Origin of the sequence: Peribacillus muralis, from assembly GCF_001439925.1 — a bacterium.
GTDB classification, from domain to species: domain Bacteria; phylum Bacillota; class Bacilli; order Bacillales; family DSM-1321; genus Peribacillus; species Peribacillus muralis.
The window spans coordinates 19,965-77,635 of sequence record NZ_LMBV01000016.1; the positions used below are offsets into that span (position 1 = coordinate 19,965).

The window sequence follows — 57,671 nt, forward strand, 5'->3', positions numbered from 1 at the left end:
TTGGCAGTTATATCTCCGAAAAAAGAAATATATCAACGAACCCCGCAGTTATATCTTCGAAAAAAGAGATATATCGACGAAATCAGACGTTATATCTCCGAAAAAGAGATATATCAACGAAATCCGCAGTTATATAAACGAAAAAGTAAATATATCAACGAAATCAGACGTTATATCTCCGAAAAAGAGATATATCAACGAAATCCGCAGTTATATCTCCGAAAAAAGAGATATATCAACGAAATCCGCAGTTATATCTCCGAAAAAAGAAATATATCAACGAACCCCGCAACTAACCAATGATTAAGCTAATATTTACCAAGGCTCAATTCACTGAGTGAGACCATATTAAATAAAGACTAAATGAAGTTTCCTGCTTTAGTTTCAACATACATATAATGGGGGTTGAAGATGGATATAGTATTAGCGCTCTTGCCGGCAGTATTCTGGGGAAGCATCGTATTATTCAATGTGAAACTGGGGGGCGGACCTTATAGCCAAACACTGGGGACAACGATCGGTGCCTTGATTTTTGCAATTGGCGTTTATATTTTTGCCGATATCCAGCTATCACTTTTGGTATTTGGGGTCGGCGTCGTATCCGGTTTGTTTTGGGCTGTTGGACAAGCTAATCAGCTGAAAAGCATCGATTTAATGGGCGTATCCAAAACGATGCCGATCTCTACCGGTTTGCAGCTCATTTCGACCACATTATTCGGGGTCATCGTTTTTCACGAATGGTCTACCATGAAGGCCGTTATTTTAGGCGTTTTGGCATTAGTTTTCATTATTATAGGAATTGTCCTGACTTCTTTGGAAGATAAAGAATCAAAAGAGGGAAAATCGGGAAACTTGAAAAAAGGAATCATTATACTCCTCATTTCGACATTCGGTTATTTGGTTTATGTGGTCGTGGCCCGTCTTTTTAATGTTGACGGCTGGTCAGCGTTATTTCCCCAAGCGATAGGGATGGTGATGGGCGGACTATTGTTGACGTTCAAACATAAACCGTTTAACAAGTATGCGATTCGCAATATCATTCCTGGTTTGATCTGGGCTGCTGGAAACATGTTTTTATTCATTTCCCAACCTCGAGTCGGCGTGGCTACAAGTTTTTCCCTATCACAAATGGGCATCGTCATTTCAACGCTCGGAGGAATCATCATATTACGTGAGAAGAAAACAAGACGCCAACTGATTGGAATTGTTATCGGAATTATTTTAATCATCATAGCAGGGGTTATGCTCGGACTGGCAAAAAGTTAATTGGAGGGTGATGTAATGTATAAAGATTTAGAAGGTAAGGTAGTTGTGATTACCGGCTCATCCACTGGTCTGGGCAAAGCGATGGCGATTCGCTTTGCTCAGGAAAAGGCAAAGATCGTGGTAAATTATCGCTCCAAACCTGAGGAAGCGGATAGTGTATTGGAAGAAATCAAATCAGACGGCGGGGAAGCGATAGCCGTGAAAGGTGATGTCACCGTTGAAGAGGATGTAATTAACCTCGTCCAATCAGCAGTAAACAAATTCGGTAAACTGGATATATTCATCAATAATGCAGGAATAGAAAACCCTGTTCCATCTCATGAGATGCCGTTAAGCGATTGGAATAAAGTGATCAATACCAACTTAACTGGCAACTTCCTGGGCTGCCGTGAAGCGATCAAGTACTATGTGGAAAATGACATTAAAGGGAATGTGATCAACATGTCCAGTGTTCATGAGATGATTCCATGGCCTTTATTCGTTCACTATGCAGCAAGCAAGGGAGGCGTGAAACTGCTTACGGAAACGTTGGCTCTTGAATATGCGCCAAAAGGAATCCGTGTCAACAGCATCGGTCCCGGAGCCATCGCTACGCCCATAAATGCGGATAAGCTTGAAGACCCTGAAAAGAAAAAGGACCTCGAAAGCATGATTCCAATGGGGTATATCGGAAAGCCTGAGGAAATTGCCGCGGTTGCTGTGTGGCTGGCATCCTCTGAATCCAGTTATGTAACGGGCATCACTTTATTCGCCGATGGCGGGATGACCAAATATCCTTCGTTCCAAGCCGGAAGGGGTTAAAGGAAGCTCCGCAGCAAATACTCCACATAAGGTTTCGGAATGATACCCATTCCGGAACCTTTTTATCCTTCAATATCCTTGAAAGCTCCTTGGGCAGAAGGGTGCTTCCTTACCGAAGGATTTTTTATTTTTACATGCTCTGAATTTCAACAGGGTTAATCAACAAATGCATGCCTGCGACTTAACGTCCAAATTCGATACGGTTAATACAGTTTATTGCTCATACACCAGCGTAACAAGCCTAAAGCATATGAAAGCGAGTGCGTGGAGAGGAAATCAACGGTGTAAAGGTAATTCTTCCAAAACAAAAAACAATTATTATTGCTCGGTTGATTGTGACAGGTGCTGCAATGATTATATTTATTGGTTAAGCAATAATGCATAAGATGATAGTTTAATAGTAGTACAAAGTTGTTGGAGTTAAAAAAAAGCTAAAGCGCCAAGCGAGAAATGATATTACTTAACATAGCGCTCAATCCTTGTTAAATAAAGTTAATACTAAATTATGAATTTATTAATCTATCGTAAATCTTTTGTTAATAATTACTAGATAAACTAAATATTGAATACAAATAAGGAGGAAATAAAAATGAAAAAAGTATTAGTAACGTTACCGGTAATTACAATGTTAGTATCGGGGGTTTCTTACAGTACCGCAGATGCAAGGAGTGCAGTAGGCTATTTACCAGATGATCCAAAATCAAACCCCACTTCAGAAGTAAAACCAGAAGAGGAACCAAAACAAGAAGAAGTAGTTGAAAACAATAACGGAAGTGCAGTAGGCCATCTGCCAAGTAATCCAGAATCAAATCCCACTTTAGAAGTAAAACCAGAAGAGGAACCAGAATCTAGTCCTTCAATTAATCGGAAATTTACTATTCTAGAAGGATACGCAGGTGATAATACAATAAAAGTTGAAAGTCCAGCGGCAGATCTAACTCTCAACTTTTACCGTAATAACAATTATGAGGGTTCAGGTGATATCTATTCTTTATTTTATGAAACTTGGGGTAACAAAGCCAGTTTCCATTATCCAGGTGAAGCATTAAAACTAGGTGACATTTTGCGAGTGGATACAGTAGATTCGTCCGGCCTAGTAACTAAAGGAAAAGAATTTAGTGTAAGTGATATGAGTGTAGCTGTAGATAAAGTAACTGTTAATAACCTTAAAGCTGGAGAAAACGTCACTATTGAAGGGGAAACAATGGATATAGCCCCTTATTATGAAATATATGTAAATGGAAAGCCGGTTAAATTTACTGTGAAAAATAAAGTTAACCCTAATGTATATTCAACAAAAGTTTTAAATTTAAACAAAGGAGATATTGTAACAGTTTATGCCAGTGATATGAATGCAACTAGCCGGTACGTTCATGGTTCTGTTACAACCATTGTGCAATGAATTTACCAAAATAACTTAAAAAATGGAACTCTTCTAACATAAAAAAACCGGAAATGTGAGTTTCAGACTGTGGACAAACTTGAACTGCCCCGTAAATGGTAGATTCCTATCTACCATTTACGAGGTGTTTTTTATGGCTAATTTTACAACCGAAGAGAAATATTTGTTTGATTATTCTTGAGTAGTGAAAATTTGTATAATCATTGCGCATTCAGGCAAAGTCAAACTACCTGTCCCCAATATAGAGGGACAGGTAGTTTGGGTGTTTTTTCTAAGTCTTATTCAAAGATCCTCAACGAGTATGATGATTATACCATTCTATGAAGTTATCTACGACCGTATCGATGAATTGTACAGTCGATTCGTGTGTGAGGCTTCCGTCACTGTCGATTTTATCATGCACGGCTCCTACATATACTTCATTCCCTGGTAGGAGTGGTGAGGAGATACCTAGTGCGAATAAGATATCACGTAAATGCAATTGGGCTTTAACCGTTCCTAGCTGTCCCATTGACGCACCCATGATCCATGATGGTTTGCCGATCAAGACTTTGTCCACACGTGATAACCAATCGATGCTATTGCCCAATACGCCAGGAATCGTCCCATTGTATTCAGGCGTTACCCAAAGTACTGCGTCCGCATCAGCCACTTTGCCTTTAAATTCTTTCACGACGGCAGGAGGATCGTTTTCAATATCTTGATCATAATAAGGTAAATCGCGAATGTTTAAGATTTCCAGATCGAACCGATCTTGATACCTAGTTTGAATATATTTGGCAAGCTTTAGGTTATAAGACTCTTTACGAATACTTCCCACTATTGCAACAACTTTCACCTTCATTACCTCCAAATGTTTATTTGAAAACAGAATATTGCCCACTTACACATTATAAGTGGATTTCCAATGAAAGGGAAAAAAGATGCTTAGACGCTTCAATTTGAAGGACTTTGGTGGTTCAATGAGTATTCCACCCATCCTTTTGCTTCTTCAAGTTGTTCTTTTATCCTTTCTCCTACAACATGTTTAAGTTTATTTTTGTCCATTAAGTTATCGATTTGTTTAATGATTGAATTAAACTCTTTATCCATATGTTCTGGATTTTTATGAATGGCTTTATTTAATCGTTTGAGAGATTGCTTTAGAGCCTTTCCTTCTTTTTTATCGAGAGCTCCTTGCTCCACGTATATGTCACTTATTTGTCTTTCGATTTCTGTTAATAGGGTTTGAGTAGCTAAGATCGGTTCTTCTCCAGGGTTTAGAGCCTTTTCACGCCATGGTCCTTTTCCTAATGCATCAACTGAAGGGGCACTTGCTTGACCGAATGCGAACATATTCACCCCAGACGTTCCATGTTTCGCAGATAAGACATCGTCCACATTCCCCATCTCATCAAGATGATGGTAGAAAGAATAAATTCCGGTATAGTACATCGTCCCAGCAGGCATTAGCTTTTTGCTGTCTTGAACGGTTCTTTGGATACTATTGAAGTCATGCCCATACGCCTGTGGAATGACACCATCTATATCATCTTTCCAATCGCTAATCAATACCGCTTCTGGACCTGGTTCAGGTGTTGCTGTCATCATGAATTTCTGGTTGATATCTTTGGCTTGATCATGTAACTTCGCAACGAATTCATTTTCTTTTATACGCAACCAGGTTGTCCAATCTTCCCATTGTTCCGGGTTTGTCGCTGGGTTGAGGGTGACTGGATCAATACCAGTCTGTTCCTTATACAGATCCCGAACTTTTGTGCTAAAGCCGTAGCTTTTTTCAAAATCATGATGCGGATAGCGCATATAATCTATATTCAAACCTTTTATTTCGTAGTTGAGCTGCATTTCCTTGTATATGGCTAGCATGAATTTTTGTACTTCTGGTTGTGCGATATCCAACCAATAGTATTTGCTTGATGTATCAGGGAGTGGTTTTCCTGTATTGTTTTGTCGTTGGATGGCTGCCCAGTCAGGGTGGTTTTTAAATGCTGGTGGAGTTCCTAAACTGCTTTCACCGACCATAAATCCATCTGTCCATGCTTGAACGGTAAGTCCTCGCTTTCTTCCTTCTTGCACATAGGCAGCTAACAAATCCTTACCATAACCACCGTATTCGCCATTCTGAAACCTTGGGTGTTGACCTGGCATACCATACTTCTCCATCACTTTACTAGGGTAAATGGTATAGCCATGGAATGTAGTTTCAAGATAGACTGAATTGAATCCCGCCTCTTCCATACGGTCAAGTACTTGTTTGACACTCTCAAGTGTCGTTTCCTCAGGACGATACCAAATGGCGCGTTGTTCCGCTGCATTCGATGGCAAAGAATAATAGTAGGCGTCATAAGCAGACTGGGTTGCTTGCCGTGTGAAGTCAAGCGCTTTAACGGGGTCACTTTCCTTTACTGTTTCTGCTTCATTTAATAGCTTTTCAGACTTGGCGATCGACATCTTCGCCTTATTCATAGCAACATCCAAATAATTAGTTTTGGCTTTTTCCATAGATGCTTTAGCTTGTTGAATGGCTTGCTCACTTTGATACGCATAACTATCAACATCTTGAATGATTTTTACAGAGCCATTTTCGTCTACAGTGACTTTAGAGCCTATAATCGAATTGGATGTAAGCCATTTCGCAGCTATACCATGTCCGCTCACAACATACCCGTTTGCCGGAATGCGGGATCCACCGCCTCCTAATTTTGTAACGACCCCATTTTCAACGGTAATTTCGTAACCAAATGCATTGGTTTTCGTGGTTTCTCCAAAAGATGGATGATAGACAATTAACTGATCAGGACCTCTAAACCCGTCGAACGGTGCTCCAGCTGGATTGGTTGCCGCTGTAGGGTCGATGGCATTGGCGACTTTTTCTTCCTCCTTCACGACAGGTTCCAATAGTGTAACTGTTTCTCCACTTTCTAATTGTATGAGAAAGGAATCTATCTCGGCAGTTGTCTTAGCCCCTGTAGATAGAACAAGGCCATTCTGGGGAATTGGGCTATCTCCATCGGTCTTGTTTTTCACCCGATATGTATTAAGTCCCGTCTTTTCAAGGATGATTTCTTTACTGCCTTTCTTCGTTTCTGTGTAATAACTGAATGTGTCGTTAAAAACGATCAATTTGTTTTCATTGGCAAGCTGATTTGTTCCGCCAACGATCATGTGATCCCCAGATTGATCCTTAATGGTTAATACATCGACAGAAGTACTTTGATCTTGGGCTGTAACGCTGCTTACCATTCCTAAAGATGATAGTACTAGACTTGAAGCAAAGATAGAGCTACTGATCACTCTCAATTTTTTACTCATAATTTGTGCTCCTTTTCGTTTATTGGTTAAGTGCTGAAGTAGGTTCTAGTTGGACAAACAGAAGAATGGCGAAGGTAATCCCATAGGTCGAATTTTCAGAAAACGCTTTCAAGGAAACTATAAACAAAGTTTACATATTTAACAACTTAATTTTTAAAAAAATTTTTAGATTATTTTATATTATGAAATTAATTTTCATATATAGAACTTTTGTTCAATACGGATTCAACGAAATGTAAGGCATAGTTTTAAGAAGGCCATCGATACAATTGCTTTGACCGAGGTTATCCGGCGAAATGTAAAAAGTAAGACCGAAAATGAAATTAATTTTCAAGATTTAAAAAATTTAAAAAATAATTTTCTAAAACCATTGAAGTGGGATTAATTCTCATTTATTATGAATAGTAAGAAAACGTTTTCAAGAAAAATATATTAAAAGGGGGACTGGAAATGGGAAAACAGATTAATAAGGTCGTTACCGGTACTTTAGTGGCTGCACTTTCAATGGGTTTAATGGCGGGGTGTAATAAGGAAGGCGCCAAAGATGCGAGCACTTCGAAATCTGGAGAGTTGACCGGTGAAGTAACACTCTGGACGGCATCATTGGCAGGGGAGCCGTTTGATACATATTTTGATGAGCTTGAGAAAAAATTCGAAAAGCTTCATCCTGATTTGGATGTCACGATAGAGGACATTCCGCAAAACGAAATGGAGCAAAAAGTACTAACATCACTAACGGGTAATGATGTTCCGGACGTGGTCAACTTAAATCCACACTATATGTCTAATATTGCAGCTCAAGGTGGCTTATTGGACTTAACCGGTATGGTAAGTGATAAAACGAAGAATTCTTTCGTAGAAGGTCCATACAAATCAGGTATATATGAAGATAAATTGTACGCATTGCCTTGGTATTTAACGACAACAATTTCTTGGTATAACGGAGATCATTTTGACCAAGCAGGAATTAAAGAATTGCCGACAACGATAAAAGACATCTATGATACGGCAAAGGCTATAACGGACAAAACAGGAAAACCTTCTTATTATCCAGTAATCAATGACGGAAATACGATTATGGAGAAAATGGTTTCCCTTTCGAACGGAAAACCGATGGTGAAAGATGGAAAAGCAGTGTTTGAAAGCAACAAAGACATTATCGATTATTTCACATATACACAAAAGATGTATAAGGAAGGGTTAATCCCTCAAGAAACAGCGGAAGGATCGTTAAAAACGGGCCAAGAGCTGTTCATGGCGGGTAATACATCATTCCTGGAAGGTGGCGTAACGTTTTTAGGACCAATAGAATCTGGTGCGCCAGACGTATATAAAGCATCCAAAGCCGGTCAACCGTTAGAGTCTGAAAGTGCACCAGTGAACGTTGCGGTCATGAACTTCGCAGTACCGGCAAAAACAAAAAACAAAGAAGCTGCTGTTGCACTGGCTGAATTTGTTACTAATGCGGAAAACCAATTGGAATTTTCGAAAACGGCAGGAACGGTTTTACCTGCTACGAAAAATTCTTTAGAGGATGATTACTTCAAAAATCCTGGGGAATCACCGAAGGCACTTGGTATGCTACAGGCATCTGAGTCATTAGAGCGTGCAAAGGTACTAATTCCACCAACGGAAAGCAGCGCTGAATTACGTGAATCGACAAAGAATATTTTTGTTAAGAACTTACAAGGTAAGCTAACACCTGAAGAAGCTGTCAAACAACTATCATCAGAATGGAATAAAGCATTTGAAAAGTCAGATGAAAAAGTGACATTTTAATGAAGGGAAAAGCGGATAGCTTTGTAAAAGAAGCTATCTTCTTTTTTAAAAGGAGAGAGAAACATGAGCAGGGAACCTGTTGTACTTCCGAATGCTAAAGTGAAAGTCGGCACGCAAAAGAAAAGTAGACTAAGTATGCGACATGTGGCACCGTGGTTCTTTTTAATACCATCACTTTTAATTTTGGGAACATTCCTCATCATACCAATCTTAGAAGCCTTTCAATGGAGTTTATTGGACTATAAAATCATTGCGGGTACTGGTGAATTCGTTGGATTAAGTAACTTTAAAGAGATTTTTACGGATGCTAATTTTTGGTTGGCGTTATTGAACACGTTCATTTTCTTAATCATCGTGCTGCCACTGAATGTCTTTTTACCAATGATTTTGGCGGTTTTGGTGAACCAAAAGATCAGGGGTGTTTCCACGTTCCGCATTCTCTACTATTTGCCCGTTGTAACACCAATGGTTGTAGCGGCATTAATGTGGAAAATGCTGTACTCACAAAGTGGAATCATTTCAGGGATTTTAGTAAAGCTAGGTCTCTTTGATTCTCCAACAAACCTACTCATTCAATCTTCCACAGCGTTATTCGCGGTATCGATGATCACAGTTTGGAAAGGGCTTGGATATTATATGATCATCTATTTAGCAGGTCTGCAATCCATCCCAAAGGATGTGTATGAATCTGCCAGTATCGATGGTGCTTCCGTATTCCAACAATTTAGGAATATTACCATTCCCATGCTTGCACCGTCTGTTACATTGGTATCTGTCATGACAATTATCGCCGGTATGAAGGTGTTTGAAGAAATCGCCTTAACCACAGGTGGCGGACCTTCTGGTGCGACGACCACTCTTGTTATGTATATATACAAAAAATTCATGAATTTGGATGTTAGCATCGCTTCGGCAGCAGGAATAGTCTTATTAGTTCTCGCTATTGGTGCATCCTTGCTTCAAATGAAATTAACTAGTAGCCGCGAAGATGATTTAAGAGCGTAAATAGATAGGAGAGAACATGATGAAATCGAAGCAATTCAATCAAAGAATGTGGCTCTATACTCTAATGATCTTTATCACGATTATCACTGTAGGTCCTTTTTTGATTACCTTGTTCATGTCATTAAAAGCAGCAAATGAAGGGATTTACAGCAGTATACTTCCAGCTTCCCCTACTCTAGAAAACTTCGTAACCGCTTTTGATAAAGCCAATTTCGGTATGTATTTTTTAAACACCCTGGTGGTAACGGTAATAGCGATTCCACTAAATTTATTATTTTGCAGTTTGGCTGCCTACCCGCTAGCGCGTATGGACTTTAGGGGAAGAAGTGTTGTTTTGGCGGTAATCATTTCCACGATGATGGTGCCTTTTCAACTGTATATGGCGCCTTTATTCCAACTTGCCGGTAGCCTTGGCTTACAAAATACACATATTGGCTTGGTCGTCATGCAAGTATCAACGGCCTTTGGTATATTCTTGATGCGCCAAGCCTTTTTAAGAATCCCTAAAGAGCTTGAAGAGTCAGCCTATCTGGACGGTGCGAATAAATTTAAAGTGTGGTATTTAGTTGCTTTACCGCTAGTGAAACCTACTTTGGTTACACTTGCCATCTTCACCTTCATGGGTACGTGGGGGGATTATTTATGGCCACTGCTTAACTCCACTGAAAGCAGCATGTATACCTTGTCGATTGGTTTAGCTCAGCTTTCACAAAATTTCGATGGCTCCAATTTGAAATTAATAAGTGCGGCTTCGATATTAACGACAATCCCTACTTTATTAATTTTTATCTGGCTGCAAAAATACTTTATTTCCGGGGCAACGGACGGCGCGGTAAAAGGATAAAGAAGCAATGATTTAAAAGAGAAGTTGAATTATGTGAAAAAAACGTCAAGCATTCTAACTGAAAATTTTTGTTTAAGTAAATCCACGAATGGAAGAGGGGAATGAAGGTGCGTACAATCTCTTTTTTTGGTCGGGAATTGCCGGTTATTTGGGATATTGATTGCGTTGTGGTTGGAGGAGGAACAGGCGGGGCGGCAACAGCGATCGCCGCTTTAGAAGAAGGCATTGGGACACTTGTCATAGAGAAAACGATTTCTTTAGGAGGTACTCAAACGAATGCGTTAGTTTCTCCGATGATGCCGACTTACGTAAACGGACAGCGTGTGAATCAATTGATCATCGAACGGTTACATAAAGAGCAAATCGATACGTTTGATGGGACCACTGCCTGTAGTTGGTTTAACGTTGAAACGTTAAGCTATGTATTGGAGCGGTTGATTATTGAGCGTGGTGGGCATCTATTATATGATGCCAATTATGTAGATTGTCTAAAAGAAGGCAAACAAATTACCCATATCATCGTAAACACATGCAACGGACTAGTTGCGATCAAAGGAAAGACATTTGTCGATGCAACAGCAGATGCCGTTCTGTCAAGAACAGCTGCAGTCCCTGTTGAATCTGGCAACCAAGACGGGCAAAACCAGCAAATTTCGTTCCGCTTCGAAATGGGTGGCATCGATATAGCGTCTTTGCGGGAATTTATCTTATCTCGAAACGAAACGTTTTGCAAAATTGAGAACCCGAAGTTCTTCGAGATTGTAATGGTTCCAGGAAAAGGTCATGTGTTAGAACCATTTTTTCAAAAAGGCTTACAAAATGGAGATTTACAGGAAGAAGATTTGCGTTATTTTCAAGCATTCACTCAACCTGGAAAACCTACAGTCATGTCTTTTAATTGCCCTCATATCCCTGATATTTATCAAACGACAGATCCTGTTCTTCGTTCAGAAGCAGTTACGAAAGGGCGTATGATGATTCGCAGATTATCAAACTTCTTAATGAATTATATCCCAGGATTTAAGCATGCTTTCTTATTAAAGGAAGCAACGCAACTTGGCATTCGCGAATCGTACCGAATTATCGGGCAATACGTATTAACGGAAAAGGACTATGTGAACCGCGCTCGATTTAATGACGGAATTGCTCGGGGCGATTGGTATATCGACGTGCATAGCGTCAGTAAAGTAAGTGTGGAAGAAGCTCGGTTGTCTCGTGGTGAGTATTATGAAATACCATACAGGTCATTGATTACCCATGAAGTGAGTAACTTAATCATTGTCGGCCGTCATGTTTCAAGCACATTTCTCATGCAGGCATCCTTACGTATCCAGCCGACCATTCGGGATATGGCGCAAGCAGCAGGGCTCGCATGCGCTTATTCAATTAAACATCATATAGAGCTCAATAAAATCGATGGTGCGCTTCTTAAGCAACAGCTCGTTGTAATGGGGGAGTAAATATGAAAAACATTAAAGAGGTACATGTGTTAAATCATACACATTGGGATCGTGAATGGTATGAAACGTTTGAAGAATTCCGTTATAAATTGCGAAACGGGCTACGTTATGTCCAGGGTTTATTGGATTCAGGAAATCTTGATAATTTTTTTCTGGATGGGCAAACGATCGTTTTAGATGACTATCGAGACATTGTAAGCCAAGATGAATATGAGCGTCTTGTATCATTCATTAAAGAAGGGAAGATTGAAGTCGGGCCGTGGTACTTGTTAGCTGATGAGTTTCTCGTTTCCGGTGAATCGATCTTAAAGAACTTAGAAATTGGCATCAAAAAATCAAAGGCCTATCAATCTGCCTATAATATTGGATATTTGCCAGATACGTTTGGCCATAACAGCCAAATGCCCCAAATTTTCCGTGGATACAATATTGATACGGCCATCGTTTGGCGAGGGGCCATTTCAAGTACATTCGAAAATGCGTGGGAAGGTGCAGATGGAAGTAAGGTCTTTACATTTGTGTTGCCTCTTTTTGAAGGATATTATCAAACATTTTTAAAGCATGATGATTATGTTGAAAAGACCAAAACATACTTAGAAAGCAACTCGCCATATTTGACGTATGGACATGCATTAGTCATGAACGGAGCCGATCATACGTATACTTGTCCTGATATAAATGAACGGATCAATACATTAAATGACCGTAATAATGAAATTGAATTTAAGCAATCATTAATGTCTGATTATGTGCAATCATTCGCAGGAAAAGAACCGGTAGAAACAATCGTTGGTGAGCAACGCGACCCTTCTAAAATCTTTATTTTACCTGGGGTGTATTCAACACGTTCTTATCTAAAAAACCAAAATCAAATGTGTGAGGATCAAGCCATCGGTACAATGGAAGCACTGAATGTTTGGACAAACGGGAATACGAATTCAGCTCCATTCATCGAACATGTGTGGAAACTCATTTTGCAAAACCAGCCACATGATAGTATTTGTGGTTGTAGTGTAGATGAAGTTCATGCTGAGATGGAAACGAGGACACAAAAAGTATTAAGTGCGATTCGTCAATTTTCAAAAGACACATTGAATAATGAATATCCTTTTGAATTCTTGCAGGAAAATATAGAAAATGACTATCTTTATGTAATGAATAACACACCAATTGCAGACATCTATCCTGTGAAAACCGAGATCCTCATTCCAGCGGCTCTCGATCTAGGTGGAATCACCCTCATGTACGATTCAGAAGAAATAGCGTTTGATCTTATAAAAAAAGAAAAACGGGAAGTGTTTTTACGCCATATTTTAGCTGAACCTCATTATGCTGAATACGCAATATATGATGTCTCTTTCGTCTTACCCTTTGATGGAGTGGGGACAAAAAGAATTCGGATTGAGCGGGTTTGCATGGAAGCCGAGGTAATCAAAATTGTGGATGATAGTGGAATTGACAATGAATTTTATCGTATTCAATGCAGCGATAATGGATTAATCATAACAGATATAGAAACTAATAAAGTTTATGAAAATCAGCATCAATTTCTTTCCTCGTTAGATGCGGGAGATGCGTATAACTATTCTCCGCCTGTCAATGATCCATACAGCCTGGCGATAGTAAGTGGCGTTAGCGATATTGAAAAAGGGAAATCATATCAATCCATGACGCTTCATTATGAAATGAAGTTACCAGCTTCCTTGAATGAAAATCGAACAGGTCCAAGCGAAGAATATGTTGTCAATAAGATGACGACGACAATTACACTTCATCAAGGTAGACGATTTATATCATTCAAAACCAAAATCCATAATCAGGCAAAAGACCAAAAGCTACGAATTGGTTTTGCAACACCAAAAGCAGATGAAAGCTATGGGGATACCGCTTTTGATTTAGTAAAACGGCATACAATTAGGGAAAAGCTATGGGATATGCCTAAAAATAAAGAAGCGGTCATGAACCAATACCCAACCTATTCAACTGTATTGGCAATGGAGCATCAACTTGTGCATAGGGGCCTGCAAGAGTATGAAGTGGACCATTTTCAAGGAAATGATTTCATATTCCTAACGATGGTAAGAAGTGTTGGTTGGTTATCAAGACGAGATTTGCGTACCCGTGGAAATGGTGCAGCACCTGGCTTTGAAACACCAGGAGCTCAGTGTTTAGGAACGTACGAATTTGAGTATGGCCTAGTTCTAGGAAGTAGTCATCAGTCATTGAATACTGCAAAAGTGATGAGGCAGCAAATCTTAACCCAACAATCTTATCTTTTGAAAGAGGAACAAAAGTTGTTCAATCAATCTTCATCGACAATTGCATTCTCTTCATTCATTCAAAAAGAGAAGGATTCATTTGATATTCGAATGTTCAATCCAACTAACGAAAAGCAGTTTACACAATTAAAGCTTGGTTTTGAACCAACTACCATTTATGAAGTTGATTTTTCCGGGACAATAATTGAAAAATATGAAGCATCATCACAAATAACGATTGCATTCAATCCTAAACAAATAAAAACGATTCGCGTGAAAAGGAAAGAGTAGTAACAAATAACGTTTGCTCTTTTCTTGGAAATGAAGGTGAGAATTATGAGGAGATTTTTAGCATTTGATATCGGGGGAACATTACTCAAATATGGTGTGCTAACTGAAGAAGGAACATTTGTAGAGAAATGCGAATGCTTAACTGAAGCGCACTTGGGCGGACCAGCGATTCTCGATAAGGTAAAACAATTAGGGAAAACCTTAATTGATCAGCATACGATTAGTGGTATTTGTATTAGCACTGCCGGCCAAGTAGATTCAAATAAAGGAGAGATTTTATATGCATCTTCCTTTATTCCGGATTACACCGGTACGCCGTTAAAAAAAGAGTTAGAAACATTTTTTCATTTACCAGTGGAAGTTGAAAATGACGTAAACTGCGCAGGGTTAGCGGAGTCGTGGATTGGTACCGGCAGGGATGCGAAAAGTTTGTTTTGTCTAACGATCGGAACCGGCATCGGTGGCAGTTATATCATAGACAATAAATTGCACGCTGGACACAGCTTTAGTGCAGGGGAAATCGGTTATATCCCGATAGAAGGAAGTCAATTTCAAGATTTAGCTTCAACAAGGATATTGGTAAGAAATGTTGCTAAGCGTAAGGGAATTCCTGAAAGTGAGATTGATGGGAAAGAAATTTTCGCTTCTGCAAAGATGGGTGATGAGATTTGCATTCAGGAAATCAATCGTCTCGTTTACTATTTGGCTAAAGGAATAACAACCATCGCTTATATGATGAATCCAGAAATGATCATAATTGGCGGTGGTATCACAGCTCAAAAAGAGTATTTATATCCGCTCATTATGGCACAGCTGGAAAAAGACATCATGCCTGCTGTGTTAGATAAAGTGCAAATTGAAATAGCCCGGAATCTTAATGATGCAGGGATGATCGGAGCGCTTCGTCACTTTTTGCTCCAAGAGTCGTTAAAGCCGTTAAAAAGCATCACGACGATTATTGAGTCGAATACACATAAATTAACGAAACACGAGCAAAACATTGCCAAGTTCATCATTTTGAATTTAGAAAGCATGCCAAACAAGACGATATCCGAAATGTCACGTCAATTAAATTTATCAGAGGCGACGATTACAAGGTTTTGCAAGAAGCTAGAAATCGGATCTTACAACAAGCTACGATTAATGGCCAAAGAAGCTATTGTGAGCACCAGATTATATGACCAATCAGAAAACACGAGCTTGAGTTCAGTAAAACAGGCTTATACGAAAATGTTCAACAAATTCGATACGCTCAATGAGTTAGATGATATTCAACAATTTAAAGATCGATTAGTATCGGCAAAGAAAGTTTTTTTATACGGGGCAGGGGAAATGACCTTTGTAGCCAATCAATTAAAATATAAGTTATTGAAACTTGGTATGGAAGCAGACGCATTCTCCGATCACTATCAAATGGAAATATCTACGCACGTACTTGATCGAGAAACGGTTGTAATCGGTCTAAGTACATCAGGATATGATGCCCATATAGTAAACATGATGGAAAGAGCTAAAAGTATTGGCTCAACAACGATCGGAATTACGAGTCAACAAGACTCCCCTGTAGCCCTTGTTTCTGATATTCACTTGCTCGTACCTACCACTGATGAAATAGAAGGATATAGTAATTCAGCTAGTGAAGTGTGTGCATTTTACTTATTGGATGTCCTGTTAAAAGAAATTCAAAGTACCGGTGAAGTGATCAGCAAAAAAAATATTATGTAAAAGAGTTCAGAAATTAAGCGCATGGAGGAATCACGATGAATCTCATGGATTTATCACTTGAGCAACTGCAAACGTATCAACCTGAACAAACAAAGAAAAAAGATTTTGAACAGTTTTGGAATGATCGGAAGAATGAAAGTGCCCTTCAAGGTTTAAATATCATTATAGAACCAGTTTCGTATTATGTCCCAGGCGTTGAACGCTATTACGTTACCTTTAATGGATTTAGAAATTCACGTATACAGGCAACCTATTTAAAACCTGAGAAAGATGTTTATCCAAAATCGCCTGCAGTTGTAATCTTTCACGGATATAATTGGAACAATCTTCAGCCGCATTACGCATTCAAATATTTAATCCAAGGCATTCCCGTGATGTTAGTCGATGTCAGAGGGCAAAATGTTCATTCACCCGATCATAATCAATATAAAAATGGAGGTTCCTCTGGTTGGATGACACTTGGAATTACAGATCCGGATAACTATTACTTTAGTTATGTGTATATGGATTGTTATAGAAGCGTTGATGTTATCAGGGAATTATCAGGAAAGACGGATGTTTTTGTAGAGGGAGGAAGTCAGGGGGGCGCTCTAGCAGTTGCGACAGCTGCCTTGCAGGATGGCATATCGTACCTATTGGCTGATGTTCCTTTTCTTACACATTTTAAACGATCCATAGAAGTATCAACAGAAGGGCCTTATAACGAAATATATCACTATTTTAAACTGCATGATCCTTTACAAAAAAACCGCTCAGCCATTTTTGACACTTTAAGCTATGTGGATTGTATGAATCTAGCGAGTCTTGTTTCGTGCCCTTCGTTTATAGGTGTAGGATTAGAGGATAATGTGTGCCCGCCCTCTAGTGGATTTGCCTTATATCACCATTTAGGCGGTGAGAAGCAAATTCAAGAATATCCAGAATTTGGACACGAGTTACCAGCTGTACACGAAGAAAAGAAACTTCAATTTATCGCTTCAAGAAAGAAGTTTAAAAAGGAGTAATCGCATGAAAATTGTCTACGTACCCATTGATGAGCGACCATGTAATGTTGATTACATAAAAAATATTGCCCGTTCTTCATCAAATATGGAAGTAATTCTCCCAAGTGAAGAATTACTCGGGGCCAAAAAAGTTGCAGCTAATACGGGCCAGTTATGGAATTGGTTAAATAAAGCTGCGAGTAACGCAGATGCTATGATTTTAAGCATCGATATGTTGGTGTATGGCGGTTTACTGCCTTCCCGTTTGCATGATTTATCAATAGATACTGTGACAATGTGGATGGAAAGATTGCGTACCCTTCATAAAGCATATCCTAACGTGCCCATTTATGCCTCCAATTTAATCATGCGCACACCCAAATATAGCTCAAGTGATGAAGAACCAGACTATTATGAACAGTGGGGCCGTGAAATATTCATGCGTGCCTACTTATTAGATAAAAAAAATCGTGAGAAGTTGTCTGAAGATGAACAGGCACAGCTACAAGAGATTGTATCCTTGTTGCCCAAGTCATACATACAAGACTATGAATCTAGACGAGCATTCAATTCGCTAATAAACACGAGTCTGTTAGAGCTTGTCAAAGAAGGTGTGATTAAATTCTTATCGATTCCTCAGGATGATAGCGCGGAATATGGTTACACGGCAATGGACCAAAAGAAGGTTGTAGAGAAGCTAGAGCAATTACGCTTGTATAAGCAAGTGCATATATATCCTGGAGCGGACGAAGTAGGAGCGACTTTATTGGCTCGTGTATATAATGAATGGATGGGCAAAAGGCCAAGGATTTATCCGATTTGGAGTAGTACGCTTGGGCCCCAATTGATTCCTATGTATGAGGATCGCCCTTACGCTGAAAGTTTAAAGTCACATGTATTAGCGGCAGGCTGTCAATTAGTAACGAGCGCTGATGATGCAGATTTAATTCTTGCTTATAATACTCCAGGTCGTGTTATGCAAGAGGCGTGGGATCAACATAAAAAAGATATTACATACACAAGTTTTCGTAATATGTTAACCTTTGTTGATTCTATCAGAACGTTTATAGAATCCGGCAAAAAGGTGGTGGTTGCCGATGCTGCCTATGCGAACGGGGGAGATCGGGAATTAATTACACTTTTGGATGAAGAACGAATACTGGATAAATTGGTGTCCTATAAAGGATGGAATACGAATTGTAACACACTGGGTACAACCATTTGTCAAGGGGTTGTTGCTCTAAATGGCAAGGTGGACATCATCCAGGAAAATATCATTTATCATCTACTAGATGACTATTTTTATCAAACGGAAGTGAGAATGGATATGGTAACCAATTTTCTACCCAATCATAATCTAACGTACTTTAATCTGAACAATGAAGCGGGAGTTGTAAACAGAGAGAGAGATGTTCGATTAATGAGGCGTTACCATGACATGATTTTACATAGTTTTAATGGCATGAAACTTGAAACAATCAGCACCTTTGCGCCTTGGAATCGAATGTTTGAATGTGGAATGACCTTACAAATTGATAAGAGAGGGGGAGGAACATGTTAATAGCAATCAAAAAAGGATTAGTTGTATCTTGTCAGGCTTTGGAAGGGGAACCGTTATTCGGCTCTGATAATATGAAACGAATGGCAGATGCCGCAAAAAGAGGCGGGGCCGTTGGGATTCGTGCTAATGGTGTGGAGGATATTCGTAAGATTAAGGAATATGTTGACTTACCGATCATCGCCATCATTAAACAAGAGTATGAGGGTTCTAATGTGTATATAACTCCAACTTTAAAAGAAGTAGAAGCATTAGTGGAGCTTAATGTAGGATTAATAGCCGTAGATGCAACGAATCGTATGCGTCCAGGTAATGTGGATTTACCCACCTTCATGAAGGAAATCAAAACAAAATTCCCTAACCAACAATGGATGGCAGATTGTGCGACGCTAGAAGAATGCATGTTTGCCGAAGAATTAGGGTTTGATTGTGTCGGGACAACACTTCATGGATATACAGAAGATACAGTAGGAAAGAAACTGCATGAAAATGACTTTCAATTTTTAAAAGAGGTAGTGGAGCATCTGCATATACCAGTCATCGCCGAAGGGAATGTCATCACCCCCGATATGGCTATGAAAGCTTTAAACTATGGCGCACATTCAGTCGTGGTTGGAGGGGCGATTACACGACCTCAACAAATAACCGAGCGTTTTGTCGAAGAAATTCAATCGATAAAAAACACCTAATTCAATCAAGCGGAGTTATCCTAATGACATATGGGATAACTCTTTTTATTTTGACTACTTAATCCATCCGTTTTATCTGAAGGTGGCAATATGTTTAGAACTCAACGGCAGGTTTTTAATTGTGGAATATATAGGTATGACTAGATGTATATGACGGTTTGTCAATATAGCTGCAACACTTTTCCCAAAATGCTTCGTATGACTTTTTCAGCCAAGACATTTACTTGGGCAATGATCAATTAATGGAGGCTTCAACGTTAAATCGTGCGGCTCGTTCAGATAAGGTTTCAAAATTTCCTTCTTCTCATAAAAACTCATTGTTGGGGTTCAGCAGCTAATTGCTAGTTGGCTTGGTCTTTAAAGAATTGGCAAGTGTGTTAAACAAGCAAGTGGAAAAGGACCTTCGATAAGAACGTCCCTTATTTATATGTACAAAAGCCGGATAACATTGGCACTCTTTATTTTATTGGTGGACTTGACCTTGATATTTCTTCATTTTCCTAACAACTGAAGGCTGACTGATGCCTAACAATTTCGCCATTTCATAAGTTGATTTACATTGTTTGCGCGCCTTCATCAACATCCACCTTTCCACCTGTTCAAGAGCTGTCTTAAGATTACTATCGTCCACCAGCACTTGATCGAACATTAGGGTATCATCTTTATTGTCCAAAGAACCTTGTCCATGGAAATGGGAGGGAAGAAAGCCAGGGAATATGACGGAGTCTTCCGAGGTCAAAATGAGCCGTTCGATTAGGTTTTCCAATTCTCGCACGTTCCCGGACCATTTATGCTGGATCAGGATCTCATATGTGGACGGATGCAATTTCTTATTCGTGTTGTATTTCTTGTTGATGATTTCAAGATTATGATTGATTAGGATGGCAATATCTTCTTTTCTTTCTCGTAACGGCGGTATAAGGATGGGAATAACATTTAAGCGGTAATACAAATCGAGCCTGAATACACCCGTTTCGACCATTTCCTCAAGATTTTGATTGGTTGCCGTTACAAGCCGGAAATCGATTCTATGCTCTTTTTTTCCGCCGACTCTTTTAAAGGTCTTCTCTTGCAGGACATTTAATAATTTCACTTGCATATCCAATGGGAGCTCGCCGATTTCATCCAAAAAAAGCGTTCCGTTATCTGCTTGTTCAACCAAGCCTTGCTTCCCATGTTTTTGTGCCCCTGTGAAGGACCCTGCTTCATACCCAAACATTTCAGATTCAAAGAGGCTTTTTGGTATGGTACTGCAATTGACTTCGACGAATGGCGCTTTGCTGCGATAACTTTGATTATGAAGCCGTCGGGCAAAAACGCTCTTTCCCACCCCGGATTCCCCCAACAGCATGACATTGGCATCCGTTTTGGCAACACGCAGGATCGTTTTGACGATTTGGTGCATCTCCTTGCTTCGGTAGATCAACTCTTCCTGTTCCCTAAGCTCTTCCACCTCCGATTGATATTCTTGGATCTTCTTCTCCAATTGACCGTATTGGTCCTGGAGCTTCCTGATTTCCGTTTGATCTTGCGTATAACTGACGACACGGATTAGTTCACCATCAGCATCAAAGATTGGGTAAGCTGTCGACATGACGATTTTTCCCGTCTTCGTATGCTGCATGATCTGGACAGGCGTTTTTTCTTTCAAAACCATCGCGGAAATCGAAGGTGAGAGGATTCCTTCCGTTTCAAGCTGGTAAACGGATTTCCCAAGGTAATGATCTGGTTCGATTCCATATATCCACCAATGATTTGGATTCGTGAATAAAATGAACCCCTTTTCATCGGTCACGGTAATATTGTTATTGGAAGTGCTGATGATGCTTTCCAAAACTCTTTTTACATTGTTATCACTCATCATGTTCCCCCTAGGCAGTATTTTCGGTTGATTCAAATATAAATCAGAAATAGCTTCATAATCAAGAATTTTCAGATATTTCAATTTGGAAATGAATCGTTTTTAAGAAATACTTTCTGATTTTTTTGGTGGGTGCCTTCAAATCACCACTTGTATATAGGGAAATTAAGAGATCCATATTATTTATCGTATAAAGCAAACTTTTTAAATAGTGTAAATTCTCCATTTAAGGCTCTTTAATATGGTTAGTTCCATATTACGTTAATAAAATTCATGGCCAAGCTAATTTTAGAATGAGGTTGAGGAAATCTAGCTAATCGTTTCTCACTTAAGCCAATCTAAGATGGGATAAGGAGAGTATAAGAAAAAATTAAAAATTGAGATGGGATTACTATTAAGTTTAATTAATGAACAAATATGAGTTAAAAAACTGAACAAAAAAATAGATTCATATGACGGTTAGTTGATGTTAGGCATTTTCTTTCTTGGCACAGCTCTTGCATATTAATATTAGTGATTAGGAACTATTTGATAGCAACCTAAAAATAAAATGAATATAGGGAGGAATATGAAATGGTAAACACTGTAACTTTAGAAAGAAAAGGACACATTCTACTAATTGGGTTAAATCGTCCTGAGCAAAATAATCTTTTCAATGAAGATTTGATCTTTGATCTCGCTGCTGGTTTGGGTGAACTTGAACGTGACCCAGATTTACGCTGCGGAGTACTATTCGCCCATGGAAAACACTTTACACTAGGTCTTGATTTAGGAGATATAGCTTCATCAGTTAATGATAAGGGCGAGAGGCAGTACCCTGAAGGCTCAATAGATATAATGGGGAGAAATGAACCATACCGTACCAAACCACTAATTTGTGCAGTTCACGGGATATGTTTGACTCTTGGAATTGAAATGGCACTTGCTAGTGATATTCGTCTAGCTGAAACGAATACAAGATTCTTGCAAATGGAAGTGAAACGAGGAATATTCCCATTTGGAGGGGCAACTTCCCGCTTTGTACAAACAGCAGGATGGGGAAATGCGATGAGGTATATGCTTACAGGTGATGAATTTTCTAGTGAAGAGGCATATAGAATTGGGATTATTCAAGAAATTGTTGATATTGATAATCTTTTGCCGCGGGCAATTGAATTAGCAGAGAATATCGCAAGACAATCACCTTTAGGTACACAGGCAACGGTAAAGATGGCTCGATTATCTGTTATGGAAGGAGAAAAAAAGGGTTTACAGGAACTTTGGCCTACGGTAATAGAGTTGTTTGGTACAGAGGATGCTAAGGAAGGTGTAGCTGCATTCCGTGAACGAAGAGATCCAAATTTTAATGGAAAATAGCCGTAAGAAAGATCTAAATAATTTTATGCAACGAACTTTTTTGCTAGATGCAAAATCATTTCTAGCAAAATCAAAATGAAAGTGGCTTAAATTGATAAATAACTGGTATTGGTAGGGGAGGAAATAAAATGACATATGAAAATATATTGTTCGAACAAATAGGACCAATTGCAAGAATTTCACATAATAGACCGAAGTATAGAAATGCTGAGAATAAACAGTTACTAAAAGAGCTAGATGATGCAATTGTACGAGCTGGGAAGGATGAATCGATTCGTGTCGTAATCTTGGCAGGGAAGGGAGACCATTTTTCTGCCGGTCACGACTTAAAGGAAGGACAAGCTGAACGGGGTTCCTTTACATTGGAAGACCGCTGGATGTATGAAGAAGAATATTACTTTGATTATTGCATGAAAATCTGGAACTTACCTAAACCAACGATCGCTCAAGTTCAAGGGGCGTGTATTGCTGGTGGATTTATGGTAGCGAATATGTGTGATTTAATGATTGCTTCAGAGGACGCTTTTTTCGCCGATCCTGTCGTGCATTCGATGGCTGTTACAGGTATAGAGGTGATGATCCATCCTTGGGTGCTCGGTGCTAGAAAAGCTAAGGAGTTATTATTTACAGGTGAAAGATTGACAGCACAGGATGCTTTGGCCAGTGGGATGGTTAACAAAGTCGTGACGAAGGAACGATTAGAAGAAGAGACGCTTGCTTTGGCCCAGCGTATTTCTGAAGCACAACCCTTTGCATTAAAATTAGTAAAAAAATCGCTAAACCGAACTCTTGATATCCAAGGGCTACGTAATTCTCTTGATGCTCATTTTGACACACATTTATTAAGCCACTTCACCGAAGAATCAAAACTTCTAAATAAGACAGGTTTAGAAAAGGTTATACAACGAAGTAAAGCATTGAATCAGAAGTGATATGGAGGTATCGCCAGTGCAGGATAGTACGAATAAACCTTGGTTGCAGTGGTATGATGAAAAGATGAAGAATTTGTGTCTGTCTGAAGTATCGGTATATTCATTACTGAAAAATACGGCTGAACGTTTTCCGGATCACAACGCAATTATTTTTGAAGACAAGCTGACAGATTATCAAACTTTAAAAAAACAGGTAGACAATCTTGCTGGTGCATGGAAAGAAATGGGCTTTAAAAAAGGAGAAAAGATTGGTCTTATGATGGCCAATCATCCTTATTTTATTATAGGCTATTATGCCGCACACGCTCTTGGGCTTACAGTCGTTCAAGTGAATCCGTTGTATACACTAAGAGAATTGCTGCAAATATTAAAAGATACTCAGCTACAATATCTTGTTTTCAGTCAAGAGGCTTCTAAAACAGTTGGAGAGGCACAAGCTGAATATCAGTTCAAAGTTCGTATGTCACTTGAAAAGAGAACGGAAGGTACTAAATCGATTCATGAAATGATCGAAATGAATAAAGGACTAGATTATACCGTCCAAATTAACCCTAAAGAAGATCTAGCTTTGATTCAATACACTGGTGGTACAACTGGCGAAATTAAAGGAGCCATGCTTACGCATTACAACTTAACTTCAAATGTTATGCAAGGTATTGCAATGTATGGGGATTCAATGGTTCCTGGAGAAGAAATCATTTTGCTGACAGGACCCCTTTATCATGTTCAAGCCATGACCGCTTCCATGAATACAGGCATTTACCTTGGTGCGACGATTTTATTGTTTTCAAAATTCGAGTTGCAAAATGTTCTTGAGAATATAAAAAAATATCGACCGACTTTCTTTGGCGGTGTTCCTAAAATTTATAATGATTTTGTGAAGTATCCTGAGATTGAAAAATATGGATTAGACTCCTTAAAGATTTGTACCAGTGCGTCTGCTCCCCTTCCTGTGGAAATTATTAGTCGATTTAGAGAGTTGACTGGCATTGGTATTTTAGAGGGGTTTGGGATTTCAGAAGCGTCTCCTTCTACACACCGGAATCCGCATAATAAAGGGAAAATAGGAAGCATTGGAATTCCTTTCCCCGGAACTGAATGCAAGATTATTGATGACCAGTATAATGAACTGGCAGTTAATGAGGTGGGAGAACTCTTGGTAAAAGGACCTCAGGTCATGAAGGGATACTTTAACAACGAAGCAGAAACAAAACTTACGCTGCGTACTGGCTGGTTGCACACAGGTGATCTCGCAATGATGGATGACGAGGGTTATTTCTATATTGTGGGACGAAAGAAAGAAATGATTATTGTGAGTGGTTTCAATATTTATCCAAAGGAAATAGAAGAAATTTTGTACGAATATCCAGACATAAAAGAAGCAGCTGTCGTAGGCATTCCTTCTTCAGAGTTTGGAGAAGAGATAAAAGCATTCCTCGTTCCGAAAGACGGAGCTAACATAAACACGGATGACGTTAAAGAATATTGCTATTCTAAATTAACTAGGTATAAAGTTCCGAAAAGGTTTGAAATAATACAGAAGCTTCCGAGGAACACGGTTGGAAAAATATTAAAGAGGAATCTTATAAAAAAAGAAAATAAAGAGATTGAGCAAGAGGAGACAAGTATCATCTAGGATATAAATATAGTTTTAAATAACTGAAAATAAATATTTTTCTGTTATTTAAAAGATTACTATTCGGAAAATGTAGAAATGGCTGTAAAGTCAACCAGAATTCGGGCTACAGTGGAACTGTTAAGAACTAGCTCGTTAAATGAGGTCATGGAAGTGAATGTGCCATGGATGAAGAAATGAATATATAAACAGAGTTTATTTCGATAAAAGATGAACTGGGAGTGGAGAAGATGTACCTACGCTTGACGGATGAACAAAAAATGATAAAGGAAACAATTTCTAAATTTGTTAAAAACGAATTGATTCCATTTGAAAATGATGTATTAAAAAATGAGAGAGAAGGCAAACCAGGTATTTCACCAGAAAATTTAAAAGAACTTCAATTAAAAGCAAGAGATTTTGGATTCTGGGGGATTGATACACCGGAAGAATATGGTGGAGCGAATATGGGGAATATGATGATGGCGATCGTAAGAATGGAAGTGGCAAAAACGTTTGTGCCGTTTAAGTTTGGTGGTTCAGCCGATAATATTCTTTATTACGCAAATGAGGAACAGAAAATAAAATATTTAATTCCAGCTATTAATGGCGATAAAAAATCATGTTTTGCTATCACCGAGCCGGATGCAGGATCAGATACGAGAAATATCAAAATGACTGCTGTAAAGGAGGGAAACGAATGGGTATTGAATGGAGAGAAATCATTCATTACTGGAGGTAATGAAGCTGATTTCGTTATGGTTATTGCGATAACAGATAAAGAGGCACATCGGGCAACAGGCAGGGACGGAGTCACATGCTTCATAGTCGACCGTGTAATGGGATGGAAGTCAGAGTATATTGATACGATGGGAGAGTGGGGTCCAGCAGGGTTAGTTTTTGATAATGTTCGGGTACCTGAAGATAACATATTAGGTGAAATCAACCGCGGTTATGAACTTGGCTTGGAGTGGATTGGCGCACAAAGGTGGAGTGTTGGAGCGAAGGCAGTAGGAATGGCTGAGCGTTTGCTTCAAATGGCAATAGATTATTCAAAAGAGCGCAAGACTTTTGGTCAGCCCATTGCGGACAGACAGGCCATTCAATGGCAAATAGCAGATTCGGCTGTTGAAATAGAAGCGGCAAAATGGCTTGTTTTGAATGCAACCTTCACACTGGATCATGGCGAGGACAATAGACATCTGGCTGCAATGGCTAAGTTGTATGGAGCAAATATGGGAAATCGTGTTGTGGATCGTGTTCTACAAATTCATGGCGGTATGGGATATACACGCGAATTGCCAATTGAACGCTGGTATCGAGAAGCGAGATTGTGGAGAATTTATGATGGCACAGATGAAATTCAACGAATGATCATCTCTAGAAACCTGCTAAAAGGTAACGTCAAAGTAGGGCAATTCGTTTAATAAATAGATTCTGAGTATAGAACATTATCTATTCATTTGTATGTTTCTATACTTGTCTAGAGTATGAAACGACTGGGGATATTTGGTTTTTTATCATATCAATCCTCGTTTCTGGTAGACATTCATTCTATGTAAAATTCATAACATATTAGAGGGGAAAATATTAATGGAACGTAACTGTGTACTCTTATCAATTGAAAAACATGTTGGAATGATTACCCTGAATCGTCCGGAAGTAGGGAATGCGCTTAATTTGCAAATGGCACAGGAATTAATGGACGTAGCTATTGTTTGTTCAGAGAATAATAAAATTCGAGCGGTTGTAATTACTGGAGCTGGGAATAAATTCTCAGTTGGGGGAGACTTAAAAAGTTTTGCTCAAGAGGGTGATGAAATTAGCTCTCATTTAAAAGCTGTTACTGCTTATTTACATCAGGCAATCTCCTGTTTTGCGAGGATGAACAAACCACTAATTGTTGCTGTTAATGGAGTAGCTGCTGGTGCAGGGATGAGCCTTGCTTGTGTTGGTGATCTTGTATATGCTTCAGAGAATGCAAAGTTCGTAATGGCTTATAATCGAATAGGATTAACCCCTGATGGATCTGGAAGTTATTTTTTACCTCGTCTTGTGGGGATGAAAAGGGCGTTAGAGTTAATGTATAGCAATCGACAATTAAACGGGAAAGAGGCAAATCAATGGGGAATCGTCAATCATGTAGTTCCTGAAGACAAACTATTATCTGTTGTCCTTGATTTAGCCGAAATACTAGCAAATGGACCAATGAATGCATTTGGAGCAACTAAAAAATTATTTTATCATTCTCTCCAGGAAACGCTTGAGTCACAAATGAGTAAGGAGTCTGAAATGCTTGCTGCCAGAGTAAGTAGTTTAGAGGGGAAAGAAGGTATTTCCGCGTTTCTAGAAAAACGAGAAGCAAATTATTTAACGTTATAACAATATTCTTTAACGAGTGTAAACTATAACAAGGTATTCATATAAAAAGCTGTTTTCACATACTTTGTTGCTTTTGAAAGGCGGTGTGGTGATCTACCCTCCACTGCTCAGCTTTACAGAGAGCGGGCGGTGAGTCTCCTCGGAGAACGCCTGTGGGGTCTTACCTGTCCCATGGGACTCTCGCAAACTGCTCCAATCAACCTTAAATCGTTTCGTTTTAAAAAACAATCTTTACGAAAAGAGCATATAAAAAAGTCTTTCGCAATGATACGAAAGGCTTTTTTGTGCATCGTAATTTTACATTCAGTAAATTGGCATAAATAGAATGACAATTAAGGGAATACATGCAGTTTAATTATTAAACAAAAATTTGTTCAAATAATGAACAAAATGTAGATTCATAATCATTATTTGTTCATTATTCAGCAGTTTTTTTTTGGCACGGCTCTTGCATATTATATAGGAATGATGGGTGCTAAAAGATAGTAAGCCAAAAAATAGAATGAATTTGAAGGTGAATTAGTAAATTCAAACATCAATATGTTGATGGTGTTCTGAAAAGAGGTGGTAATCTATGAGAGTAAGGATAATGTAGCGAATTTACCCATAAATATATTGGATGGGAAAATTACAAGAACATTTTTTACGCAAAAAGAAAATGAGAAATATTGAAAAGAGGGATTCCTATGCGTTGGTTCGTTCTATTACTTTTATTCTTTGGAGCAATTATTAACTTTGCGGATAAATCCATCGTCGGACTTGCAGCTGTGCCAATCATGAAAGAATTTAATCTTTCCTATACGGAGTGGGGGCTCGTCGGAAGTAGTTACTACTGGCTTTATCCAGTAACAGGTATAGTAGGGGCTGCATGGGCTGATAGGTTTGGGGTTAAAAAGGTCCTCGGATATATTATGATCATATGGACTGTTTTGCAATTTGGAGTTTTAGCTATCACTTCTTTGCCGCTTTTAATAATCTACAGAGTTTTACTAGGAGCATTTGAAGGACCATACAGTCCAATAGCATACAGTCATGCGGACAGATGGTTTCCTCCAAAACAAAGAGGTCTTGTTAACTCTATAATAGTTAGTGGAAATACAATAGGTGCAATGGTTATTGCGCCTGTCCTCGTTTCCTTAATTACCATTTTTGGATGGAAAGTCTCCTTTGCCAGTCTTGGTGTTGCGAGCCTAGTTTGGTTTTTCTTATTTCAATTCTTTACAAAGGAAAGCCCGGTTGAAGTTCATAAAAAAGTAGAAAAGAAGAAAAAAGAAAAACTTGAGAAAATAAAGATAAAAGATTTTCTTTTGCTTCTAGCATTACCTACTGCATTATTTACGACACTTGCCTATTTTTCAGCCTATATTTTTATCGTATGGAATGCCCTTTGGCTTCCGATTTATTTAATCGAAGCCGTAAAAATGCCTTCTGCTCAAATGGGATATAGTATTGCGGTAATTGGAATTTCTGCAATACTTATTTATATGGGCGTTTCTCTGCTTTCTGATTATTTATTTAATAAAAATCAAAATTGGCGTATATCAAGAGTATATGTGGTCTCATTATCAATGATCTTGGGCGCGCTATTTTATGCATCAGTCACTGTTTTCCAAAATCCAATCTGGATAATTGTTGCACTGTCTCTAGGGAAGGGTCTAACTTTTGCCATTTTACCAATTGGACCAACTATTATGATTAATGAAATGCGCGAACGAGGCAGTTTGATGACGAGTATTTTAACATCAACAGGCAATATCGCAGGTATTATCGTACCGATTTTTATCGGCTATATTGTAAGTTTAGCAGGAGCCAATAAAGTGGTAGGTCATAATTATTCTATTCTGGTCATGGTTGCTCTTGTTTTACTTTTTAGTATACTTTTTGGTATTTTCGTTAAACCGTCACAAAAAATTGAAGTTACGAAGCAGTATGATTTACCGGATAACGACGACCATGTGGCTAATTAAAAATTGGTTTATTGAGATAAAGACAACAAAATTCCCCCTTTAATGAAAGCGTTTTCTGTTTAATTAGCTAAGCGTGTAGTAGCAGACCTGGGCACCGCCAAACAGTATTATATATATCAAGAAGTAATTAGTTGTTATTTTTACAGAATATTGAGAAACAATAACCGACTAATATACAATAGTTTTATAGAGGATTAATATTCAGATAATTGGTTGAAGCTTAGACTCAGAGAAAAATATTATTTAGATTGGTGATAAAATATGCGCATTGGAATCATTTCGACTTACCCTGCATTTACCTCAGTTGCTCAGGAGGTTACGGAAGAACTGGGATTGACAGATGTAGTTATTGAGCATGGCACATTAAACGAAGGAGCAGAAATTGCCATCCGATGGGAGCGTGAGAAGTCTGTAGATGCTATTATTGTGCGAAGCCTAACCTACGAGTACGTCCAAAGGTCGGTTTCGTTACCATGCATCAGTATGGAAATTTCTAATTATGATCTACTAGAAGCTTTTTATAAAGCTCGGAAATTCGGTGGCCAAGTGGCTGTCATTTATCCTAGGGATGATAAAAAGGCGGATGATCTTCAACACTTCGCCCGTGTTGCCAACATAGAGATTACTCCTTTTTTTTATACGAATCGATTTGGCTGGATACGGCAAACTCTCCAAGCTAAGCGGCAAGGTTATAACACTGTTGTGTCTTTTGGAAGAATTATTGAGTTGGCTCAGCATTTGGGAATGAGAGGTATAATTGTAGAAATAGAGCGTGAAACACTTCGAGAGACCCTCAAGCAAACGAAAAGTTTGTTAAGGATCAATCAAAGCGAACAGGTTAAGGCTAGAAGAAAACAGGAGACTATAAGACGGAGCGATACCATTTTGAAACTATCTACAGATGGTGTAATCTCAATTAATTCCGACTCCTCCATCATCATTTTTAATCCAGCTGCGGAAAAATTGTTGAACATAAATGCTAAAGATATCATAGGTCTAAAACGTAAAGAATTGGAGAATCACCCTGTATTAGGACCCTTGCTAAAGGAAGATAGTGAACTAGAGGGCGAATTAATGAGTTTAGCCGGCATCAATATTGTGGTTAATCGTCGCCTTTTAGGTAAAGGAAACATGGTAGTAAGCTTTCAGACAGCTAGTCATATTCAGACTCTAGAAGGAAAAATCCGTAAAAATATTCATGCTAAGGGACTCGTTGCCCGATATAAGTTCAACGATCTCATTGGTAATAATTCAGCATTTCAGAAAGTGGTGGATCGAGGTATTCAGTTTGCAAAAACGGATTTTACGGTGTTGCTTACAGGTGAGAGTGGAACAGGTAAGGAATTATTCGCTCATTCAATACATCAAGCGAGTGGCAGAGAAAAGGGCCCATTTATCGCAATAAACTGCGCAGCCCTTCCTGAAAGCCTTTTAGAAAGCGAATTGTTTGGTTATGAAGAGGGAGCCTTCACCGGCGCTCGCAAGGGAGGGAAGTTAGGTCATTTTGAGCTTGCTCATAGAGGGACCATTTTCCTGGATGAAATTGGGGAAATGAGCGTGGTCCTGCAAGCCCGGCTGTTGCGCGTGTTGCAGGATCGAGAGGTAATGCGTGTAGGGGGTGATAAAGTGATTCCCGTAGATGTACGGATTATCGCTGCCACCAATCGAAATCTACTGCAGTCAATAGAGAAGGGCCAATTCCGTGAAGACCTCTACTACCGTCTTAATGTTCTTACACTCCGTCTTCCATCGTTAGGGGAGCGATTCGAGGATATTCCACTTTTGGCGGAACGATTTTTAGAGGAAATCGACAAAACTCATGGTCTGAAATCCAATTTACCGGAATCCTGGCTGCATGTTCTCCAACAATATCATTGGCCCGGAAATGTACGGGAATTAAAAAACTTCGTACAAAGATGTGTTGTGCTAACTCAAAGTGTTAATAATCCGGAGGATGTTGTTACTAACCTTTTACATGAGCTAATGATGGATAGGCAACATATAGGGGAGAAGTTCATTACGGTGGAAAAAGGTACTTTGGCAGAAATGGAAAACCAAATTATTAGGAAACTAGACATGACGTCCGGATATGATCGAATAAAGTTGGCGAAATTCCTTGGCATCAGTAGGACGACATTGTGGACGAAGCTAAAGGAGGGGTAGCGTCAGGAAAAACTACAACGTTAAAGAATACCAATATTAAAAAGGTCAAATTTCTCAGTTTTAATGTTTTGAAATTGTGCTTTTTTACTCTGTAAAAGCGCAGATACCCAAAAGGATACTTATAGATAAAAGATTGCTATTAACCATTCATCTATCTTGATGATCATAAAAGTATTAATTCGCTTGTACTTTAAGAACTAGTGACACTTTATGAGTAATGATGCACGGTGGATCTATCTTGCTCCTATAGATTATGTTAAAAAGCTCCGCCATATAGTGAGGTGATGGTGCTATATTTATACGATTAACCTACCTCCGTTTGGGTATAAATATAGTAAAGATGAATATCGGAGGAGTGATTCAATTGGCTGAAAACAGGACTTTGGGACAATATTTATACGATTGCTTAAGAGAAGAAGGGATTACAGAGATTTTTGGTGTGCCTGGAGACTATAATTTCTCTTTGCTAGATACTTTGGAGGAATATGAGGGGATTGAATTCATTAATGGAAGAAATGAACTTAATGCTGGGTACGCAGCGGACGCCTATGCCAGGGTTAAGGGCATGTCGGCACTGATCACGACCTTTGGTGTCGGTGAAATGAGCGCATGTAATGCAATCGCGGGTGCGTACAGTGAAAATGTGCCCCTCATTCATATTGTCGGCTCGCCAAAGTCGATGATGCAGTATGAGAAGGCAATTGCCCATCATACGTTAATGGATGGAGATTTTGATGTTTTTCGCAAGGTTTATGAGCATATAACCTGTTATACGGCGATTCTTACACCTGAAAACGCAGCAAGGGAGATACCGGCTGCAATTAGATTGGCGAAAGAAAAGAAAAAGCCTGTTTATTTGGTAGTGGCTATCGATCTCGTTACAAAGCCATTGCTTTCACAAAGTGAACCCTTGGAGAATGAGGTCAAAACGAATGTCGATGCGTTGCAGTCAGCAGTGAAGCACATAAAGGGTATGTTGGAACATGTGAGCAAAGCGGTTCTGCTTGTCGACGTGAAGTCACTTCGTTATGACCTTGGTGAACCCGTTCAACGGCTTGCTGAGACGTTGAACGTTCCAGTCGCTTCGTTAATGCAGGGGAAAAGCGGTTTCGATGAGAGTCATCCCCAGTATATCGGCGTTTACGGCGGAGCGTTCGGAAACCAGGAGGTGACCAAGACGGTCGAAGAAGCGGATATTATCATTGCCGTTGGTGCGGTTTGGTCTGACACAAATACCTCTAAAGAGACAGCAAAGCTGGATCCGCTGAAAATGGTGGAAGTTCAACCTGACTCTGTAAAAGTGGGAGCGGCCAGTTATATGAACGTCAAGGCGGAGGATATCCTGGATGCACTCAAGGACATCGGCTTCAAGCTGGATAAACCCGTTGCAACCATAACGTTTCCCTATGAAACAAGTGCTGATGATCCATCCGCTCCTCTGAAGGCGGCTTCCTACTATCCTCGAATTCAGCAAATGCTAAAGGAAGATGACATAGTGGTCACCGAAACGGGGACATTCTCTTATGGCATGTCACAGGTCAGATTGCCAAAAGGGGTAACCTATATAACTCAGGGAGGCTGGCAGAGCATTGGTTATGCGACGCCCGCAGCTTTCGGCGCTTGTATAGCGGATAAAAACCGGCGTGTTCTTTTGTTTACCGGTGACGGCTCGTTACAGCTTACTGCACAGGAAATAAGCTCGATGCTGGAAAAGGGCTGTAAACCAATTATTTTCATCCTCAACAATGACGGCTATACGATCGAAAAATTCTTGAACGTCAAGGTCGATATTGAAAAACAGAAATACAATGAGATACCAGCGTGGAATTATACAAAACTGGCAGAAGTGTTTGGAGGGGAGGCATTCACAGCAAGAGTTGAGTCGAATGGTGAACTTGATGAGGCCATCACGAATGCTCAGGATCTGGACGGCGAGAAACTGTGCTTGATCGAACTGATCGTGAATGATCAAATGGACGGACCGGAATATCTAAAAAAAATGAGGAAATATCTTGAAAAGAAAGAGATACAACAGTAATACCAAAAGGACTGTCTCAAAAGCTGAGGACTTATGAGACAGTCCTTTTTTTTGTGAAAATGATAGCTCAAGCAGAGGTCAGGTATTACTTCAAATTTCAACTGGAGATGGCTCTAATTTCTTGTCGTTGAATGTAAATGCTCTCTATGAATAATAGAGGAAGATTCGCTTTCTATCTGCCACAAATGGTACATGGCATTTCAAAATAGAAACTGAGATTTTTTAAATTTGGAGTATGATGAATAAGGATAGGGTTGCTTATGTAGATAAGGGGGAATAAGAATGCGCAAACATTTATCATTAACACGACAATAATCAGCTGTTCATAAATCTTATTGAAGAAAAAGTTCATAGAAGGCAATTGGAAATGCAGGAAAGACATCTACCAAAACAGGAAGGTGATGATGTTGTTGTTAAGAAAAGCCTGGTACATTCAGCAAACCATTGATCATAATAGGAAAAAGAAGTATGAAATAGCTGAGCGTAATGAATTATCAAGCTTGGAAGGACTACGTGTTAGTAAACAGCTGAATTATGCGATTATGGAGATGAAAAGGTTAATGCACGAGGTATGAGGAAAAGTAGTACGATCTTATAATATATCTGTAACTGGTTTGTTTATTATTGCCACGATTATCTTCTATAACTTGGATGTACTAGTGAAAGTCTTAGTGCATTAAGTGGGAACTTCTGCAGTTAAAGGGTATTTATTGTTATTTGAATATTCAATTAATAGGCATTAAGAGTCTTTAAGACAAATAATGCCCATGCTCTTTATTATTTTTTATATGAAATATCAGGGCAAATTCATAAAATGGAGTGTACGATGACTAAAAGTGAAAAAGGATACATGGGATATGGTTTTTTGAAAAAATATTGGATTAAACTTAATAAAATGCTATTAAGAAATATAGGCGGTATATTACCTCAATATGATCATCCTTTCGGAAAAGTATTGGGAAGGACCTTTAGAAATTTTGTAGCAAGACAGATTGTTGAAGAATTCGGTAATGGAATTATCGTCGATAGAGGGGCTAATCTTCAAGAAAGGGTTGTATTGAAGGACGGATGCACTGTTGGAATTAATTGCTTGGTAGGTGTAGAAGCAGTTATAGGCAAAAATTCTAAATTGGCACCTGATTGCATGGTCTATACAAGAAACAAGTTATTCCACAAGGAAGAGGGAAAATTTTACGACTACAGGCCAATCCAGCCGGTAATTATCAGAGATAATTGTTGGATTGGAGCGAGGGTCATCATTTTACCTGGAGTGGAAATTGGGGAGAGCTGCGTAGTTGGAGCCGGATCGGTCGTCACTAAAAGCATGCCGCCATTCTCAGTTGTGGCAGGTAATCCAGCAAAAGTGATGAAGAACCTACTGGAAGAAGAAAATGAAACGGGAAAGATAAATATTACTATGTGAGAATTAATGAAATTTTGTTATAAGATTTCATTTTCTTCATCAGCAAATATCTAGCAATTTTTTGACTAAGCATCATGGATATTCAAACTTTAAGTCACCGTGGAGACCAAGGAATGCGTATCCATGTTTAATCTAACTAGCTCGAATTCTATATCCAAAGTTAACATCACTGTGGAAATTGAAAAGGTCAAGTTGACCTGTTTCAAAAATGAAACGCTTCAATTTCTTTTTGGGATATTGATAAATCAAATGTAGTTTTGTGACAACGGAAATAGCAGGTGTAAGCTGTGGTTACGTCGTAAGGGGCATAAGTATGCCCTATCCTAGTTCTAATGAAGTATCAGAAAAAGGTTCTTTTAAAGAGCTTGAAAGGAAGTTCATCTGATTAACACCTATTCGTAAAGCTGCATTACCTGAACACATTCCTCCAAAGCTATAATCTTCTGAATTAAAGCCGGCATCAAATCGATAGAGTCGTTTTTCTCACCCCATTATATACCGTGTCAGAACTTTTTCTACTTACATACGTTGCTTTAAGAGTTGAGCTGAGTCCTCGTTATTAACGAATGTGAACCGCGGTCCATTTGCGTTAGGCTCTAGCGAATACATAATATGTTTTACCGCTACCGTTGGGCTAATACAAGACCAATACGCCCATCACTACTCTCTAAAAATCCCTCAATAATAGATATTGGCTGTAGCTACCTCATATAATGCTTTATCAACTGAAACCACTGGAACTATGTAGGCAGCAAGAGATGGTGCAGCAGCCAATTGAACGAATTCCTGTTGGGAAATCACAAATATTCCATTAATGATCCTAAATGATGGGCAGTTTCCTTATGTAATAGTAAACCTATTCATTGTTTATTTGATATTCCAATGCAATCCCTTTATATTGAAATGGTGGCAGTTTATTAAAAACTAAATTCAAGTCAGGAAATGAACATGGAGGGTTTTTAACGTGCTGGATATATGGATGGTTGGTTTCTTGATTTTATTGGCTCTATTTCTATTATATACGATAGTCCCTACGGTACTTATTCGTGGATCCGGCTTGGGCATAACCAAAAATATCAAGAAGAATAGTGGGATTGCTCTAACTTTTGATGATGGACCCAATTCCGAATATACAACAAGATTGCTTGATCTTTTAAAAAAGTATGAAGTAAAGGCTTCATTTTTTGTGGTGGGCAGTAAGGTGAAGAAGAATCCAGAAATCATTCAACGAATGCATGAAGATGGGCACGTTATTGGAATCCATCATTTTCATCATGTTTCAAGTTGGATCCTTTCACCATTTCAATTAAAGAAGCAGCTGGATATGACCGAAAAGGCAATAACGGAATGTACGAAGGAAAAGGTCATTTTTTATCGTCCTCCATGGGGCCATTTCAATATATTCACCCCGTTTCTCAGCAAGAACTATAGGGTGATCATGTGGTCGGCCATCTTCGGTGATTGGAAAGTGGATAATTGTAAAAATAATCTGCTTGAGCAATTACGGAACACTTCCACGGAAGGTGAAATCATACTCCTGCATGACTGTGGTGAAACCTTGGGAGCGGATAAGGAAGCACCGTTGCATATGATGGAAAGCTTGAAAATCTATTTGCGTGAAAGTAAAGAAAAGGGAACGAAGTTTGTTACTTTAAGAGACATATAACAAATTCTGGGGGTACCATGAATATCGATACGATTTTACATTTCATTAATATATATGGGTACCTGATCATTTTTCTTTTTTTGTTCCTTGGTATCGTTGGAATTCCTGCTCCAGAGGAATCACTTCTTTTTTTGATTGGAGTGTTGATCGCCCAAGATAAGCTCTCCTTCCCACTATCGGTCTTAGCTGCTTTTCTGGGTGCTTTTCTTGGGATGCTTGTAGCTTACGTTTGTGGGAAATATGTTGGGTATCCATTCATAAATAAATATGGCAAGTACGTCGGGATTACAAATGAACGATGGGAAAAAGCAAAAAGAAATTATATGGAAAACATCCAAAAGACGATCGTTTTTGGATTTTATATACCGGGTATGAGGCAAATCAGTCCTTATTTTGCAGGTATATCCAGTACGCCCTTTCGTGATTTTTTCCTGCTGTCTTTATTGGGGACGACGCTCTGGATTGGCCCCTTTATAGTGGCTGGATATTATTTAGGAAGTGCATTTAATATAAACCCTGAATATGTTCCATATTTAGGTGTCTTTTTCTTAATTATTTTTGTAATATATGGCGCATTCAAATATATTAAAAGAAAGAAACAAAAGTCCAATAATTGAGAGTCACTTCTTTTCCATAAACCTTTAGCTTTGATCTCCTATTGGAAAATAAGTTTTTTCATTGGAGACTTATAATACTTTGAACCATCAGTGGAATTCTCGATCAACAAGAAAGATTACAACGAAGATTGATGATTTATTGTAGCATGGTCAGTTCGTGAACCTGCTAGTGTTTGAACTATATGAAATATGGTATTCAAAGTATGATTTCTTAGGAGATGACACGTATGAAAAAGATTTTGTTTTTACCTCTCTTTCGAATGCAGTCAGGACATCATCAAGTTGCTGAGGCATTAATGGATATGTTGAAGAAGCATTCAAACGGTATCGCTTTTAAAAAAGTCGATTTGATAAGCTATACAAATAATTCTTTAGAAAAAATGGTGACAACCGGTTATTTAAAATGGATCAGGTATGCACCAGAAACGTATAATCTCGCCTATAAAAACCTTTTTTATGTTCCTTCATCTACAGAATGGGCATTCAAATGGTATCAGACTATATTCTTGAGAAAAATGGAACAATTGATAGCTGAGGAAAAACCGGATTTAATTGTGTGCACCCATGGTTTCCCTTCGTATCTTTTGAGCCAGTTAAAGATAAAAGGGAAATGCAACATCCCGATCATTAACGTATATACGGACTACTTCATTAATAATGTGTGGGGGACACAAGGGATAGATGCCCATTTTCTCCCTAGCCAAGAAGTAAAGGAAAAGTTAATGAGCATGCGTCAAATACCAAAACAAAAGATGATGGTCACCGGTATCCCCGTCCATGAGGACATTACTAAAATCGCCAGTGAACCAAAAACATCGGATCGACCTAGAATTTTAATATCCGGAGGCAATAGCGGTCTAGGCGGGATCTTGAATGTAGCTGCTCAGTTAAAGAGGTTAACCGAGTTCGATTACTTCGTGCTTTGTGGCAATAATAACAAACTGTATGATGAAATCGATTCATGGAATTTGGCTCATATCAAGCCTTTGTCTTATATCTCATCAAGAGTTGAAATGAACAAACTTTATGAAGATGTTGATGCAATCGTTACAAAGCCAGGTGGTGTCACCATAAGCGAAGCATTACGAAAAAAGCTGCCGATATTCGTTCATTCCATGCTTCCAGGCCAGGAAGAGATTAATTTAAAGTATTTAAAAGAACAAAAGCTTGTATTCGAGCTTAATCAGAAAAGGCCATTTGAACAACAAATGAAGGAAACGTTGAAGAACAAGGAAATAATGGAGAAATGGACGACCTCAATTGAGTCCTATCATAAGGAAATCGAGCTCGATAAGCCTGAGGGTATGGTGGAAGTGATGAAGTTGATCCTTAATCTTGAAGAAGACAGCAAGCTTCCGTATATATCCAGTCAAACTAAAGTCATTTAAGGGATTGGACGAGCTTCATTGCCTTAAAGCTCGTGTGAATCAATAATGATTGGAGGGAGGGGATTTTGCCTCCTTTCCAATCACCCCTTATTAATGAGTTTCTTGCGGCGTGATATGAACGGACTTCCGGTCACCCAAAAACGCCACGAATAATCCTTGGCCTCCCCAGCGTTATCAATTCCGATGCGGGGGCCGCTGGAAATGTGTTCAGGCTGCTTTCCGGCAGCAAGATAAAGCGGGGGAGACGTAAAGGAACGGCCATAATCCTCCATGGTTATGCCAAGTGCTTTTGTGAGCTTCCCAGGTCCGTCAGTCCATTTGCGAATGTCGGCAATGCCTCGCCTTTCTTGCATTAACTTAAGCCCTGAATAAGGTTCAACAGCCCGGATTAGAATGGCTTCCGGATTCTCAACCCCGCCGCTTACGACATTGACCAGTGTATGAGTGTGCATGACATAGGTATAAATCAATCCGGACTTACCGAACATCACTTCCGTACGTTTTGTCCTTCTATTTCCAAAACTATGGGCGGCCCTGTCAAGAGGACCTATATATGCTTCGGTCTCTACGATGAATCCAGAAGCGGTTCCAGAAGCAGACTCTTTTACAAGCAGGCACCCGAGGAGGGATTTTGCCAGCTCAAGCGTGGGTTGTTCATAAAAATCGACTGGTAAGATTGAATGGTTCGTTTTCCCGGTCATATTATCACTCCTTTTATCGTTTACAGGTAAATTTCCCTTAACTTTTAAAAAGAAACATATAATGATAAACAAGGCCGGCTGAATGATTCAGCCAGCCTTGTTTATTGTTCAACTTAATTCTTTTTCCGTTTCTTGATCTTTTTTGATTCTGCCGGAGCCTACTGAAAGTGCGACTAATATGCCCGCTGCAACAAAAAAGATACCTGTGACGAAAACACTGGAAAAGGCATCTATCCAGGCATTTTCAATCGTTTTTATCAGGACGGTGCTGACTTCTGCCGGTACTTTAAGATTCTCGGGATAAAGCATGATGTTGAATAACTTATCCGTTTTATCCGCTAGTGCCGTCAGTGCCTCGTGCAATAGTGGGCTCTTTTCGTTAACTGCTGCATCATCCATATTTTGCTGAAGATTATGATTCATGACTGCGTTCAGAATCGTGATGCCCATCGTTCCGCCTATTGATCGGAAGAAGGTGGAGGCCGCTGTGACCGAGCCAAGCTGTGATTTAGGAAATTCATTTTGAACGGCGATCATCAATGTCGGCATGACGAGGCCCATTCCAATTCCAAGAACGGCCATGAAGGAATAGGCAGTGAAAATGGTCGTACTGCCGTTCATCGTACTCATTAAGAAAAAGCCGAGCGTCGCAAAGGCCATTCCAAAGGTAAGAACTGTGCGAAAACGGAATTTCAATAGCAGCCTTCCGCCTACGATACTGGAAAGAATTAAACCGACCATCATCGGGGTCATGGTCGATCCTGCTTTTGTAGGTGAAACGCCAAGCACTCCTTGCATGAAAAGTGGAACGAACATGATCGCCCCGAACATACCGAGGCCCAGCAAGAACCCCAAAATATTGGTGGTGGCAAAAACCCGATTTTTAAAAAGGGATAAATCAAGAATCGGTTCGACTGCTTTTCTTTCAAAAATGATGAATAGAGCAATGAAGATAACGGTAAAACCGAAAATCAAGAGAGATTTAAGTGATACCCATTCGAATTTATCACCACCGAATGTCAAGCCCAATAATAACAGGACAATACCGGGTATCAAGGTCAATATGCCAAGATAATCAATATTCACTTTATCCGTTTTTCTAATTGACTCATGCTTCAACCCAACATAAATCAGGATGGCGGATAATAACCCTGTTGGCACATTGATGAGAAAAATCCAATGCCAACTGATATGGTCTACGATCAACCCGCCCAGAAAAGGTCCAATGACAGAACTTAAACCAAAAAGGCCACCGAATACGCCCTGCCATTTGGCTCTTTGTTCGCTTGAGAAGATATCGCCGATAATCGTCTGGGATAAGGGCATGATCATCCCGCCGCCGATTCCTTGCAGCCCCCTGTAAATGATCAATTGCTCCATGGAAGTGGCAGTGGCACATAAGAATGAACCAATCGTAAAAATGATCGTACCAAGCAAATAGAGCGAACGCCTGCCATATAAATCAGAAAGCTTTCCAACAATCGGTACAACAGTCGTTGAAGCGATCAAATAGGCAGTCGTTACCCAAGCGAATATGGTGAAACCATCCAATTCCCCGATAATCGTCGGCATGGCCGTCCCGACTATCGTCTGTTCCAATGAACTAAAAAACATTCCAATGATCAACCCTGTCAAGACAAGCCTGGTATTGACTGCTTTTTTCTCCATTTGCATACCATTTCCCCATTCCTCGTACTGTATTCCTTGTGACCAGTAGGTCAAGATTATATAGCTGAACTGACCAATTAGTCAATATTTTTTTAAAAATTCCCTCCATCTCAGCTTAGTAATTCGGCTAGAACCCGTTAAATCCTCCTAATTTAATAGCTCCGGCGTGTTTCCATATGGCAAATCCGATATAATAAGAAGGAATACAGTTGATTATGGATTGGAAGTGTAACAAATGAGTAAAAGAATCGGATTTATTGGATGCGGTAAAATGGGAGAGGCCATGCTCGAGGGCATGTTGCTTGCTGAGATCATATCGCCCGATGGAATCATGATAAGTACAGCAAGCTTAGAAACCAAAACGAAGATCACCACCAAATATAAGGTTAAAGGTACCATTGATAATAAAGAAGTTGCCGGTTTTGCCGATTATCTCTTTCTAGGGATTCAACCTGCCATGCATAAACAGGTGCTTGAAGAGGTGAAGGATCATGTGAAGGAAAACACAGTGATCATCACGATGGCAGCAGGAATTGATATAGCGTTTATCGAAAACAGCTTCGACAGGAAAGTGAAGGTCGTAAGGACGATGCCAAATACTCCTGCACTTGTGGGTGAGGGCATGACAGCCATAAGCATGAACGATGAAATCACGGATGTTGATATAGCAGCTGTGGAGACAATACTGAACAGCTTCGGAAAAACGGAAATCATCAATGAAGGTATGATGGATGCAGTACCAGCCATTAGCGGCTCGTCACCTGCATATGTGTATATGTTCATCGAAGCGCTTGCTGATGGAGGGGTTCGTGACGGCATTCCAAGAAAACAAGCATACCGAATGGCAGCACAAGCTGTATTGGGAGCTGCTAAAATGGTACTTGAAACGGAAAGACATCCAGCCGCATTAAAGGATGATGTCTGTACTCCAGGTGGATCAACGATAGCTGCGGTAGCTGCTTTGGAAGAGGCTCAGCTTAGATCTGGCATATTACAAGCGATGAAGGCCTGCACGAATAAAACAAAAGGAATTGGCCAATAAGAAGTAGCGATTGCCTATAAGTGGGCAATCTCCTTTTTTTTATATTTTCTGAATGTTCCGTAAGAAAGGGTGGGGATGCTCGATGAAAAATTATATAGAGGACTTAAGGAAAATACTGACGAAAGAACAAGTAACGGTCAATGAAACTTTATTGGAACAGCATAGTCATGATGAATCGTATCACACTCCGCATTTACCTGACATGGTCATTTATCCAAAAAATACGGCAGAAGTTAGTGCAGTGATGGGTTATGCGAATGACCATGATATACCTGTGATTCCATTTGGGTTAGGATCAAGCTTGGAGGGACATGTCGTTCCGGTGAAAGGGGGGATTTCCCTTGATTTGTCCTTGATGAATCAAGTATTGGAAATCAGGGAAAATGATTTCCTCGTGAAGGTGCAGCCAGGCGTGAGGAGAACACACCTTAATAAAGAATTGAAAAAATACGGTTTGTTCTTTTCCGTCGACCCCGGCGCCGATGCGACATTGGGTGGGATGGCAGCGACGAATGCAAGTGGGACGACTTCAGTCAAATATGGGATCATGCGCGATCAAGTCAGAGATTTGGAAGTCGTTTTAGCAAATGGACAAGTGATCCACACGGGCAGCTTAGCGATGAAATCGTCTTCAGGCATTCATTTGAATGGCTTGTTTGTGGGCTCTGAAGGTACGCTCGGAGTCTTTACCGAGCTGACATTAAAGGTATATGGAATCCCTGAAGTCACCATGGCAGGACGAGCAACCTTTCCAACTGTAGAACAGGCAGTATCTGCGGTTAACGGTATCATGCTTGCGGGAATTCCGATTGCACGAATCGAATTGGTTGATGCCGAATCGATAAAAAAAGTTAATCAATACATGGACAAATCCTATGACGTCAGACCAACCTTATTCCTTGAATTTCACGGAAACTTTGCCGGTTTGGAACAGGATGTCCAATTCGCCAAGGAAATCGTAAGGGATTTTGATTGTAGCGATATCCAGTTTGAAATGGATTCTAAAGCACGGAATGCATTGTGGGAGGCCCGCCACAATCTCGCGTATGCCTTCATTCATAGTGCTCCGGGCAAGAAGCTGATGGTAACGGATGTAAGTGTGCCTCTCCATGAATTATCCGACGCCATATTGGAAACAAGGAAGAAGGTTGAACAATCGAAAGTGGAGGGGGCGATTGTAGGACATGTAGGAGATGGGAACTATCATGTACTGTTCATGATCGACCTAAAAAATCTTGAGGAAGTGAATGAGGCGAAACGGTTAAATGAAGAAATCGTTGAATATGCCTTATCGAAAGGCGGTACTTGCACGGGTGAGCATGGTGTTGGACTTGGAAAATCGAAGTATCAGAAAAGGGAGCACGGAGCCGCCTACGAAGTGATGAAAACGATCAAATATGCATTGGACCCGAAAGGAATTATGAATCCAGGCAAAATTTTCGTGGATTAACAGAATTCCATGATGTTAGATAGTGAAAGCCAGACTTGCCCCAACGGCAAGCCAAAAACGCCTGATGGATGAAAGAATCCGCCTGTTTGAGCTGCTAATTCGTCCCAACATCGGAATAAATCGACCGATAGAGCAGATAATTCGGCCTGAATCAGGTTAAATCGACCGATAGAGCAGATGATTTGATCTGAATCAAGTTAAATCGACCGATAGAGCAGATAATTTGATCTGAATCAGGATAAATCAACCGATTGAGCCGTTAATTCGACCTCCAGTCCAATGATCCGATCATAACCAAGAATTTCACGGGATTACAAATAAAAAAACTCCAGACACGATTGTGTTTGGAGTCTTCATTTTAATATTATGCGTTAATGTTATTTGGATTTAAGGCGTTTTCTACACTAACGTAGTTGTAGCCTAGGTCTGTTGCAACTGCTTCGAACGTGATTTCACCGTTTGCCACATTGACGCCTTTTGCAAGGGCATCATTTTCAAGAATCGCTTTGATGGCTCCTTTGTTTGCAATTTGAAGCGCGAATGGTACGGTTACGTTCGTTAATGCGACTGTTGATGTTTGAGGCACTGCTCCTGGCATGTTTGCCACTGCGTAATGGACAACTCCATGTTTCACATAAGTAGGGTTATCATGTGTTGTTATATGGTCAACCGTTTCAAAGATCCCGCCTTGGTCGATTGCAACATCGACAATGACTGATCCTGGAGACATCGATTTAACCATTTCTTCAGTAACGAGCCTAGGGGCTTTAGCACCTGGAATCAATACAGCACCAATTACCAGATCAGCATCTTTGACTGCTTCTGCGATATTATAAGGATTTGAAATGAGTGTTGTCAGTTCATTTCCGAAAATATCATCCAATTGACGAAGACGGTCAGGGCTTAAGTCAAGAATCGTTACATCAGCGCCTAATCCAATTGCGATTTTAGCTGCGTTCGTTCCGACCATTCCTCCGCCGATAACTGCGACTTTGCCGCGTTTCACTCCAGGGACTCCGCTTAATAGGATTCCTTTTCCGCCATTATTTTTTTCGAGGAATTGCGCACCGATTTGTGCAGCCATCCGGCCAGCCACTTCACTCATCGGAGTCAATAACGGAAGTGTGCGGTTTACTGCAACCGTTTCATATGCAATCGCCAAGACACCGCTTTCTTTTAGGGCCTGTGCAAGGGCAGGCTCGGCTGCAAGATGCAAATATGTGAAGAGAATTAAATCTTTACGGAAATATTTATATTCAGATGAGATAGGTTCTTTTACTTTCATGATCATGTCTGTACTTGACCAAACGCTAGCCGCGTCCTCGACTATGACAGCACCAGCTTCTTGATATGATTCATTTGTAAAACTGCTTCCTAGACCTGCGTTCATTTCAACTAATACTTCATGCCCTGCATTGACTAATGCTACAACGCCTGCTGGAGTGATAGCCACACGGTTTTCATTGTTTTTAATCTCTTTCGGAATTCCTATTCTCATCTTAATCCCTCCAATAATATGTTTTACTGTTTGTATCACAAGTATAGTTGGAATAGTAAACGGTTAGTATGTGGAAATCAGAAAAATAAAAAAGGTGTATTTGTGGATTTCCACAAACGCAGTTCAATATTGCTAGGTCCGAGATATTAAATCATGATATCCATGTAAGAAAACATAACCTTGAATCTTAACTTTTTAAAATCGGGTTTTCAATCCTCTCTAAAATCCGCCTTTTTTTATACAGCATGATTCCTGTATCGGCTATATCGGCGATCATGGTCCGATTGGAAAGGGCGCCGAAGATTATTCCTGCAACAGGGACCATTTGCAATAGCTTTTTCCAGCCAAACTGATCTCGGTACGTATATACCACTTCTCGCCATCCTTGCAGTTCTGATGCAATTTCCCTTTTTGAATCCTCCTCAGTCCGGCCCATTTTCGTCAATTCATTTAGTAGAGCTTTTTTCCCGACAACATCCGATGTTGTGAATTGCAAGCACTTGACTATGAAAATCCGTTCTTGACGGTCACGGGGATCAAAGCCATACGTGATGGCGATATCCTGCAGTGTCTTGATTGACATGCCAAGAAGAAGGGGGATATCGATCGCTAAGGTGAAAATTCCACCTATACCGGTAGTGGCACCTTGAACCGTAGCTAATTTACTGCCCGAGTTTTTAATATCCTGACTTACGCTATCCATGACATGGAGCGGCACGCTTGAAACATCATCTAGGACCTTAATGTTCACTTCAGGACTCTTGGCTTGAAGCTTACCTAGAATATCTGCCTCTTTCGTTAAATATTTTCCACCTGTCTGAATATAGCTACCGATTTCATCAAGCATGATACCCAATTTATTCTGGATGAAGCCTGGTGTCACCTTATCCAATAGCTTGAAGGGGAGTCGTCCAATTCGTTCCCAAAACCATAACCCCTTTTGATCCTTCTCCCATTTTTCAATGGTTCGTAATTCTTGCTCAAGCTCTTCTTTTGTTTCCAATTTCATATGACCAACCTTTCCATACCTTCTAGTATTTCCATACTGGGCAATATTTCATGAATTTTTCTTGAAAAATGCATCATATTGATCCAATTTAATATTAAGAAAAAGGGCCATTTTTTGAATTGGGTCTTTTAATCGGATGGCCCCCACTTCGGAAATTCGCTTTAAACGGTAATTCAATGTATTCACATGGATATGAAGATTTCTCGATGCCTCGTTTGGGTTACAGTCTTTCTCCAAATAAACGGCAAGCGTTTGCAGTAATTCCGTCTGGTTCTTCATATCATATGCTTTTAGTTTTAGAATGGATGGATGGGCATGACGCTGTTTGTGGCCTGCGAACCCTTCAATCATTTGAAACATGCCAAGCTCTTCATAATGTACAAGGAGCTGCATATCATCAGGGAAAATATTCTTCATTCTCAAGGTGTATTGTGATTCCTCGTAGCTCGATTTAACATCCAATAAATTGCTATACGTTTGGCCAGCCGTACCAAGGATATGCTCTACACCGAAGCGACGTTTCATTTCCAGGATGAAAAACGGAATGAAATCATATAACGATTGTGTGAAAAAAGGACTGTTTTCCTGGTTGGCTCCTGCGAAAAGAATAAGCTTGTTTTGATCAATGGCAAAAAGGGAACTGTTTATTTTTTGCGTAGTCGTTAGCATGTATGAAATGTATCGTTCCACTTCACGGTTGATCTCCTTAGGGAATTCAAATACCAATATCGAAAAAATTTTAGGAACATGAATCGAAAACTTCGTGAAGTTCTCAATTATTTCGGCTTCTTCCGTGTAGTGCCCTGTCAACATACGCCAAAGGAATTCTTGATGACCAGCCTCTTTTCTTTTCTTTTTCAGCTGTAATTGCTGCAACTGATTTTTTGCTTCCTTTGCTGCAAATTGCAAAAATTCCATATCTTCATCGGAGAATGGCGCATGGACTTCAAGGGCCCAAATGAAACCAAGGACTTCATTGTTTTTCCGAATGGAAACCGCAGCCCTATTACCGAGGCCCACATCATTGATGGCCCCGATTTTAATGGGCACATCCTCCTTCAATAACGCAGGAATGAACCCATCTTTCCATAAACTATTGATGACCTTTTCAGGGACGCGCCTTCCGATGATGGTCATGATGCGCGCCTGGTCGGTAGTGTCATCATGTGTGCTATATGCAAGTAAACGGTGGTTGCCGTCTTCGATTGTAATGGGGCACCCTAAAACTGAACTGATTCTATCGGCAAACTCCATCATATCTCCATAAAGGTCTTTAAAAATATCTCTATTTTTTTTGAATTCCTTCATACCAATTCTGCCCCTCGCTAAAAAGATTCCTTCTGATTGAATTTTATACGATTTTAACCGAATAAGCATGGATTATTTGCTTTAGTGCTTTGGATAAAAAAACAGAAAATCCCTACCAATGGAAACCGGAAGGGATTTTCTGTTTTAGAATAGGAAATTAATTAAGTAATAAAACAAACCTGCCAAAGTTGCTGAGATTGGAATGGTAATGAACCAGGTAACGATCATTCTTCTTGCCGTTCCCCATTTTACACCCTTGACACGATGCGCTGATCCAACACCGAGGATTGAAGACGAAATAACATGGGTTGTACTGACGGGCATGTGAATCACGGTCGCACCGAAAATGATGAAGGCTCCCGTTAGATCCGCTGCAACACCATTGACAGGACGGATTTTCATAATCTTGCCGCCAACCGTTTTAATGATTTTCCATCCGCCCACGGAAGTTCCAAGTCCCATTGCTAGCGCACAGGAAAATTGAACCCAGAAGGGGATATCGGTACTTGATGCATAACCATTTGCAATAAGGGCCATCGTGATGATACCCATCGCTTTTTGGGCGTCATTCGTTCCGTGGGTATACGATTGCAGGGCTGCTGTAGCAATCTGTATAGTACGGAATCTTTGATTTGTTTTTGTCAAATTATTATTTTTGAATACAACTTTAAAGATGCTGTATACGATGAACCCCAATGCAAAAGCAATTAGCGGGGAGAAAATCAATGCTTGAAGAATCTTTAAAAACCCTTCCCATTTTATGCCGGCGAAACCAGCTGCAGCAATGGCTGCACCAGCAATCGAACCGATCAAAGCATGGGAGGAACTGCTTGGTATTCCGTAATACCATGTAAGAAGGTTCCATATGATAGCGGCAAGCAGAGCTGCCAGGATAACATAAGAACCATTCGGAAGTGTGAACGGATCGACGATATCCTTCGTGATGGTCTTTGCTACGCCTGTAAAGGTCATGGCTCCGACGAAATTCATGATGGCTGCCATGATAATGGCATGCCTAGGCTTCATTGCCTTTGTTGAAACAGCAGTCGCTATCGCATTGGCTGTATCATGAAAACCATTGATAAAGTCAAACGCTAAAGCAAAGAAAACGATTAATATAGTTAAAATTAATAAAGTATCCATTTATTGGGGTACTCCTTAGGCGTTTTTCATTATGATTGTTTCAAGTGTATTGGCCACTGCTTGACAGTGATCGGCGATCTCTTCAAGGCTTTCGTAAATTTCTTTATATTGGATGATCCTGATTGGATCTTTTTCAACAGTAAACAAGTTTTTGATCGATTGACGTTGAATTCCATCACAAACGGATTCAAGTTCTTTAATTTTGATTGCATTTTCACGAATCATTGGCAATTTTTTTGTGGATAGTGTATCGACAGCTGTTTCTATCTCATACGTACACTCTTTAATTGCATCGACAAACTTAAGCATGTACTCATCAGCATTGACAATTGAGTACATTTCGAATAATGCCGCACAGTGTTCCAAACCGTCTATGACATCATCCATCCTCATGGTTAATTCAAGGATATCCTCGCGCTCGATAGGAGTGATGAAGGCGTTGTTCAACTCTTTAATCACGTTATGAACCATTGAATCGCCTTTATGTTCATAATCTTTCATCTTATCTGAAAATACCTTTAGATCAGAGATGTTTTTCAGCTTATAATCCGCGAAATAGTCAGCACCTTCTTTAAGGTTTTGTGCGATGTTGAAAAGCATTACTGCGAATTTGTCTTTTTTTGATTTAAAAGCCATGTTGAAGCCTCCCAATTATTCATACAATTTACGCACCTATGTCGTACGCTTAGTATTAACAACTTGATTGTAACGAATTCATATACATTCAGGAAAGGTTTTTCGACGAAAATTTACAAAATCTTAATAAAACTTTACATACGAAAACAAGGATAAGTAAAAAATGGTAAATAGTTACATTAATTGAGCGGTATTTTAAAGAAAGAAGCCTCTCCGTGGTGGAAAGGCTGATGATTTTATAAAAATAAGGCAATTATATAGTAAATCACTCCAGCTAATGACGCGGAGATAGGCAAGGTTATGAACCAAGTAATCAGCATGTTTTTAGCCGTTCCCCATTTTACGCCTTTTATACGGTGGGCAGAACCTACGCCAAGTATGGATGAGGAGATGACATGTGTCGTACTGACCGGCATGTGCAGGAAGGTAGCCCCGAAAATGATCCCCGCACCTGTCAAATCGGCAGCAACCCCGTTCACTGGACGAATTTTCATAATTTTACCACCGACGGTTTTAATGATTTTCCAGCCTCCGATTGATGTTCCGAGCGCCATGGCTATTGCACAGGATAATTGGACCCAGAAGGGGACTTCGGAATTAGTGGCATACCCGTTAGCAATTAAAGCCAGGGTTATGATACCCATGGATTTTTGTGCATCATTCGTTCCGTGTGTATAGGATTGGACGGCTGCCGTCAGAATTTGTATTCGCCTGAATCGCTTGTTCGTCTTTCCTAAATTATTATTTTTGAAAATTACCTTGAAGATGCTGTACACAATGAATCCAAGCGTAAAGGCAAGGATAGGTGAAAGTATCAAGGCTTGGACGATTTTAGTGAACCCGCTCCATTTAATAGCATCGAACCCACTGGCCACAATGGCGGCACCTGCTATCGAGCCGATAATCGCATGAGAGGAGCTGCTTGGAATGCCAAAATACCAGGTCACCAAGTTCCATGTTATTGCGGAAATCAGTGCAGCCAGGATTACATATGAACCATTATTTAATGTGAATGGATCCACGATATCTTTCGTAATGGTATGTGCTACACCTGTAAAGGTCAGCGCGCCTAATAAATTCATGGCCGCAGCCATGATGATGGCATGGCGCGGTTTAAGTGCCTTGGTTGACACCGCTGTTGCGATCGCATTGGCCGTGTCATGGAAACCATTGATAAAGTCAAAGACTAAAGCAAAAATGATGATTAACACGGTTAAGATTAAAATGCTGCTCATATGGAAGACTCCCTTAATATTCAAATATGTAAAAAATGAATTTCGATTGTACATAATAAAAAGGACGTTGGAACTTTAACAACTCCTCATTATTTAGAATGGGGGTTTTACGTTTGATTATTCTTTAAAGATGACACCTTCTTTAACTTGTTTTTAAACAACTATTCAATTGTAACGAATTTCTTATCTATAAGGATAGATTTTTCGTCATTTTTTTACAAAATATTTAATTTAGTTAAGGAATAAATGGGTAAATAATCCTTTTTAGCTTAAATGTCTTCATTTCAACAGTAACGTAGTTAGGAGGCTTATCGTTAGAAATGGGAAGAGGGGAGCTGTATAATTGGTAAATAAAAGTATGGGGGAATGTAGAATGATTTCAAGCATTGGGGAAACGATTACTTTACAAAATGGGGTTCAAATGCCGCAGTTGGGTTTTGGTGTCTTCAAGGTAAAGAACGGCAATGAAACGGTTGAATCCGTCAAGAAAGCAATTGAGGTAGGCTATCGCGCAATTGATACAGCAGCGATTTATGATAATGAAGAAGGCGTGGGACAGGCAATCCGGGAGTGCGAAGTGCCCCGGGAAGAATTGTTCATTACATCTAAGGTGTGGAATACGGAGCAAGGCTACGAAACGACGCTTCAGGCATTTGATGATAGTTTAAAACGGCTAGGCTTAGAATATTTGGATTTATATTTGATTCATTGGCCGGGAAAAGACAAATATTTGGACACGTGGAAAGCGTTGGAAAAGCTTTATAAGGATGGAAAAGTGAAGTCCATCGGCGTGAGTAATTTCCATGTTCATCATTTGGAAAATTTACTGGCGAACAGTGAAGTGAAACCAGTCGTCAATCAAATAGAACTGCATCCACTTTTGATTCAAGAGGAAATCCGTGATTATTGTAAAAAGAATGAAATCAGGGTGGAGGCTTGGAGCCCGCTTGGCAGAGGAAATCTATTGGAAGAACCGACGATTAATCATATAGCGAAAAAACATGGGAAAAGTTCAGCGCAGGTGTTGATTAGATGGAATTTACAACATGATATTATCGTCATACCCAAATCGATTACACCGTCTCGTATTGAGGAGAATGCACAGGTGTTTGACTTTTCATTGAGCCATAACGAAATGAATCAAATTGATGCTTTGAACAGGAATGAACGATTCGGAAGCAATCCGGAAGAGGTTCTATTTTAAAGGCAATACGTCAGGAAACCGATTAAGTAATATCCTCAGTTACTGCAGGCAAACTCGATAATGATGGAGTTTGTCTGCAGTCTTGTTTTTTTTATTAGATCGTTTCATTGCACTGCAGGCGCTTAGCTTTCCGCGGGCGGTCCGTGAGCCTCCTCGTCTTTTAGCCTGCGGTGTCTCACGTAGACACGCATTTCCCGCAGGAGTGTCGCCGCCTTCCATTCCACTTTGCGTGAACACGAAGATGGAATCTTTGTAGCCCACAATATTGGAAGATTGCATTATTCAACAATGCATTCTGTTAAGAGAAAGACAGTTTAAATCTCCAATAATTAGCCCGTTTATATATATTACTTAGGAATTTTTTATAACTTGAATAGTTATCTATAAAACACTTCCAAGAAAGTATTTATTTAGAAGTTAATTCATGCGTTAAAAACTTGTTGACAGACAAAAGTTGTGAATGTATATTTGTTATATAAAATACATAAGTTATTTTTAATAACGAAATTTACTTCTAAAATAAGAGTAAACATAACTTATATTATTTTATAAATTTGTATAATCCATATAACGCTGGGATTATATAGAATATAAATAGAAAGCAGGTTTTTTTTATGGCCAAAATTTTATATATTACTGCGCATCCTCATAATGAAACACAATCTTATAGCATGGCAGTAGGGAAAGCTTTTATTGATACGTATAAAGAAAGTCATCCTAATGACGAGGTTATTCATGTGGACTTATATAATGAATATATTCCTCAACTTGACGCTGATATCTTTGCAGGATGGGGGAAGCTTCAATCAGGTACTGGATTTGACGAATTATCAGAAAATGAAAAAGCAAAAGTTGCTCGTCTTGGAGAATTAAGTGAGCAGTTTGTTGCAGCTGATAAGTATGTTTTTGTTACTCCTATGTGGAATTTCTCTTTCCCTCCTGTTATGAAGGCATATCTTGATTCGGTTGCCGTAGCTGGTAAGACATTTAAATATACATCCGAGGGGCCTGTAGGCTTATTAACTGACAAAAAAGCTCTGCATATTCAAGCCCGTGGAGGAATTTATTCTCAGGGTCCTTTAGCTGATTTAGAAATGGGACATCGTTATATCAAAAACTTGTTGGTAGGTTTCTTCGGAGTTCCTACTTTTGAGGGATTGTTCATTGAAGGTCATAACCAATATCCAGATCGTGGAGAAGAAATTAAAGAGGCAGCAATAGTTGAAGCGAAAGAGTTAGCACGTAAATTCTAATAAAAGGGACTGTCTTATAAGTCCATAAATAAAAAAGGTTAAGAAATAGTCTGAACCCCGTAAATGGGATTAAGAAAAAACACATTTATGCCGTAGCCAGCTCTCGATATTTAATCGAGGGCTGGTTATTTAGTTTTATTCGCGATGATGCATAGGTTTTCAAAAGGGATAGTTTTTGCTGTTTGTTACAGAACATATTCCAACTGTTCAAATGTTATTTATTCATTTTTTCTAGAGTACCAACTCTTCTCCGAAACAGAGCATATAGCTCAGCCATTAGAAAACACCCTTCCCGTTATTATTTTTGTTTTAGGAAGTAGTAGAATACTCCCGGGGTTTTCCTGTTATACAGCTTTATACTATGAGATGGCACTTAAGACAGAGTTTTTACGTCATTTACAATTGATACATGTCTGCAGCATTAACATGAATGTCCCATACAGTGCTAGTTGACATAAAGTATCTTATAGAAAAGATAAAACAACAAAAATTATCCTGAAGCGATTTCGCTCCAGGATAATTTTATATATTATAACTTTTAATAGGTCATCCCCAAAACCGGAGGGCACAGTTCAAAAATGTGGAGGGATCTTTTCTTTATTCTGCCTCCCCTACAAGAGCGAATCTTTGATTGACGTGTTTGGGATTCTCAATCTCATCAACAACGGCAATCGCGTAGTCAGCATAGCTGATATAACTGTTTCCTTGACTGTTTTCGATAACATGATCTTTTCCTACTTTGTAAGATCCTGTGCGTTTTCCTTCTGGATCGAAAAATGCAGCAGGGCTGATATATGTCCATGTGATGCCTTTTGTATTTTCTAGCTCTACTAATTGTTTCGTCGCATTGGATGCAGTTGGAATAACAAAGTCAGGAAAACCAGGTGTTTCAAACAATCTTGTTGTTTTCTCTTCATCTGCAAATAGACTGCCTGCGCCGCCTACAACCATTAATTTCGTATTCGGAGCACCTTTGAAAGCCTCAATCAACACTTTACCGGATTCAACATACAGATGTTCCTCACCGTCTGGTGCTCTGTACGTGCTTACGACAATGTCAAATGACTTCACATCAGATGATGTAAGACTAAAAAGATCTTTCTCTAAAACTTTTACGTTTGTATCCGCAATATTCGCTGCGTTTCGTACGATGGCTGTTACGTCATGCCCTTTCGCAAGCGCTTCTTTCATTATAAGGCGTCCTACTTTTCCGTTTGCGCCAACAATTCCAATTTTCATAGTAAATTCCTCCAAATTATTTATTTTCTTGTGATTTGGTTGTATATCGAACCATGGTCATATAATATTATATTAGTTATGATTATGTAAGTAGTTATTTTTATATAACATAGTACCGAAAATAAGACCATAGAGAGGATAGGGATTAAATATGGTAGAGCAAGATAAACTAGATCAGGAACAACCAGAATTCTGTCCCATCACAGAAACGCAAAAGGTAATCGCCGGCAAATGGAAAATCATTATTTTATGGCAACTTAGTAAAGGAACAAAGCGATTCGGGGAATTACAACGATTAGTACCGGGCATTTCCAAAGGGATTTTAACAAGTCAGCTACGTGAATTAGAAGCGGACCGAATGGTTACAAGAAAGGTGTACCCAGAGGTGCCTCCCAAAGTCGAGTATTCCCTAGCGGAAGCAGGAAAACAGTTTATACCTACAATGGAAAGTATGGGCGAGTGGGGACGAAAATATGCGAACAATTAATCAGTTATCAGCTCGCTCCTTATAGTTAGAAATAAAGTATTCATTATTGTTAAATAGGCAGGAAAGGTTCATGAAGTTAACGTTGGATGATATAAAATAATTGCGGTAAATTGCGTAACGTTTCGTACTTCCTTTTGAAAGGGAAGAAATAGAGCATTACTTATGAAACACCGTTAGGATATGTTAAATGATCCTAACGGTGTTTTTTTCATTTTATGCAAGGGATTTTATCTTCCCATCTCCATTCTGATAAAAAAATAAGCGATTGATCTGCATTATGCCATTTTTATGATTCTGAAGAATTATTTAAAAATGGTTCTAGCTATTCAATCCCTTTCCTATCATAAAAGTATCATATATATAACCATGTTATATAAAAAAGACTACTTACAAAATAAATACCAATCATTTAATATGAACCATGGATCGAGTGCTCATTGCTTTATACGCACAGCTTCTCTATACGACATGATCTTTTCGTTAAATTTGTGCTGCTTTTATATTAATATAAGTGCATTTACTTGTAACGTGAGGGATCCGATATGAGTAACCAGTATTGTGTAATAAATAATAGGAGGAAATAGAATGAATGGAAAAATAGATACAAAAGTAAACACGAAAGCGATTATGATGACTTTCATGGTGGGAGCATTTTTCGCCATCTTAAATGAAACGTCAATGAATATTGCCTTGACAAAATTAATGGATGTGTTTCACGTCGATGCCCATACAGTACAATGGTTAGCGACCAGTTTTCTGCTCGTCATGGGTGTATTGATGCCCGTTTCTGCTTTATTGATTCAATGGTTCACGACGAGGCAACTGTATATTGCTATTATGACCATCTTCTTAATTGGAACCGTGGTTGCAGCTTGTGCAGTGAATTTCCCTATGTTGTTAGTGGGACGTATGTTGCAAGCCGTGGGGACAGCAGTGTCTGTGCCGCTTACGATGAATGCGGTCCTTCTTATGTATCCACCTGCGATACGTGGAAAAATCATGGGTATATTCGGGATTGTCATCATGTTCGCCCCAGCAGCGGGAACGACGCTGTCAGGCATTGTCGTGGATACGTTAGGATGGCGTTGGTTATTCATAATCATTATTCCGTTCGCGATTTTTATCGTGCTGTTTGCATGGAAAGTACTACAAAACGTCGGAGAGGTGACTCGTCCCCGTGTGGATGTCCTCTCAATTTTGCTATCCACAATCGGGATCGGCGGAATGATTTATGGCTTCAGCAGTATGGGAGAAGAAGTCGGAACAGGATCTTCAAGCAACATCTGGATTATCATTGTGATAAGTGTATTGAGCTTAGTGGCGTTCGTCCGTCGCCAGTTGAAGTTGGAACAACCTTTATTGGATGTACGTGTGTTCGCGTATAAAGAGTTTTCAAAAGGTATGGTATTATTCGTTATAATCAGTATGATCATGTTCTCTTCCCAAATCCTACTGCCGATGTTTGGACAAGGACCACTTGGATATGAGGCAAAAACAGTTGGATTGCTATTATTGCCAGGAGCCTTGTTAAATGGTGTATTATCACCGGAAATTGGGATATTATTCGATAAGTATGGCTCAAGAAAATTGATCATTCCTGGAACAGTTCTATTGATTGTGACTATGGTTATCTACAGTACCATTTCATCTTCTATACCAGCATGGGCATTTATCTTGGTCTATCTGGCATTGATGTTGGCGATTGCATCCATTATGATGCCGTCTCAAACAGGGGCACTCAACCAATTGCCACCTCACTTGTATCCGCATGGTACAGCCATGTCGAATACGTTACAACCGATGGCAGGCGCTTTAGGGGTTTCCGTTCTCGTGAGTATCATGACACATGGCCGGACAAGCTTCTTGGAACAAGCAGGGTTGACGCATACAAAAGAATTGGTACACGAAGCGATGACATATGGTATCCATCATGCGTATTGGCTCGCAACTGCATTATGTTGCATCGGTTTTGTGACAGCCTTATTCCTAAAAAAGAAAACAGCATAACACAGGAAAACCTGTCCTCTAATTGATCTGAACTTCGATAGGAGAAAATGAAAAAACACCCCCCTTTGTTTGTATACGATGTATACGAATCCAACGGGGGTGTTTTTTGTTTAGGAACAAAAGTACATTCCCTAATCTTTTATGATTCTGCCCAACTAACCCACAATCAGGTATTCATTAAAGTAAATTTGCAAAAACAATCCAGTGTTCCAGTTAATACCATTATTCATTCAGAGAGAATTGTCTCATTAAATTCTCTAAGAAAACTGGAAACTTTCTTAGTGTTGTAAATCCGATTTACCTGATGGTACCCCTATTATAGCAAAATATTAAATGGGTTCCATCTAACAGTGGATCTTTAAAAACTTTTTGCTGCTTCTTTGGCTTCCAGGATTGCTTTTTCTTTAATTTCTTGTGCTTTCTCAGGGAACTTCGCTTGGCCTTCTATGATAATGCCTTGGAAAGAAGATACTCCGAAGAAATCCATCATAACTTCAAGGTAAGAATGCCCCATCTCTCTATTCGCTTCTGGTCCTTCTGTGTAGATATCTCCACGTGCTTGAATATGGAGGGCTTTTTTTCCTGTTAATAAACCAATCGACCCTTCTTTTGTATATTTGAACGTTTTTCCAGCTACAGCGACTGCATCAATATATGTCTTCAGAATAGCTGGAATTGAGAAGTTCCACATAGGCGTTACAAATACATATTTATCAGCTAATAAAAATTGCCCACCAAGTTCAGCTAAGCGCCCTACTTTTTCTCTCTCACTAGATAACAACTCATTAAAAGGGATACCTGACCGAAGTTTTTCCCATCCGCTAAACACATCAGCATCTAGATAAGGGACATCAGCTTTGTACAAATCTAAATGGACAACTTCATCATTTGGGTGTAGCTCCTTATACAATTCGATAAACTCTTTTCCCACTGCCATGCTGTAAGAACGATCTATATCAAGAGGATGTGCAGTAATATAAAGAAGATTTGACATTTATTTTTTCCTGCCT

At 39.5% G+C, this 57,671-nt stretch carries 45 protein-coding genes; 32 read left to right on the forward strand and 13 right to left on the reverse strand.

What is annotated here, in order from left to right:
* From ASU00_RS26360 to ASU00_RS17230, 4 genes are all read left to right on the forward strand, one after another.
* On the forward strand, window positions 1-303 hold a 303-nt coding region (locus ASU00_RS26360; protein ID WP_236712763.1), incomplete at its 5' end, for a hypothetical protein.
* A gap of 108 nt (window positions 304-411) precedes the next feature.
* Window positions 412-1,266 carry a RhaT/GlcU family sugar-proton symporter gene (locus ASU00_RS17220; RefSeq protein WP_057914715.1) on the forward strand — a complete coding sequence of 285 codons (855 nt, stop codon included), beginning with the start codon at window positions 412-414 and terminating at the stop codon, window positions 1,264-1,266.
* A 15-nt stretch (window positions 1,267-1,281) separates the two neighbouring features.
* Window positions 1,282-2,067 carry an SDR family oxidoreductase gene (locus tag ASU00_RS17225; protein ID WP_057914716.1) on the forward strand — a complete coding sequence of 262 codons (786 nt, stop codon included), beginning with the start codon at window positions 1,282-1,284 and terminating at the stop codon, window positions 2,065-2,067.
* Window positions 2,068-2,656: 589 nt separating this feature from the next.
* On the forward strand, window positions 2,657-3,469 hold the full coding sequence (locus tag ASU00_RS17230) for a hypothetical protein (RefSeq protein ID WP_057914717.1): 813 nt from the start codon (window positions 2,657-2,659) through the stop codon (window positions 3,467-3,469).
* Window positions 3,470-3,761: 292 nt separating this feature from the next.
* On the opposite strand, the gene ASU00_RS17235 is transcribed toward ASU00_RS17230, so the two are convergent.
* Window positions 3,762-4,307, reverse strand: a complete 546-nt coding sequence (locus ASU00_RS17235; RefSeq protein ID WP_057914718.1) for an NADPH-dependent FMN reductase — start codon at window positions 4,305-4,307, stop codon at window positions 3,762-3,764.
* Between the two features lie 98 nt (window positions 4,308-4,405).
* Entirely contained in the window at window positions 4,406-6,781 is a 2,376-nt protein-coding gene (locus tag ASU00_RS17240) for a glycoside hydrolase family 10 protein (protein ID WP_057914719.1), read from the reverse strand.
* Window positions 6,782-7,231: 450 nt separating this feature from the next.
* Here ASU00_RS17240 and ASU00_RS17245 point away from each other — a divergent pair, with 450 nt between their 5' ends.
* From ASU00_RS17245 to ASU00_RS17285, 9 genes are all read left to right on the forward strand, one after another.
* Complete coding sequence (locus ASU00_RS17245) at window positions 7,232-8,560, forward strand: ABC transporter substrate-binding protein (RefSeq protein WP_057914720.1); 1,329 nt, start codon at window positions 7,232-7,234, stop codon at window positions 8,558-8,560.
* A gap of 63 nt (window positions 8,561-8,623) precedes the next feature.
* Window positions 8,624-9,565, forward strand: a complete 942-nt coding sequence (locus ASU00_RS17250; RefSeq protein ID WP_057914721.1) for a carbohydrate ABC transporter permease — start codon at window positions 8,624-8,626, stop codon at window positions 9,563-9,565.
* 19 nt (window positions 9,566-9,584) lie between these two features.
* The gene (locus ASU00_RS17255; RefSeq protein ID WP_057914722.1) at window positions 9,585-10,409 is read left to right on the forward strand and encodes a carbohydrate ABC transporter permease; all 825 of its coding nucleotides are present in this window, start codon (window positions 9,585-9,587) and stop codon (window positions 10,407-10,409) included.
* Window positions 10,410-10,516: 107 nt separating this feature from the next.
* Window positions 10,517-11,869, forward strand: a complete 1,353-nt coding sequence (locus ASU00_RS17260) for an FAD-dependent oxidoreductase (RefSeq protein WP_057914774.1) — start codon at window positions 10,517-10,519, stop codon at window positions 11,867-11,869.
* 2 nt (window positions 11,870-11,871) lie between these two features.
* A complete protein-coding gene (locus ASU00_RS17265; protein ID WP_057914723.1) occupies window positions 11,872-14,418 on the forward strand; it encodes a glycoside hydrolase family 38 N-terminal domain-containing protein in 2,547 nt (848 codons plus the stop codon).
* Window positions 14,419-14,463: 45 nt separating this feature from the next.
* Window positions 14,464-16,143 (forward strand): ROK family protein, encoded by a 1,680-nt coding sequence (locus tag ASU00_RS24655; protein ID WP_082630405.1) that lies wholly within the window; start codon window positions 14,464-14,466, stop codon window positions 16,141-16,143.
* 35 nt (window positions 16,144-16,178) lie between these two features.
* On the forward strand, window positions 16,179-17,147 hold the full coding sequence (locus ASU00_RS17275) for an acetylxylan esterase (protein ID WP_057914724.1): 969 nt from the start codon (window positions 16,179-16,181) through the stop codon (window positions 17,145-17,147).
* A 4-nt stretch (window positions 17,148-17,151) separates the two neighbouring features.
* Window positions 17,152-18,687 carry a DUF4127 family protein gene (locus ASU00_RS17280; RefSeq protein WP_057914725.1) on the forward strand — a complete coding sequence of 512 codons (1,536 nt, stop codon included), beginning with the start codon at window positions 17,152-17,154 and terminating at the stop codon, window positions 18,685-18,687.
* Window positions 18,681-19,373, forward strand: coding sequence for an N-acetylmannosamine-6-phosphate 2-epimerase (locus ASU00_RS17285; protein WP_057914726.1), 693 nt, complete (start codon window positions 18,681-18,683; stop codon window positions 19,371-19,373). Before ASU00_RS17280 ends, ASU00_RS17285 begins: the two co-directional genes overlap by 7 nt.
* 463 nt (window positions 19,374-19,836) lie before the next feature.
* On the opposite strand, the gene ASU00_RS17290 is transcribed toward ASU00_RS17285, so the two are convergent.
* Complete coding sequence (locus ASU00_RS17290) at window positions 19,837-21,234, reverse strand: sigma-54 interaction domain-containing protein (RefSeq protein ID WP_413783531.1); 1,398 nt, start codon at window positions 21,232-21,234, stop codon at window positions 19,837-19,839.
* A 573-nt stretch (window positions 21,235-21,807) separates the two neighbouring features.
* On the opposite strand from ASU00_RS17290, the gene ASU00_RS17295 reads away from it, so the two are divergent.
* The 13 genes from ASU00_RS17295 to ASU00_RS17350 all read left to right on the forward strand — a co-directional run bounded on the left by ASU00_RS17295 (window position 21,808) and on the right by ASU00_RS17350 (window position 38,781).
* A complete protein-coding gene (locus ASU00_RS17295) occupies window positions 21,808-22,590 on the forward strand; it encodes a crotonase/enoyl-CoA hydratase family protein (protein WP_057914728.1) in 783 nt (260 codons plus the stop codon).
* A gap of 128 nt (window positions 22,591-22,718) precedes the next feature.
* Window positions 22,719-23,522 carry an enoyl-CoA hydratase gene (locus ASU00_RS17300; protein ID WP_057914729.1) on the forward strand — a complete coding sequence of 268 codons (804 nt, stop codon included), beginning with the start codon at window positions 22,719-22,721 and terminating at the stop codon, window positions 23,520-23,522.
* A 16-nt stretch (window positions 23,523-23,538) separates the two neighbouring features.
* On the forward strand, window positions 23,539-25,158 hold the full coding sequence (locus ASU00_RS17305; RefSeq protein WP_057914730.1) for a long-chain-fatty-acid--CoA ligase: 1,620 nt from the start codon (window positions 23,539-23,541) through the stop codon (window positions 25,156-25,158).
* 230 nt (window positions 25,159-25,388) lie between these two features.
* Window positions 25,389-26,564, forward strand: a complete 1,176-nt coding sequence (locus ASU00_RS17310) for an acyl-CoA dehydrogenase family protein (RefSeq protein WP_057914731.1) — start codon at window positions 25,389-25,391, stop codon at window positions 26,562-26,564.
* Window positions 26,565-26,730: 166 nt separating this feature from the next.
* Window positions 26,731-27,519, forward strand: coding sequence for an enoyl-CoA hydratase/isomerase family protein (locus tag ASU00_RS17315; protein ID WP_057914732.1), 789 nt, complete (start codon window positions 26,731-26,733; stop codon window positions 27,517-27,519).
* Window positions 27,520-28,205: 686 nt separating this feature from the next.
* Entirely contained in the window at window positions 28,206-29,486 is a 1,281-nt protein-coding gene (locus ASU00_RS17320) for an MFS transporter (protein WP_057914733.1), read from the forward strand.
* Window positions 29,487-29,747: 261 nt separating this feature from the next.
* Window positions 29,748-31,649: a sigma 54-interacting transcriptional regulator gene (locus ASU00_RS17325; protein WP_057914734.1), complete on the forward strand. Its 1,902-nt coding sequence runs from the start codon at window positions 29,748-29,750 to the stop codon at window positions 31,647-31,649.
* A 340-nt stretch (window positions 31,650-31,989) separates the two neighbouring features.
* Window positions 31,990-33,687: an alpha-keto acid decarboxylase family protein gene (locus ASU00_RS17330; protein WP_057914775.1), complete on the forward strand. Its 1,698-nt coding sequence runs from the start codon at window positions 31,990-31,992 to the stop codon at window positions 33,685-33,687.
* Window positions 33,688-34,097: 410 nt separating this feature from the next.
* Window positions 34,098-34,262: a hypothetical protein gene (locus tag ASU00_RS25535; RefSeq protein ID WP_161809756.1), complete on the forward strand. Its 165-nt coding sequence runs from the start codon at window positions 34,098-34,100 to the stop codon at window positions 34,260-34,262.
* A 251-nt stretch (window positions 34,263-34,513) separates the two neighbouring features.
* Window positions 34,514-35,110 (forward strand): acyltransferase, encoded by a 597-nt coding sequence (locus tag ASU00_RS26845; RefSeq protein ID WP_057914735.1) that lies wholly within the window; start codon window positions 34,514-34,516, stop codon window positions 35,108-35,110.
* Between the two features lie 964 nt (window positions 35,111-36,074).
* The gene (locus ASU00_RS17340; RefSeq protein WP_236712764.1) at window positions 36,075-36,776 is read left to right on the forward strand and encodes a polysaccharide deacetylase family protein; all 702 of its coding nucleotides are present in this window, start codon (window positions 36,075-36,077) and stop codon (window positions 36,774-36,776) included.
* Between the two features lie 17 nt (window positions 36,777-36,793).
* Window positions 36,794-37,393 (forward strand): DedA family protein, encoded by a 600-nt coding sequence (locus ASU00_RS17345; protein ID WP_057914736.1) that lies wholly within the window; start codon window positions 36,794-36,796, stop codon window positions 37,391-37,393.
* 227 nt (window positions 37,394-37,620) lie between these two features.
* Window positions 37,621-38,781 (forward strand): MGDG synthase family glycosyltransferase, encoded by a 1,161-nt coding sequence (locus ASU00_RS17350; RefSeq protein ID WP_057914737.1) that lies wholly within the window; start codon window positions 37,621-37,623, stop codon window positions 38,779-38,781.
* Window positions 38,782-38,861: 80 nt separating this feature from the next.
* On the opposite strand, the gene ASU00_RS17355 is transcribed toward ASU00_RS17350, so the two are convergent.
* Window positions 38,862-39,482: a DNA-3-methyladenine glycosylase gene (locus ASU00_RS17355; protein WP_057914738.1), complete on the reverse strand. Its 621-nt coding sequence runs from the start codon at window positions 39,480-39,482 to the stop codon at window positions 38,862-38,864.
* A gap of 108 nt (window positions 39,483-39,590) precedes the next feature.
* On the reverse strand, window positions 39,591-41,156 hold the full coding sequence (locus ASU00_RS17360) for an MDR family MFS transporter (protein WP_057914739.1): 1,566 nt from the start codon (window positions 41,154-41,156) through the stop codon (window positions 39,591-39,593).
* Window positions 41,157-41,385: 229 nt separating this feature from the next.
* Between ASU00_RS17360 and proC the strand changes: the two genes are divergently transcribed.
* Together proC and ASU00_RS17370 are read left to right on the forward strand one after the other, a co-directional pair.
* Entirely contained in the window at window positions 41,386-42,192 is an 807-nt protein-coding gene (gene proC, locus ASU00_RS17365) for a pyrroline-5-carboxylate reductase (protein WP_057914740.1), read from the forward strand.
* An 82-nt stretch (window positions 42,193-42,274) separates the two neighbouring features.
* On the forward strand, window positions 42,275-43,642 hold the full coding sequence (locus tag ASU00_RS17370; RefSeq protein ID WP_057914741.1) for an FAD-binding oxidoreductase: 1,368 nt from the start codon (window positions 42,275-42,277) through the stop codon (window positions 43,640-43,642).
* A gap of 364 nt (window positions 43,643-44,006) precedes the next feature.
* Here the strand turns inward: ASU00_RS17370 and ald are convergent, their stop codons facing one another.
* From ald to ASU00_RS17400, 6 genes are all read right to left on the reverse strand, one after another.
* Window positions 44,007-45,140, reverse strand: coding sequence for an alanine dehydrogenase (ald, locus tag ASU00_RS17375; RefSeq protein WP_057914742.1), 1,134 nt, complete (start codon window positions 45,138-45,140; stop codon window positions 44,007-44,009).
* Window positions 45,141-45,327: 187 nt separating this feature from the next.
* The gene (locus tag ASU00_RS17380) at window positions 45,328-46,149 is read right to left on the reverse strand and encodes an EcsC family protein (protein ID WP_057914743.1); all 822 of its coding nucleotides are present in this window, start codon (window positions 46,147-46,149) and stop codon (window positions 45,328-45,330) included.
* Between the two features lie 48 nt (window positions 46,150-46,197).
* The gene (locus ASU00_RS17385; protein WP_057914744.1) at window positions 46,198-47,457 is read right to left on the reverse strand and encodes a PucR family transcriptional regulator; all 1,260 of its coding nucleotides are present in this window, start codon (window positions 47,455-47,457) and stop codon (window positions 46,198-46,200) included.
* A 144-nt stretch (window positions 47,458-47,601) separates the two neighbouring features.
* Window positions 47,602-48,600 (reverse strand): inorganic phosphate transporter, encoded by a 999-nt coding sequence (locus ASU00_RS17390; protein WP_057914745.1) that lies wholly within the window; start codon window positions 48,598-48,600, stop codon window positions 47,602-47,604.
* Between the two features lie 15 nt (window positions 48,601-48,615).
* Complete coding sequence (locus ASU00_RS17395) at window positions 48,616-49,236, reverse strand: DUF47 domain-containing protein (protein WP_057914746.1); 621 nt, start codon at window positions 49,234-49,236, stop codon at window positions 48,616-48,618.
* 236 nt (window positions 49,237-49,472) lie between these two features.
* Window positions 49,473-50,471, reverse strand: a complete 999-nt coding sequence (locus ASU00_RS17400) for an inorganic phosphate transporter (protein ID WP_057914747.1) — start codon at window positions 50,469-50,471, stop codon at window positions 49,473-49,475.
* Window positions 50,472-50,844: 373 nt separating this feature from the next.
* On the opposite strand from ASU00_RS17400, the gene ASU00_RS17405 reads away from it, so the two are divergent.
* Window positions 50,845-51,675, forward strand: coding sequence for an aldo/keto reductase (locus ASU00_RS17405; protein WP_057914748.1), 831 nt, complete (start codon window positions 50,845-50,847; stop codon window positions 51,673-51,675).
* A 614-nt stretch (window positions 51,676-52,289) separates the two neighbouring features.
* A complete protein-coding gene (locus ASU00_RS17410) occupies window positions 52,290-52,928 on the forward strand; it encodes an FMN-dependent NADH-azoreductase (protein WP_057914749.1) in 639 nt (212 codons plus the stop codon).
* 597 nt (window positions 52,929-53,525) lie between these two features.
* On the opposite strand, the gene ASU00_RS17415 is transcribed toward ASU00_RS17410, so the two are convergent.
* Window positions 53,526-54,167 (reverse strand): NAD(P)-dependent oxidoreductase, encoded by a 642-nt coding sequence (locus ASU00_RS17415; RefSeq protein WP_057914750.1) that lies wholly within the window; start codon window positions 54,165-54,167, stop codon window positions 53,526-53,528.
* A 151-nt stretch (window positions 54,168-54,318) separates the two neighbouring features.
* Between ASU00_RS17415 and ASU00_RS17420 the strand changes: the two genes are divergently transcribed.
* Both ASU00_RS17420 and ASU00_RS17425 read left to right on the forward strand, forming a co-directional pair.
* Entirely contained in the window at window positions 54,319-54,654 is a 336-nt protein-coding gene (locus ASU00_RS17420) for a winged helix-turn-helix transcriptional regulator (RefSeq protein ID WP_057914751.1), read from the forward strand.
* Window positions 54,655-55,251: 597 nt separating this feature from the next.
* On the forward strand, window positions 55,252-56,661 hold the full coding sequence (locus tag ASU00_RS17425; protein ID WP_057914777.1) for a DHA2 family efflux MFS transporter permease subunit: 1,410 nt from the start codon (window positions 55,252-55,254) through the stop codon (window positions 56,659-56,661).
* Between the two features lie 358 nt (window positions 56,662-57,019).
* Here ASU00_RS17425 and ASU00_RS17430 read toward each other — a convergent pair whose 3' ends face one another.
* On the reverse strand, window positions 57,020-57,655 hold the full coding sequence (locus ASU00_RS17430; RefSeq protein WP_057914752.1) for an FMN-dependent NADH-azoreductase: 636 nt from the start codon (window positions 57,653-57,655) through the stop codon (window positions 57,020-57,022).
* Window positions 57,656-57,671: the final 16 nt, after the last annotated feature.

Excerpts from the sequence above, each read along its gene's own strand:
- ASU00_RS17230 (WP_057914717.1), top strand. The coding sequence starts at position 2,657 with ATGAAAAAAGTATTAGTAACGTTACCGGTAATTACAATGTTAGTATCG.
- ASU00_RS17315 (WP_057914732.1), top strand. The coding sequence starts at position 26,731 with ATGGAACGTAACTGTGTACTCTTATCAATTGAAAAACATGTTGGAATG.
- ASU00_RS17240 (WP_057914719.1), bottom strand. The coding sequence starts at position 6,781 with ATGAGTAAAAAATTGAGAGTGATCAGTAGCTCTATCTTTGCTTCAAGT.
- proC (WP_057914740.1), top strand. The coding sequence starts at position 41,386 with ATGAGTAAAAGAATCGGATTTATTGGATGCGGTAAAATGGGAGAGGCC.
- ASU00_RS17330 (WP_057914775.1), top strand. The coding sequence starts at position 31,990 with ATGAATATCGGAGGAGTGATTCAATTGGCTGAAAACAGGACTTTGGGA.
- ASU00_RS17220 (WP_057914715.1), top strand. The coding sequence starts at position 412 with ATGGATATAGTATTAGCGCTCTTGCCGGCAGTATTCTGGGGAAGCATC.
- ASU00_RS17415 (WP_057914750.1), bottom strand. The coding sequence starts at position 54,167 with ATGAAAATTGGAATTGTTGGCGCAAACGGAAAAGTAGGACGCCTTATA.
- ASU00_RS17280 (WP_057914725.1), top strand. The coding sequence starts at position 17,152 with ATGAAAATTGTCTACGTACCCATTGATGAGCGACCATGTAATGTTGAT.
- ASU00_RS17295 (WP_057914728.1), top strand. The coding sequence starts at position 21,808 with ATGGTAAACACTGTAACTTTAGAAAGAAAAGGACACATTCTACTAATT.
- ASU00_RS17355 (WP_057914738.1), bottom strand. The coding sequence starts at position 39,482 with ATGACCGGGAAAACGAACCATTCAATCTTACCAGTCGATTTTTATGAA.
- ASU00_RS17390 (WP_057914745.1), bottom strand. The coding sequence starts at position 48,600 with ATGGATACTTTATTAATTTTAACTATATTAATCGTTTTCTTTGCTTTA.
- ASU00_RS17290 (WP_413783531.1), bottom strand. The coding sequence starts at position 21,234 with ATGAGTGATAACAATGTAAAAAGAGTTTTGGAAAGCATCATCAGCACT.
- ASU00_RS17360 (WP_057914739.1), bottom strand. The coding sequence starts at position 41,156 with ATGCAAATGGAGAAAAAAGCAGTCAATACCAGGCTTGTCTTGACAGGG.
- ASU00_RS17380 (WP_057914743.1), bottom strand. The coding sequence starts at position 46,149 with ATGAAATTGGAAACAAAAGAAGAGCTTGAGCAAGAATTACGAACCATT.
- ASU00_RS24655 (WP_082630405.1), top strand. The coding sequence starts at position 14,464 with ATGAGGAGATTTTTAGCATTTGATATCGGGGGAACATTACTCAAATAT.
- ASU00_RS17245 (WP_057914720.1), top strand. The coding sequence starts at position 7,232 with ATGGGAAAACAGATTAATAAGGTCGTTACCGGTACTTTAGTGGCTGCA.
- ASU00_RS17265 (WP_057914723.1), top strand. The coding sequence starts at position 11,872 with ATGAAAAACATTAAAGAGGTACATGTGTTAAATCATACACATTGGGAT.
- ASU00_RS17285 (WP_057914726.1), top strand. The coding sequence starts at position 18,681 with ATGTTAATAGCAATCAAAAAAGGATTAGTTGTATCTTGTCAGGCTTTG.
- ASU00_RS17410 (WP_057914749.1), top strand. The coding sequence starts at position 52,290 with ATGGCCAAAATTTTATATATTACTGCGCATCCTCATAATGAAACACAA.
- ASU00_RS17400 (WP_057914747.1), bottom strand. The coding sequence starts at position 50,471 with ATGAGCAGCATTTTAATCTTAACCGTGTTAATCATCATTTTTGCTTTA.
- ald (WP_057914742.1), bottom strand. The coding sequence starts at position 45,140 with ATGAGAATAGGAATTCCGAAAGAGATTAAAAACAATGAAAACCGTGTG.
- ASU00_RS17395 (WP_057914746.1), bottom strand. The coding sequence starts at position 49,236 with ATGGCTTTTAAATCAAAAAAAGACAAATTCGCAGTAATGCTTTTCAAC.
- ASU00_RS26845 (WP_057914735.1), top strand. The coding sequence starts at position 34,514 with ATGACTAAAAGTGAAAAAGGATACATGGGATATGGTTTTTTGAAAAAA.
- ASU00_RS17385 (WP_057914744.1), bottom strand. The coding sequence starts at position 47,457 with ATGAAGGAATTCAAAAAAAATAGAGATATTTTTAAAGACCTTTATGGA.
- ASU00_RS17405 (WP_057914748.1), top strand. The coding sequence starts at position 50,845 with ATGATTTCAAGCATTGGGGAAACGATTACTTTACAAAATGGGGTTCAA.
- ASU00_RS17370 (WP_057914741.1), top strand. The coding sequence starts at position 42,275 with ATGAAAAATTATATAGAGGACTTAAGGAAAATACTGACGAAAGAACAA.
- ASU00_RS17310 (WP_057914731.1), top strand. The coding sequence starts at position 25,389 with ATGTACCTACGCTTGACGGATGAACAAAAAATGATAAAGGAAACAATT.
- ASU00_RS17225 (WP_057914716.1), top strand. The coding sequence starts at position 1,282 with ATGTATAAAGATTTAGAAGGTAAGGTAGTTGTGATTACCGGCTCATCC.
- ASU00_RS17345 (WP_057914736.1), top strand. The coding sequence starts at position 36,794 with ATGAATATCGATACGATTTTACATTTCATTAATATATATGGGTACCTG.
- ASU00_RS17250 (WP_057914721.1), top strand. The coding sequence starts at position 8,624 with ATGAGCAGGGAACCTGTTGTACTTCCGAATGCTAAAGTGAAAGTCGGC.
- ASU00_RS17255 (WP_057914722.1), top strand. The coding sequence starts at position 9,585 with ATGAAATCGAAGCAATTCAATCAAAGAATGTGGCTCTATACTCTAATG.
- ASU00_RS17420 (WP_057914751.1), top strand. The coding sequence starts at position 54,319 with ATGGTAGAGCAAGATAAACTAGATCAGGAACAACCAGAATTCTGTCCC.
- ASU00_RS17350 (WP_057914737.1), top strand. The coding sequence starts at position 37,621 with ATGAAAAAGATTTTGTTTTTACCTCTCTTTCGAATGCAGTCAGGACAT.
- ASU00_RS17325 (WP_057914734.1), top strand. The coding sequence starts at position 29,748 with ATGCGCATTGGAATCATTTCGACTTACCCTGCATTTACCTCAGTTGCT.
- ASU00_RS17320 (WP_057914733.1), top strand. The coding sequence starts at position 28,206 with ATGCGTTGGTTCGTTCTATTACTTTTATTCTTTGGAGCAATTATTAAC.
- ASU00_RS17430 (WP_057914752.1), bottom strand. The coding sequence starts at position 57,655 with ATGTCAAATCTTCTTTATATTACTGCACATCCTCTTGATATAGATCGT.
- ASU00_RS17275 (WP_057914724.1), top strand. The coding sequence starts at position 16,179 with ATGAATCTCATGGATTTATCACTTGAGCAACTGCAAACGTATCAACCT.
- ASU00_RS17300 (WP_057914729.1), top strand. The coding sequence starts at position 22,719 with ATGACATATGAAAATATATTGTTCGAACAAATAGGACCAATTGCAAGA.